The following is a 57671-nucleotide window of genomic DNA, read 5'->3' as shown; positions in this document are numbered from 1 at the left end:
GAACTCGGCCGGCAGCTCGGACCACGCGGGGTGTTTCTGATCAACCCGCTGCTAGGCGGAATTCCGCCGACCGAAGCATGGCGGATGCTCGAATTGTTCGACAACGAGGTCAGACCGCACCTACCAACGTCGGAGGTCGAGGCCCGGTGAAGGTCTGTGGTCTCGACCACATCCACCTCTTGGTCTCCGATTTGCCGAAAGCGATCGCCGTCGCCGAGGCGCTAATCGGCGGTAAGAGTTCGGATCCGTACGGTGGGCAGGAGTGGAATGCATGGGCCAGCTACCACCAGCTCGGTGGTTTCGACATGTTCCAGCCGATCGACATGGACAAGCCGATATTCGGCGGAGTAAGCGAGGAACTCGGTGTCTACATCGTGGCGTTCCGCGTCGACGACATCGACGAAGCTGTCGCCAACGTCACCGACCTGGGCCTGCCGATCGTCAGCAGGATCGGCAGCGAGGAGGCCGGTTTCGGCAAGCAGATGCTGCAAGCCCAGCTGGAACGGTACTTCGGGGCGCAGATGGAACTTGTCGAGCGCGGGTTGCCCGATGATCCGCTGCACTGTCCGATTCCGAAGTACCTCGACCACATCGAGTTCTATGTGCACGACATCGCCGCAGCCATGGACTTCTTCACAATGTTGACCGGTGCGTCCTTCCCGCCGCCGGCTGGCGGTCACCACCCTGATGCCGTATCGACCACCAATGGCCTAGGTATTCGCCTTACCCAGCCGACGGCACTTGATGGTCCGATCTCGCAGATCATGGCCACCCACGGCGAAGGTGTGCATTCGGTGGGCGTGGTCACCGCGGATCTTGACCGTGCCATCACAGATGTGACCGCGCTGGGGCTGACCGTGCACAATCGCCGCGAAACACCCGACGGGCCGACTGTCGTTATCGACCCAGTCGATTTCCTCAGTATTTCACTGAAAATTGTTGAGCGGGTCTGAGGGGCGCAGGTCAAGCGAGGCAGCCGGGTGGGGCCACCATTCGGCAGGCAGGCATCCAGATGTCGTCCTGGTGACCCCACGGCTCACGATGATCCTTTCAAGGACGGTCAGGTAGCTGCCCGCGCAGCGCAGGCGTGGGCGTGGGCGATAAGAGTCGGTTCCGGTCTCGATGATGTTGCCGCCGAACGTGAGTCGGTCACCGATCGCGGCGCACAGGCACGGGTCGGTGAAGGTCTTGGTCCACGATCCGAAGCTGTCGTTGGAGACGATGGCCACGCTGTTCTTCGCCGCGACGCGCGGGCTACACGAGCAATATCTCTTCGCGTTCAGTCAGCACCCGGAACAACAGTTCGGCTCCGCGACGGTTCCCGGATGCCGAGAGCCACAGCACGAACAGGGGACACTTCGTAGAGACACCGGCAATCACGGTGTAGAACTCGCCGAAGTCGACCTTGGCCTCTGCACCGGGCTCATGGGTCTGACACCACAACCTCGACCCCAGTCTTGCCGCGTTCACGCCGCCAGGCCTGCACGTAACGCGACACGAAACCTCGCTCAGGCTGGCGTCGTGCTCGGCGCCGAGCCGCTGCCAGATCCGTCGGGCCGTATGACGCTGCTTGCGAGCGCCCTGCAACCATGCGTCGATGATGGCGGTCCACAGCGCGATCGCGGGCCGCGACCGCGGATAGGTCTTGCGCGTCGGTGGCAGCGCACTATCGAGGGCTTGTCGGACGGTGCGCCGGTGGGCCAGATGCCGCTCTGCCAACTCGCGCACCGACAACTGCTCGCCCCGTGGGTCGGCCCGGATCGCCCCGAAGAGTTCCACTCGGGCATCCACCTCGTTCGTCCTCCCTGCGCAACGGCGTCGGTCGCCGTTCGACAGGAATCATTCATCCACCGGAGGGGCCGTACTGATGCAGACTCGCCCAGCAGCGGCCACCAACCACGATCAGGACCTAGTGCAGAAAACGTCACCTATCGGGGCCAGAACAGATGACCACGCTCACCACCGGCGTCCGTCCCGTCGATCCCAACGGCACAGAATAGGGGTGTATCAGTTCGAGCATGCGACGATTGGCAGCATCGCCACACCCGCTACGGCCCGTTGGTGTGACCTCAGTCAGCGACGACCCGCGCTCGGGTTTCGTCAGTGGGCGCTGCCGGTCACGTGTCGATACAGGTCCGCCACCACAGATTGGCTCGTGGGTCCGTGTGGGGGGACGAGCAACGCCGTGTGGTCGGCTTGGCCGCGAATGAAGATGCCCCGCAGATTGGAGAATTCCCGGAAGCCATCAACGCCGTGGTGTCGACCCATACCGCTGGCACCGCTGCCACCGAAGCCCATGCTGGGCAGGGCGGCCTGCCAGCCGGCCGCATTCACTGCCGCCCCACCCGAGGTGATGCGCGCTAGTAGGTGTTCGTTCTGGCTCTCGTCGGCACCGAAAATGTAGGCGGCCAGCGGACGGTCACCGGCGGCGATCTCGTCCAGAACCTCATCGAGGTCGTCGTAAGGCAGAGCGACGAGGATCGGGCCGAAGATCTCCTCGCGGGCAACCCGCGTGTGCGGTGCGGGGTCCACGACCAGTGTCAATGGAAAGCGCCGTTCGTCGCGATCAGTGATCCCGTCAGCGTCGAGTGCGATGACGTCACTGCCCGCGCTGCGGGCCTCTTCGACCATCTCCTGAATCCGGTCGAAATGACGAATGGTCAGCAAGCCTGTGACGTCGGCAGACGTGGAGAATGCGGGCGCCGCGCTCGCCATCGACTGCCGAGCAAGGGTGACGAACTCCTCCAGCCGTGCGCGGGGCACGAGCACATGGTCGACAGACACACAAATCTGGCCACTCTTGATGCGCTTGACGCCCAGGATGTGCTCGATGTTTGCCTCAGTCACGCCGCTTTCGGTGAAGATCGCCGGGCATTTGCCGCCGAGCTCAAGTGTGACCGGGGTGAGATTCTGTGCCGCAGCGAGCATCACCTCACGCCCGATGTCGGTACTACCGGTGTACATGAGGTGGTCCCATGGCAGCGACGAGAACGCTCTCGCCAATGCGATGCCGCCGACTGCGGTGGTTACCCGGAGCGGGTCAAAAGCGCGGACAATCAGCTCCTGCAGCAACTTAGCGGAGGCTGGGGCAAGATCCGACGGTTTGAGTATCACCCGGTTGCCGGCGGCAAGCATCTCGACAATCGGGCCTACCGCGAGTTCGAATGGAAGATTCCACGGAGCGATGTTGCCAACGAGGCCCTTGGGTTGCGGCCGCACGAACGCTCGCCCGTTGCCGAAGATCGCTGGGTCAAGAGGCCGGCTGTCGTCAGACATCCACTGATCGAGTGAGTCGGCCGCAAACGAGGCGCGAGCCGCGACACCGAGGATTTCGACGAAGTCGGTAAAGCACCTCGCGTTCACGCCGAAGTCCTCGCGCAGCGCTTCCTGGATTGGCTCGCGGTTGCCAACCATCATCGCTGCCAACGAGCCGAGCAGCTCGCGCCGTTCGTCTCTGCTTGGGTAAGGATCGTGAATCTGTGCGTCGCGCATTGCCTCAAAGCTGTTGCGCAAGTCATCGATTGCATCGACGTCTGCGTTCACCGCAGCGTCACGCTGGATGGCGAGTGTCATGAGCTTCTCCTCCTCGACCGAATGGTATGCCTTCGATGCCGTGATTATCGGAATGGTTGAGCAGACTGCTTTTCGTGACATTGCGCCCGGGTCAGCATTGGTGTCACCGAGAGTGCGCCCCCGCCGCCAAGGCCCTGACAATCGCCTGCCCTCAACAACCCGAACGTAGGATTCTCGTTGCCGGTCAAGTCCAGGAGATTTAGATGAGTCGACGTCACGCGTCCGGCGGAGTCGAGTGAACGATGCCCCCGAACCACGCCGCCTCAGCCTCCTCGGTGGGCTCGGGCAGAATGCGCCCATCTTCCATGGCCCATTGCGCCGGTACGTCGAGGACGGCGACCACGACAGCCATGGGAGCGGCTCCCGTCAACGAGGTGTAGGCCTGGAAGATTCTGGTGATGAGCCGCTCTCTGAGTTCTTGTGGCCTGCCAGCACGGATTTGTCCACGAATGATGCTGGGACTGGCCGCTTTACCCGATGAGTACATGTGTTCAGCAGACAGCTCGGGAAAGACCACGTGGACGAAATCAGCTGGCGCCCCGGTTTCTTCGGTATGTATTGCGGTGACCTGTTCGGCGAATACGCGGCGTTGCTCTGCATCGAGTGAACCCTCTGCAGTCAGACACTCGTAGACCGGCATGCCCCCTCCCTTCGTCAGACTGGAGCCGAGTCACCGGTCATCAAGAGCCCGGCATTCATGAAATATGATCAACCCTAATAGGTTTCGCGTCACCGCATGCCGGCCGTCGCGACCGCTATCAGCTATCAGCTATCAGCTATCAGCTATCACTCTAACTATTGATTGACTATGTGTCAACGAAATCACGCGGCGGCGAATGGCTCCGCCAGCGGGCGGCCTCGACGCCGCGCTGCCAACCACGTCGATACTCGGTCCGCAGCGAATACACATCGCTGTGGAGACGAGTGCCGCTTGGAAGCGCCGGGCTTAATTCGACCGCCCCGCCTGAGGCGGACATCCGCAAGGGCACCCGAGTTATTGGGGCAGAAGATATCCCAAGCAGATTGTCCCAAACACAACCACCATCCAGAGACCGCACAGGGCCTGAAGCCACCTGGGTGCTGCGGCGATCTCCATGTACGAGGCGACGACAAGGACCACTTTGAATGCCGAGAGGCCGATGACAATTATGGTGGTCAGGATCGACGCTCTTGCGAAGGTACTGTCCGTCCACGATGCCAGTGTCAGCGCGACAAGCGTGGCCCACACGACGGTAGCGGGCGCCCAACCGGGATGCTCTGGCGTTTGCATGTTCACTCAACTCACACTCGAATGATGTAGATCAGCAGAAAGAGCACGATCCAAAACACGTCCACGAGGTGCCAGTACGCCCCAGCGCCCTCCATGAACATGATGTCCGCGGACCTGCGACGCACCTTGCGCGTGCGACCCACCATCAACGCCAGCACGATCATGCCGACAAGGACATGCAGTAGATGTATTCCTGTGAACACAAAGTAATACATGTCGAACAGATTGTTGACCGCGTCGGCGCCCGCTTGGATCTTATGGCGGTACTCGAACACTTTAACGATGACGAACACCGCACCTAAACCCCACGCCGCCGAAAAAAGGCGGCCGGCGGTGGCGAACCGATCGGCTCGGGCCAGACGCAGTCCCGAGGCCACACACCACGAACTCGTGATCAACGCAAGCGTGTTGACTAGACCGAACACACGGCCAGCATGTCGACGACCCGCATCGAATACCTCAGGCTGATCGAAGGCGCCAGCTGTCCATACAGCGAAGAACACTGCGAACACAACCATGTCCCCAAACAGGAAGACCCACAGCTCTCGTTCACCCGGCACATGTCGCTTGGGGGTTCTACTCGCTGATTCGCTGTGTTGGGTAGTCATTCGCTTCGGGGGCCGTGTCCACGATGCACGTAACGGCGGCGGCTCAACGTGATGACGTCGTCGCAAGGCAGCAAGACTAGAGCCGGCGGCGACGGGTCAACGGGACAATGATGAATGTCACCACGAAGAAGAACGACACGAAGATGACGGCTGGTATCCAGAACCCGACAACCCCATCCCACGCAAAGGGACCCGTTTTGAAGAAGTAGACCAGCAACTCGGGCAGGAATAGGATCCCGGCCCAGAGGTTGACATATCCGGCCCACCGAGGCATCACTGGCTTGTCACGTGAACTCACCACAAGCAATGCGTATGCCGCGAGGAAGAAGATCATCACGAACAGCGGGATCCCGCCCATGATCAACAAAAACGTCAGATCGATTGCCAGCTGCGTGATCTCGGGACTGCGGTCGATACGGAAAGCCGCGGCCGACAAGAAAAAACCTGTGAGAAAGTTCGACACTAGGTTCGTCGTCAGGGTGAAACCCATCATGATGGTGACGATCCCGGCGCGGCCCTCGATCTTGCGGATCATCAGCACCAGTACCGCCGAACACGGCATCAGGAGCACCGTCGCCACCATGATCGCCACCGCTGCGAGCATCAGCGAGGTGTGGTGTGCCGCAACAATGCCAGCGACCTCGTTGGCCGACAAGGCCGGAGAAATTGGCGGAAAGAACCGGGCCAAGCCAAACCAACCGATACTGAACAACACGATGAAGGCCAGCGGCGTCCACGCGGCCATCTGCACCAGTGGGTCACTGCCCCGCTGGGTCGTAGTACCGGTCATTGGGCCTCCTTGAGTTCTATCGCGCACGAAAACAGCGGGCCACGTACGCGGGTCGGATCCGGATTGGTTGTCGTCAAGCAGCGCTCTTCGGCCCAGAGCAGATTGACGACCTCGCTGTCCGCGAAACTGGCGCGATGACCGCGTCGCAGAGAAGCTCCGACGACGAGTGCGCTAGCCTCGCCGCCGATCGCAGTCGAACACTTCTCCCGCGATTCAAGCCGGAAGTCGACGTTCAATGCCCGACGGGATAGTCGTAACACCTAGTGCGCCGACGGGAGTGTTCATCGGTTGTTGGCGCACGGAGTGACCATACAATTTCACTGATTCATTGTCAACGAAATGTGAGCGCTGCGGCAACGCCGTTGAATTTGTCGCTCAGCCGCCCTCGGGAAGGCGCAACATTTTGGCTAGCGCCGGATCGATGGCGAGATTCGGATCCAAGGCGACAGCCTCCCGCAGCGTGTGAAACGCCATGCGGACCATCCACTCGACCAACTCCGAGATCTCGAATGGCTCGCCGTTTTGCAGCCAGTAGACCGTCGCTTCGTCGATTGCGCTTACCAAAGCGCGCCCCGCCATGCGTGCGGCCGCGTTTTGCGGGTCAACGCCAAACAGGACCGTAGTCGCCTCGACTGCACGCCAGCGCGCCGCTTCGAAGACTTCCCACGCTTGTGGATCGGCGCCCCGGCCGCCCAAGACCAAGCGAAGTGCCAGGCCTTGATGTGTCACTAGGTAACGCAAATGCGAGGTCAGCCCGTCACGCAGTTGCTGCGCCGGGGGTGACATGGGGTCGAATACGAACGCTCGATCTAGTTGCTCCGCCGCACCCCGCATCGCTTCCAGGTAGATGCCTCGCTTGCTGCCAAAGTAGTGAAAAAGGAGGCCGTGGGCCACGCCGGCCGCTGCTGCGATCTCGGCGGCGGCCACATCTTCGTATCCGCGTTCGGCGAACATGGCGACTGCGGTATCGATGATCCGCTGACGGGTTTCAGCCTTTTGTACTGCGCGGCTGGTCTGCCGCACCGGTGGTGGAGTTGGCAAGGTGGTGTCTCCCATCGACCTGTCCAAATCTGACCATCGGCGGCAACGCCGCCATCGCTAGGTCCCAGTCTAGGCGGACAGTGCATCGTGGCTGCGGCCATGCACCTGCATCACTACTTCGTCTCGATTTCGTCTCGCCGGGTTCGGCGAGGGTGTCGCCGACGGGTGTTCGTTGTTCGCGGCAGCCGCATCTCCCCGCCGTGTTCGCCGAACGGAGCGTTCGCGAGCTACTGCAGGTCTAGACGAACACCGACGCCCTCCCGCGCGTAGTCGGAAGCTTGCAACAAATCGGCGAAATCGAGGTCGTCGAGCCACGGAGTTCTCGTGCCGCTATCGGCAGCTAGGCGACTGCCACTCGCCGGGAGTTTGATCAATGGGCGAGGCCACGTTTCATCGAGTCGACGAAGAGTGTCCTCGAATTGACTCCATTGCTCAGCGACCAGTTTTGTCACCCGCTCTTTTCCACGTTGCTTTCGTTGCCCGTGATGTCCTTGTATGCGCCGTTGCGCACCATCGGCGCTAACGCCAACCTCAGGAAATCGATCCGCGTACGCAACTCGGCGGCAATGCGGAGCGTGTCGGTGAGGGCTGGACGACTCGATGTGTATGCGCGAATGCGGCCCTCGACTGCGGATTGTCGTGTGGCGCCATACGTTTTTGCGCTACAGGCTAGCTGACTGATCATCAATGACGTAGAGTCACCTAAAGGTGCTGGCCGGACTGCCGCGCACACCCGGAACAGCCGATTCGCTGTGACGTACCGGCCCTCACAGTTGCACCGCGATCCGCCGTCAGCGAGGAACTATGCTGCGTATCGATACACACCAACACCTCATCCCACCGACGTATCGCGACGCGATGCGTCGAGCCGGCCTGGGCCATTTCGCGGGGCGAGCACTGCCCGACTGGACTCCCGAGGCGGCCCTAGCCGCCATGGCCGAACTCAACGTCTCTACGGCTATCTTGTCGGTATCGGCTCCAGGCACCACCTTCCTGACAAACGTTGCAGACGCCACCGCCCTCGCACGCGACATCAACGACTACACCGCTGAGCTCGCCAAGAATCAACCCGACAGGTTCGGCTTCTTCGCGACCGTGCCGATGCCACACGCCAAACAGGCAGCGCACGAAGCGGTTCGCGCCCTCGACGAGTTGCGCGCCGATGGCATCATCCTGCTTGCCAACAGCGCCGGGACCTACCTCGGCCAAACTGGTCAAGGCGACCTGTTCGCCGCATTGGACGCCCGATCTGCCGTGGTGTTCGTCCACCCGGGAGAACTGCCCGGCCCCACAGTCACGGGTATCGCGCCATTTGTCGCCGATTTCCTGCTCGATACGACCAGGGCCGGCTATCTACTCGTCCGCAACGGAGTTACACGTCGGTATCCCAATATCCATTTCATTCTCGCCCACGCAGGCGGGTTTCTCCCCTATGCGTCGCATCGCCTCGCGCTTGGCCTCATGGGCGAGGTGGGGCGTAGTCCCGCCGACACCCTGGATGAATTCACCAGTTTCTATTTCGACACCGCACTGTCGTCAAGCGCCGCGGCGCTACCCAGTCTGCTCGCGTTCGCCAGACCAGGCCATGTCCTGTTCGGCTCCGACTGGCCCTTTGCGCCGTCAGTGGCCGGACAACTTTTCGCCGCCGGTCTCGACACCTACCCCGCGATCGATGACTCCGAGCTGGAGTGCATCAACCGCAGCAATGCACTCACACTTTTCCCGCGGCTCGGCGCCGCAACTGTGCCAATACCCACACGGCGGACTACCGCGTTGGGCCACAGCATCATCCGGCGCACCATGCGCACCGTCGTCGGATTGATGGGAACCACCTGACAGTCTCGAGGTCCAGCGGCACTCCCAATTCACTAGCGCGCGGATATCTGCGCCACCCGCATTCCCATGAACGGGGATCAACAACACAGAAATTCGAAGGCGCGGCGCATCGTGGGTACTTGGTCTGGGGCTCGGCCGCGTGACCAGTGCGGTTAACCGCAAGCAAAAGTGATCTGCGCCGATCTGCGAACCTCGTCAACCGGGCCACCGAGCAGGCCTGAATCCGCGGGTTTGCCTGCACGTGCACCACCACTGAGTGGTAGGCGCATCGAGGTGCACGCGTGACCTGCTCCCGAGGTCCGACGCAACATACCAATGCTCGGATCGGTAAATCGCATCTTCAGGGATTGATCGTGTTCTCCCCCACTTGCCGGCCCCAGACGTACTCGGAGGCCAGCGGCTGCCCGAGCTCGAAGTGGTTGTACGGCGCGATGCTGGCACCGGTGTCCATCACCAGATACGGCATCGGCCACAGATCCCGGGTGATCGGCTGCCAGCAGCCCGGCCGGCCCTCCGGCCCACCGTGTGCGTTAGTCCGCGGCAGGTTGTCCGGGTACACGTAGGGGTTGCCCGCCCCGAGGATCTCGGAGTTGGTAGCTACCGAATAGCCGTTGCCACCTTCTACGGCTGCAAGTTTGGGTGCGACATCGTGGAAGTTGCGGATGGTGCAGAACAACTCAGGGCTGTAAAAGTCAAACAGTTTGGTGGTGGCAAGTAGGTCCTGTGCACCGCGCACCGCATACGGGCCGCCTCGCTCGAGGATGTCGCCGCTGGTGTTGCCGAAGCCGACGGCCGCAATCAGCGTCTCATCGATTTCCCTTCGCTGTTGATTCAGCGTGCGGACCGTGGTCACAGCATGGGTCAGGCCGTCGAACAACTCCGGCGAAGCGACTGCGTACGCAGTGGCTAGATCGGCCAGCCCCTCTGTGTCTCGGTGAATTTGGGGCATCCGAGCATTCAGGTCACCCAGGATGTCGTTCCCGTTGACCAGTGACTGGCCGAATTTATCGCCGAGGCCGTCGAGAGCCTGCGCAGCCGCGGTCAACGTCTGGTTCAACTTGACTGGGTCCACTTGTTGCGAGATATCTACGATCGTCTCGAACAACGTATTGAACTCAGTGGTGGTCTTAGTGGCGTCGAGCACCGCTCCATCGGTCAATGTCACCGACGACGGGTACTCGGGGGACAGCAAGGAGATGTACTTGTTACCGAACACAGTCGTTGCGCGCAGTTCGGTGCTGACGTTCCGCGGGATGATTTGCAGGTATCGCGGGTCGACGTCAAGGGTCAACCTGGCGCGATCGGATTCACCGTCGGTGACCGCATCCGAGGATTTCAGGCGCCCAATGGACACCCCATTGAATGTGACCTTGGAGCCTGGGTCCATCGATAGCCCGGACCGCTGGGCTATCACCGTCAAGCTCGCCGTCTCGTCGAAAGTGCCACGGAACTCCAACCACGTCACACGTAAGACAATCGCCGCAGCCACAAACAGCACCATGCCCGCCAACTTGTAGGGCGGGGTCTTCGAATCGTTCAGGGTGGTTCGTTGTTCGGGCCAGTTCGACAGGCTCATCACGCCGCCCCTGCCACGAGGACGGCCAAGACTGAGCAGCCACTGCGTCGCACCACATCCACAGAGGTCTGCGCAGACTCAATCACCTTGGATTCCGCCGTCTTCGAATGGGCCGATCATTGCCCACGTGATCAATTCACGTTGCGAGCCGGCGATCCCGTGCTGGTGAGCGCACAGCGGTGCCGCAAGTGCGAGCCACCGCGACAGCCGGCCCTCGTCGACAGAGTCGATCCGCACCACATCGCCGCTGGAACCGCCTATCACGCCCAACTGCACCAGTGAACAAGTAGCACTTGATCGCCCCTGCAGCTGCCGTCGCACCTGGCGAGTATCCCTGCATCAGGACGCGACGGTCACTGCACTACGAACCGAAAGAAGTTCACTTTCTTGGCGCGCAATCCAAGATCGTCTGCACCCCTGGGTATTTCGGATTCCTGCAGAAGCTCGAAATTCGCACGGAGTTGCTCGTCGGAGCACAAGGCGCACCCAACTAGAGGAATGCCGCGGTGTTGGGTTCAGTTCGACCAAGCGTCGACGACATATCGTCCCGTGTTGCGCAACTCATCGAGCCACGCGCCCGCCTCGGCGTGACCGCCTCCGTGGCGGAGATAGACCTCACGCAGCGCCGCTTCGACGCCGGGCACCAAGCGGTTCGCGTCGCCACAGACCCTCACCGCTGCACCGCCTTCCAGCTGAGACCACACCCGCTCGTGTTCGTCGATGATTCGATGCTGGACGAAAGTGTGGCCGTTTTCGGGCGCCAGCGCGAAGGTGGGACGCATATCAACGGCGCCGTCGGCCTGCGACTGTTCGAGTTCGGCGCGGTGTAGGTAGTCGACATCGGGGTCGTCGCAGCCGAAGTAGCAGGTGAGTGCACCGCGGTCTGAAGTGTGCAACCGATCGTGGATCATGCCTCGGAACGGGGCCAGTCCGGTTCCGGCGGCGATCGCGATCAATGGCTGACCCGGACTCACCCGGAACGCCTCGTTGCAAGCCAGGACACGGCCCAGGACCACGTCACCGGGTTGCAGACGGCTCACGAAGTACGATCCCGTCCCACGATAGGTGCCCGCGCCGTCTCGATGTGGCACCTCCAACAGCGCGACCATCAGATCGACGGCGTGCGGCTGGGCCAACGGTGACGACGAGATCGAGTAACGGCGCGGCCGCAATCCCGGAAGCATGTCTAGGAACGCGTCGAACCCGAGTTCCACGGATCGGTAACGCTCGAGGACGTCCAGAATGCTGATACCGGTCGCGGTGACGCGTTCGGCGAACACCGCGGCGTCGTTGGCCAGCTCCTCCAGTGGCGTGCGTTCGGGTGGGCAGGCGCATTGTTGGGCTAGGACGGAAAGTTGCTCCTGCGTCGCCGGTTGCTGCAGTTCGACGTAATCGGACAGCACGGCGCGAAGGGTTACCGGGCTGTCGGTAGGCATCGCCACGCGGCTGCGGCCGCTTCGCCTGATGATGACCGAGCTGTCCAGGTTCAAGTCGAATCGCGCGGCAACGCGTTCCACCAGTTCGGGGCAGTTGCGAGGCAGCACGGCAAGATGATCGCCGGTGCGGTAACCCGCGTCGGCGGGCAGACTCAGCCGCAGGAATCGCTTAGACCGCCCGATAGGGCTACTGGTGTCGACGAGTTCATGGGACTGCAGGACGATGAGTTCCTGGAGTCCGTGGGCAAGCTTGAGTGCGGTGTCCAGCGACTCGGGCGCCGGTTCGACGATGTACACGCTCTCGGCTGGTGTCCTCTCGATGGGCGGGGCAGCGTCTTCGGCCGCCTGCAACAATGTCGCCCATAGGGCTGCGGTCCAGCCGTCGACCATGCCGGCGAAATCGCCTGCGACGTCGACGACTCCACGCTCGAGGACTCGAGTCGCCCCGGCCGCGGCGAGCCGCTGATCGAGCAATGTCGGGATGTACTGGTAGGTGGCAGCCCAGTTGCGGTCGCCGACACCGAGAACGGCGTACCGAACTCCGCGCAGAGACTCGGCGGGCAACTTCTGGAGCCAGTCGACGAATTGCGCGGCGTCGTCGGTCGGGAGCCCGTTGTACGAGGACGCCACGATGACCGCCAGTGTTCCGTCTGCCAACTGGCCAACCGCCTTGTCGATGGATTTCACATCGGCATTGAAACCCAGCTCGGTACCTTGAGCCGCGAGGTCTCGACCGATGCCGGCCGAAGTGCCCAGATTGGAGCCATGCAGCACGAGCAATTTCGCCCCGCCCGCAGACTTCAGCCGGGCTGGAGCAGACGCGGCGGAGGGTTGTGGCGCGGCGCCCGGCAGTGCACGCCGCCGGTCCGCAGCGGTGCGGCGGATCAAGCGCAGAGTCAGCCCGTCGGGCTTGATCGTGAGCGTTTGGGCGATGCGCAGCTGGTAGTTGGTGTGGTCGTCGAATCGGTAGCGGTGCACCAGCATCGCCAGCACCAGCGTCGCTTCATGTAGGGCGAACTGGCGCCCGATGCAGGCGCGCTCCCCGTTGCCGAAAGGCTTGAACAGGTGCACTGGGCGTTGTTGGCTACGTTCCAGCGAAAACCGCTCCGGGTCAAAGGATTCTACGCTGTCGCCCCACTGCCGGTCGCGATGAAGCTGGGGAATGAGAATTTGCAACGATGCCCCGCGAGGTATGTCGTAGCGGCCACCGATCACAGTGTCCTCGGTTGGTTCGACAGCGTATCCCGGCGCAGTCGGCCACAACCGCAGCGCTTCGTTGAGGACCTGTTGCATGTAGGTGAGGCGGCCGACGTCGGCATGGCTGGGATCGATGTCGTCATCGATGCCCCACAACGCGTCCACCTCGGATTGTGCCCTGAGCAGGACTGCGGGATGCTTGGCGAGATAGTGAATCGCGAAGGACATCGCGCCACTGGTGGTTTCGTGCCCCGCGATCAGGAAGGTAATGACCTGGTTGCGAATGTTCTCGACGTCCAGCGGACTCCCGGTGCGCTTGTCGGGGGTGTTCAGCATTCTTCCGAGTAGGTCTGTTGTATCCGCGCTTCCGGCGTCGCGGCGAGCGCGGATCACCTTGTCGACAACATCCCGCATCAAGGCGATATCTTGTTGATATCTGCAGTTGGCCACGACCTTCAATCCTCGGAGCACAGGCGGTGTTTCGCCGATGCTCTGTGCATGAAGCAGAGCGCGAGTCATGGCAACGATGAACGGATGGGGTTGATCGCGTTCGAACGACTGGAGGTCGAAGCCAAAGCCGCACAGGCCGATGGTGTCGAAGGTCAGCCTCGTCATGTCGGCAGCGATCTCGACGGCATCGCCGTTTCGTGCGTGGTCATCCCATCGACTCACCAGTGCGCGAGCCACGCCCACCATGGTGGCGTGGTAATCGCGCATCGCCTCCAGGGAGAAGGCGGGCAACAGGATGTCGTGCGCCTTGCGCCAGTTCGGCTCGTCGTTGAACGCGGTGAACAATCCGTCTCCACCGATGTCGCGCAGTCGGACCAGATCGTGGTGCACGCTTTTACGGAACCGCGCAGGGTCCGACAGCTCGGCCACTAGATCCGCCCCGGCGACGAAAACCAATTCCTGGGCAAAGACCCGGAGCCGGAAGATGGGGCCAAGCTCCTCAGCCAACGACATCACATATACCAACGTGTCGGCCCCGCCGGGGATGCTCAGTGCATGACCGACAAACGGCAGCGCAGGCGGCTCGGGGATCCAGGCCTGGGACTGGGCTGTGGCGGTCATCAACGGCTCCTCAATTTGCGACGGTGGGACTCGCGACCACGGTAGCACCGACTCGTTCATACGACATAGTCACATGAACGAGTCGTAATCAAAGCAATTTGATTGCCTATCAGGTACCGCGCAGTCATTGGCACCCAACGCAGCTCCGCTGCAGGTGGGCGAATCACCGGTCCGGCATAGCCACCGAGGACAGCATGCGGCGCCAGGCGGTCAGCCGCGCCAACGCAGCGACCGCGCCCGTCGTAAGCGCTGTGTCGTCGGCGCACTGCGTCGGCGGTCGCGGCGCCATGCGCGATGGCACCACGGCATTCGCGGTCGAGTTGTCGACGGGAACCGCATACCTTGCGCTCACCGTGGCGTTGCATCCCAATCCAGTCAGCAAGGCACGCATATTTTGGCGCGCCATCGACGTGATGCAGGACATGCATGGGACTGCCGCAGTTTGGTTGACTCGTTGATGTGCCCTGGGTTGCATGGAGTCGGTTTGCCTGACTTTTGGTCACGACGTCCCGTGAAGGAGCCGTGTCGATGCCCATGCGTTATTCCGAAGAGTTTCGGCGCAGAGTGCTCGATCTGGCGCCCGCCGGGCGCCCTATTGCCCAGATCGCTGCCGATCTGGATATCAGCGACCAAACCATCTACAGCTGGCCCCCCAGGAGCTCATCGACACCGGTCAGCTGCCCGGGCTCAACCGCGCCGAACTGGCCGAGCTCAGTGCGGCCAATAAACGCATCCGCGAGCTGGAGACCGAAGTTGCCGTCCTGAAAAGGTCTCGTGAGCTGCTGCGGGAGCCGAATGACCCGAGAGGCGATTCGCGGCCATAGCCACCATGGCCGCAGAAGGACTACCTGTGCAGGTCGCATGTCGGCTATTGGCGGTGACCGATTCGGGCTACTACGCGTGGCGGTCGCGGGCTCCATCGCCACGCGCGCTGCGCCACGCCTAGCTGACCGATCAGATCCGGGCCGTGCACACCGCCTCACGGGGCACCTACGGTGCACGCAGGGTTCATAGCGAACTGACTCTCGGGTTGGGTCTGCAGGTCGGCCACACCCAGGTGCAGATGCTGATGGCCCGTGCGACCATCAAAGGCCTCACCAGGAACTCGCCGTCCCCGACCCCGTCACGAGACTCCCCCGGCGAGCGATCTGGTCGAGCGGATGTTCACCCGCGAGTCTCCAAATCGGTTATGGGTCACCGATATCACCGAGCATCGCACCTACAAAGGCAAAGTGTTCTGTGCGGTCGTGCTGGACACATTCTCCAGACGGGTGGTCGGCTGGTCGATCGATTCGAGTCAGACCGCAACCTTGGTCACCAACGCGCTGGGGATGGCCATCGCTAACCGTGACCCGCGGGCCGGTGGGATCATTCACTCGGATCACGGCGTGCAATTCACCTCCTGGGCCTTCACCGATCGGGCCAGACGGTCAGGGTTGGTCCCGTCGATGGGTTCGATCGGCGACTGCTACGACAACGCGATGATCGAATCATTCTCGGGCAGAATGCAAACCGAGCTACACAACCGCAAACGCTGGAAGACGAGAATCGAACTCGCCAATGCGATATTCGACCACCTGGAGATCTTCCACAATCGCCAACGGCGTCACTCCACCCTCGGTATGCGCACTCCGATAGAGCTCGAACTGCTACACCAATCCGCCCAACCCGTGGCCTGAAACCAAGCATGGCGACACCACAAAACCAGGACACATCAGCGAGCCAACTGAACCCGGGGCAGTCCCATTGTTATCCGTGGCGGTGTAGCTTTTCGACCTCGACGAGACGCTGGTCGATCGCGCGCAAGTAGTCCGCCAGTGGGCCGCTGACGTCGCTCGCGGTTATCCCGGCGATCATGTGGCTGAATGGCTAGTCGACTGGGACACGACAGAAAGCGGCGTACGGTCCGTGACAACTTTGCCCACCCCTGTCCCCGCCCATATCTAGCAGTACTGGCAGCACACCTCGCTGGCCCCCCATGCGCGACAGATCGATCAGCAACGTGGCCCAGACATGACTAGCGCTTCCCGAAGGCCGAATCCATTTGACCGGCGCTACGGTCCCCCACCCTCGCGGCCGCAGCCTCCAGACCTGACCTGTCTCACTTTCATGTCACAAATGACATCCGCGTGACACGCAAATTGAGACTGTGACATTTCGTTTGAGAAGCGACACGCACCGTAGATCTGCGCTAGGTGTGACCCCGCTTACACCGCTGAACACTTCTAGAATAGTGTTCACCCATGGGCACCCCGCTACGAGTCATTCAATGGACCACCGGCAACATCGGCAAGCGTTCCCTGTACGCCATCATCGGTCGCTCGGACCTGGAACTGGTCGGGGTATACGCCCACGGCGCCGACAAGGTGGGCGTGGACGCCGCGCAGCTGGCCGGCTGGCCCGAGCCCACCGGGGTCGAGGCCACCAACGATATCGACGCCCTGATCGCCCTGAAGCCCGACGCCTGCTGTTACAACCCGTTGTGGCCGAACATCGATGAACTGGTCCGGCTGCTGGAGGCCGGGGTGAACGTGTGCTCCAGTGCCGCCTGGATCACCGGCGGCAAGCAGTCCCCCGAGAACCTTGACCGCATCAGGAAGGCCTGCGCGACAGGTAATTCCACCATTTTCGGCAGCGGCGCCCACCCCGGCATGACCAATATGGTGGGCATGGTGCTGTCCGGCTCGTGTGAGCGCGTCGACGAGATCCGGATCACCGAATCGGTGGACTGTTCCACCTACGAATCCGCGGGCACCCAGTCGGCCATGGGTTTCGGCCAGGACCCGGACACGCCGGGGCTGGCCGAGAGCGTGCGGGCCGAAAGCGAAGTGTTCGCCGAGTCGGCCGCGATGATGGCCGACGCGATCGGCGCCCAGCTGGACCGGATGACCTTCGATGTCACCTTCACCGCCGCCACCGGTGACACCGACTTGGGATTCATGCAGATTCCCGAGGGCACCGTCGGCAGCGTGTACGGCTATCACCGCGGCTGGGTGGGCGACCGCAATGTGGTCAGTGTCGGGTTCAACTGGACCATGGGCGACCACGTGACGCCGCCGAAACCCCTTGAGCACGGCCATGTCATCCAGGTGTTCGGGCTACCCAACATGCGCACCGTGCTGCACTGCCTGCCGCCGAAGGACTGGACCGAGCCCGGCTTCATGGGGCTGGGCATGATCTACACCGCGCTGCCGGTGACCAATGCGGTACCCGCGGTGGTGGCCGCCCGCCCCGGCATCGTCACCCTCAAGGACCTGCCGCCGATCACCGGCCGGTTCGCGGGTTGATCACTCGGCCAGGCTGACGCACGCTCCCACCGCACCGCCACCGACGTGCACGCCCAGCACCGGGCCCATGTCGGACACGGTGAGCGACTCGAGTTGCGGCAGCCGTGCGGTCAGTGCCGCACCGAGCTCGGCAGCATCGTCGTGGTTGTCCACGTGATGCACTGCGATCGAGGCGCCACGCTCCCCCACCATCTCGGCGATCGAATCCACCATCGCCGCATGCGCTTTCGATACGGTGCGGATCCGCTGCGCCAGCACCAGCCGGCCGTCGACGTCCAGGCGCAGCAGCGGCTTCAAGGACAGCGCGGTGCCCAGCCAGGACACCGCGGTACCGATCCGGCCGCTGCGGCGCAGGTTGTCCAGCCGGTGCACGACGATGAAGACTTGACCGCGTGGGACCGCCGCCCTGGCCGCGGCCTCCACCGCATCCAGCTCGGCGCCCGACGCCGCCGCGCGGGCGGCGGCCAGCGCCACGAAACCGATACCCATTGCGGCTGATCGTGAATTCACCACGCGCACAGCGGAACCGAATTCTCGGGACGCCGTGACCGCGGTGCTGAAGGTACCCGACAGTGCTGCCGAGATGTGCACCCCGACCACCCCGTCACCGTCGCTGTCGACCAGCGCCTGTCGGTATGCCTCGGCGAGGTCGGCGGGTGAGGCCCCCGAGGTCGTCACCTGGCTGCGGTCGTGGATATCGTTGGGCATGGGGTCGATACCGTCGCGCAGATCGGTTCCACCGACCAGCACATGCAACGGCACCTGACGGATGCGCCAGCGCTCCAGGTCCGCTGCGGTCAGCCGTGCCGACGAATCGGTCACCACTTGGACGGTCATGCGCCGGCGGATGGGCCCGGCTGATATGCCCCGGCTTCGGCGAGACCCTTGAGCATCAGGTCGGCCACGGCGGCGTGCGCCTCGAAGTTCCAGTGGATTCCGTCGGGGTTGCCCTGACCGCTGAGCACGTACTCCCCCACCGCGGCCTTGAGGTCGACGATCGGGACCTGCTTGGACTCACCCCACTCGGTGATCGCGGCCGCGGTGGCGTCGCGCCAGCGGTGCGAGCGACCGTAGGTGTCGGCGATGTGCACCGACGGGATGGTGGCCACCACGGGAATGCCGGGGCGGTTGAAATCGATTGCGGCCCTGGTTTGTTCGAGATACTCGACGCTGAGGTGCGCCGGCAGCGCGGGACGGGCCACCGAGGAGAATCGCGGCTGCAGCCAGCCGTACCCATCACGGGCCCAGCGCCGCAGCCAGGGCGGTCGCACGTAGCGGATGAGCTCGCGCAGCGCTGTCGGCAACGGCGAGGGCAGCGAGTCCATTCCGCAGGTGGCGAAGATGACCGCACCAGCGCGGGGCAGCGCCGCCCATGAGCGCGGGTCCTGGGTGGCGGCCCACCATACGTCGCGGCAGGTCCAGCCGATCCGGCCGATCAGCTCGACATCCCAACCAAGTTGTTCGGCAACGATATTGGGCCAGATCCGCGGATCGTCGGCGGGCAGGCCGCCGGTCGGGCCGTAGTAGGACAGCGAATCGCAGAACACCAGCAGCGTGCGCCGTGGCGACTCAGAGGACATCGTTGGCCACCTGCGCCGAAGCGTTCCACACGTCGAGGCGCCACTTGACCGCGTCGTCGACGATGTGCCCGGACAGCTGCACCCAGCTGGCGTTACCCATCCCGCCCAGCACCGGCCAGTTGTCGACGGGCAGCCCCAGCAGGGCAGCGGCCAGCGCGGCGATCAGCCCACCGTGGGCGACCAGCACCACCGGGCGATCCGATCCGTCGGCGCCCCATTCGGGTTGGGAGGCAAGCAGTTCGGCGACCACCGGCAGGCTGCGCTCGGCGACGTCCACCCGGCTCTCGCCGCCGTGCGGCGCCCACCGCGCGTCATCACGCCAGGCCACCCGGGCACCGGGTGCGGCGGCATCCACCTCAAGGTGAGTCAGGCCCTGCCAGTCCCCGAGGTGGGTTTCGCGTAACCGCTCATCGATCTGCACCCCGAGCCCGGACCGGTCGCCCAGCGTGGTGGCGGTGTCCAGCGCGCGGCGCAGATCCGAGGACACGATGATCAACGGCTGCCGTTTGGCCAGCACCTCGGCGGCGGCGACCGCCTGCTCACGCCCCAGTTCGCTCAGGTCGGTGTCCAGCTGGCCCTGCATGCGGCTTGCGGCGTTGTACTCGGTCTGGCCGTGCCGCAACAGGACCAACCGGCGGATGGTCACTCCGGGCTCTCCACGTCGTCGGAAGCCTCGAGGTCGACGGGCACCAGCGGGCAGTCCCGCCACAGCCGGTCCAGCGAGTAGAACTCCCGCTCCTCGCTGTGCTGGATGTGCACCACGATGTCGACGTAGTCCAGCAGTGTCCAGCGCCCTTCGCGCGTGCCCTCCCGGCGGGCCGGCTTGTACCCGGCCTGGCGCATCTTGTCCTCGACCTCGTCGACGATCGCGTTGACCTGCCGCTCGTTGGAGGCCGACGCGATGACGAACAGGTCGGTGATGAACAACTGCCCAGACACGTCGATGACGACGATGTTCTCGGCGAGCTTTGACGCGGCGGCTTGCGCCGCGACGGTGGCCGCGGCCACCGCTTCCTGAGTGGCGCTCACTGGCGAGCCTCCTGTATCGATTCCCCGGACGTGGTGCTTCTGCCTGCCGAACCGTAGAGGCCGCGCTTGGAGACGTACTGCACCACACCGTCGGGCACCAGGTACCAGATCGGCCGGGACTGCTGCGCGCGCAGCCGGCAGTCCGTCGACGAGATGGCCAATGCGGGTACCTCCACCAGGGTCAGGGCGTGTTCGGGCAGTTCTTTCATGGCCTCGGCGATGTGTTCGCCGTCGAGTTCGTAACCGGGGCGGCTGACCCCGACGAAACGGGCCAGGGCGAACAGTTCCTCCCAGTTCTGCCAGGACAGGATCGAGGCCAGCGCATCGGCGCCGGTGATGAAGTAGAGGTCGGTGCCGGGATTGAGGGCAGCCAGATCGCGCAGGGTGTCGGTGGTGTAGGTCGCCCCGCCACGGTCGATGTCCACCCGGCTCACCGAGAACCGGGGATTCGCGGCGGTGGCGATGACCGTCATCAGATAACGGTCCTCGGCAGCAGTGACCTGCCGGTCGCGCTTCTGCCAGGGCTGACCGGTGGGAACGAACACCACTTCGTCGAGCTCGAACTGGTCGGCCACCTCACTGGCCGCGACGAGGTGGCCATGGTGGATGGGATCGAACGTCCCGCCCATCACCCCGAGCCTGCGTCTGGTCACGAAGAGCCAGCTTACGGGAGTGCCACCGTCACCTCAGCACGCGCCGAGGTCGACGTTTTGCCGGGACGCACTCGCACAAATCGGCCAGAAGGTGAGTTTGGGCGAACCTAGACCGGCAGCAGTGCGTCGATCACCGACGCCAGTTGTTTCGCAGACCGGCACTCGTGCATCGGGATGAGGTCCTGATACCGCGGCACCGCGGAGTCGCCGCTGCCCCACAGATGCTTGGGCTCGGGGTTCAGCCAGTGGGCATGCCTGCTGGCGTTCACCATGTGGGCGAGAAGGTCCGATTGCGGGTTGCGGTAGTTGTTGCGCCCGTCCCCGAGGATCAGCAACGAGGACCGCGGCGAGAGGGTGTTGGGGAAGTTGTCCATGAACGACACGAACGCGTGCCCGTAGTCGGAATGCCCGTCGCGGGTGTACACGCCGGCCTCACGGGTGATGCGTTGCACCGCCACCGCCAGATCGGCTTCGGGTCCGAACATCTCGGTGACCTCGTCGGTGGTGTCGATGAAGGCGAAGACGCGCACCCGGGAGAACTGCTGGCGCAGCGCGGCCACCAGCATCAGCGTGAAATGGCTGAAGCCGGCCACCGAACCGGACACATCGCAGAGCACCACCAGTTCGGGGCGGGCCGGGCGCGGCTTCTTGAGCACCACCTCGATGGGCACACCGCCGGTGGACATGGATTTGCGCAGCGTCTTACGCAGGTCGATCTGGCCGGCGCGGGACCGGCGCCGGCGCGCGGCCAGCCGGGTGGCCAGGGTGCGGGCCAGCGGCTGCACGGTCTTGCGCATCTGGCGCAGTTGTTCGCCTGAGGCACGCAGGAATTCGACATTCTCGGCCAGTTGCGGAATCCCGTACATCTGCACGTGCTCGCGGCCCAATTGCTCGGCGGTGCGCCGCTTGGTCTCGGCCTCGACCATCGTGCGCAACTGGGAGATACGTTGCGCGGCAACGGCCTTGGCGATCTGCTCCTGGGTCGGAGTGGGCTCCTCGCCGTACGGGGCGAGCAGCCCGGCCAGCAGCCGGCCCTCCAGCTCGTCCAGTGCCATCGCCTTGAGCGCCTGATAAGACGAATACGACGGCCCGCGACTGGAGTTGTACCGCCCGTAGGCCTCGACGATGCGGGCGATCATGGCCGCCAGGCGGTCATCCAGGCTTTCCAGGTCGCCGTCCGGACCGAGCATGTCGAGCAGCGCCGTGCGCATCGCCTCGATGTCTTCCGGCGGCAGGCCCTTGGGCGCACCATCGCCGGCCTCGTCCTCGTCCTCCAGCACGGTGCGGTCGCCGAGCGCGGCCGGCCACCACAGGTCGAACATGGCCTCGTAGGTGTCGCGGTGGTCGGCGCGCCGCAGCACCGCGCACGCCAGCCCTTCACGCAATGCGCCCCGGTCACCCAGGCCCAACTCGGCCAGCACCCGGCCGGCGTCCACGGTTTCCGACGGTCCCACCGAAATACCTGCGCTGCGTAGCGCTTCCACGAATTCCACCAGGTGCCCGGGGATGCCGTGCGGCGCCAGTGGCTGTGGTGGGCGGGTGCGTCGGGAAGTCATGGAATCGAGCCTCTCAGTTCAGTTTCAGCTCTCCGGCCGCTTTGAGTTGATCGGACTGGTGCTTGAGCACCACACCCAGGGTGGCGGCGATCATCTCGTCGTCGATGGTGTCCATCCCCAGCGCCAGCACGGTGCGGCCCCAGTCGATGGTTTCGGCGACCGAGGGCACCTTCTTGAGCTGCATACCGCGCAGCACCCCGATGACGCGTACCAGTTCGGCGGCGATCCGCTCGGGCAATTCGGGCACCCGGGACAGCAGGATGCGCCGCTCCAGGTCGGCGTCGGGGAAGTCGATGTGCAGGAACAGGCAGCGCCGCTTGAGTGCCTCGGACAGCTCACGGGTGGCGTTGGAGGTCAGCAGCACGAACGGCGCCCGCTCGGCCTTGATGGTGCCCAATTCGGGTACCGTGACCGCGAAATCGGACAGCACCTCCAGCAGCAGGCCCTCGATCTCGATATCGGCCTTGTCGGTTTCGTCGATCAGCAGCACGGTGGGGTCGGTGCGCCGGATCGCGGTCAGCAGCGGGCGGCTCAGCAGGAATTCCTCGCTGAACACGTCGGTCTTGGTTTGATCCCAATCGCCCGTGCCTGCCGTGCCGGCCTGGATGCGCAAGATCTGTTTGGCGTGATTCCACTCGTAGAGTGCGCGGGCCTCGTCGACACCCTCGTAGCACTGCAGCCGCACCAGCTCGCTGCCGGTGGTCTGGGCGACGGCGCGGGCCAGTTCGGTCTTTCCGACGCCGGCCGGGCCCTCCACCAGCAGCGGCTTGCCGAGCCGGTCGGCGAGGAACACCGCGGTGGCGGTGGCCTTGTCGGGCAGGTATCCGGTCTCGGCGAGCCGCGTGGCGACATCATCGATATCGGCGAACAGCGGGGCCGGGCGGGCGGGCAGGCTCATCGGGGTTCTCCTGTCAGGCGGGACGGGTCTGGCCGTCGCCCCACACAATCCATTTGGTCGAGGTCAGTTCGGGTAGGCCCATCGGGCCGCGGGCATGCAGTTTCTGGGTGGAGATCCCGATCTCGGCGCCGAACCCGAACTGCTCACCATCGGTGAATGCGGTCGACGCGTTCACCATCACCGCGGCGGCGTCCACCCCCTCGGTGAACCGTTGGGCGGCAGCCAGATCGGTGGTCACGATCGCCTCGGTGTGTCCGGTGCCGTACTCGTTGATATGGCTGATCGCACCGTTGACGCCGTCCACCACGGCAACCGCCATGTCCAGCGACAGGAACTCGGCGCGCAGCTGCTCCTCGGTGGGATCCAGATGCACCGTCACCCCGGCGTCCTGCAACGCGGTCACCAGCCGGGGCAATGCGGTGTCGGCCACCGCGCGATCCACCAGCAGCGATTCGGCCGAATTACAGACGCTCGGCCGGCGGGTCTTCGAGTTCAACAGGATCCGCTCGGCGGCGTCCAGGTCGGCGGCTCCATCGACATAGACGTGACAGTTGCCGACACCGGTCTCGATGGTCGGCACGGTGGCGTCGCGCACCACCGCGTCGATCAGCCCGGCGCCGCCGCGCGGGATCACGACGTCGACCAGGCCGCGGGCCTGGATCAGGTGCGTCACGCTGGCCCGGTCCGCACTGGGCAGCAGTTGCACCGCATCCATCGGCAGCCCCGCCTCGTACAGCGCCTCGCGCAGGGCCGTCACCAGCGCGGTGTTGGAGCGCGCGGCCGACGAGCTGCCCCGCAGCAGGACCGCGTTCCCCGATTTCAGGGTCAGGCCGAACGCGTCGACGGTGACATTGGGCCGGCCCTCGTAGACGATGCCGACCACGCCGAGCGGCACCCGCTGCTGGCGTAGTTGCAGGCCGTTGGGCAGGGTCGAACCGCGCAGCACCTCACCGATCGGGTCCGGCAGGCCGGCGACCTGGCGCAACCCGGCGGCGATGCCGTCGATGCGCTGCGGGTTGAGGGCCAGCCGGTCCAGCATGGCCTCGGCGGTGCCGGCGGCGCGGGCGGCTTCGATGTCCTCGGCATTGGCGGCGAGGATGTCGTGGGTGTGCTCCAGCACCGTGTCGGCGGCCAGCTGCAGGGCCCCGTTCTTGGTCTCGGTGCTCAGCGCCGCCAGGGTGCGGGACGCGGTACGCGCGGCGGTCGCGGCGTCATGCACCTGCCGGCGCAGATCCTGTACTTGCACACTCATTTGGCCAGGGTATCGGGCATCCCCAGGTCAGGCCTTGTGGGGGCGGCGTAGGTGCGCCACCACGACAGTGCCCGCAAGCCGGGCCGCACTCAACTGAACCGTCAACAGTTGCCGTTATAGTCGGCAGCCATGACAGCGCGACCGCCCGAAGGCGACTGGCTCGGCACCCCATATCTCAAGTTCGAGCGCCAGGGCCCGTTCGGCGTGGTGCGCCTGGACCGGCCGCAAGCGCGCAATGCGATGACGCCGGCCATGTACTTCGGCATCCGCTACGCCGTCAGCCACGTGGAGACCGACCCGGATCTGGCCGGACTGCTCATCACGGGAACCGGTGACGTGTTCGCGCCGGGCGGGGACCTGGGCGGCGGCGACGGCAGTGATGACTGGATGAAGTTCGGTGCGGCGCTGTCGATGGATGTGACGCCGTTCGAGACCCTGCGCCAGTCGGTCAAGCCGGTGGTGTCGGCGGTCAACGGCCTGGCCCAGGGCGGCGGCCTACAGATCGCGCTGTGCAGCGATATGGCGGTGGTCAGCGACCGCGCCACCTTCCGGGTGCCCGAACTGTTCCGCGGTATCGCCGACACCTACTACAGCCAGATGCTGGCCCGCCTGATCGGACCGGTCCGCACCCGGGACCTGATGTTCACCGGCCGGGTGCTCACCGCGCAGGAGGCTCTGGACTGGGGCATGGTGTCCCGGGTGGTGCCCCACGACACCCTGCTCGACGAGTCGCGGGAGGTGCTGGCACAGGTGTGCCGGACCGCCCCCGCGGCCCGCTCGGTGATCAAGTCCAGCCTGGACGGTTACATGGGCCTGTTCGACCGGATCGGGATGAAGGCCAGCTACAGCGGCGCCGAGGCGCGCCAGGGCTTCATCGCGTTCAAGGAACGCCGGTCCCCGGACTGGGTGCATCCGGACCTGCGGACCGACGGACGGCTCTAGCCTGAAGACACAGCAAAATCCGGTGCGGCGGGGATTCCGCCACCTAGACTCTGACGTCCAAATGGACAACCACAAACGGGTGGCCCTCTCGCGCGGCCTCTTCATCTTCACGGCAGTGGTGGCCGCGCTCTATCTGCCGTTCGCGCTGACCTACACATGGCCGCTGTTCAGCGCCGGCGCGCCGCGCTGGCAGGACGGCGTGAACACCGCAATCAACGGGCGCGGGTACGCGTTGGGCGACGGATCGGTCGACGCGGTCCGGCGCACCGCCTACGGCGAGCACCGGGTGGTGCTGTTGGTGCACACCACGTTGGGCGCATTGGCGTTGACGCTGGCCATGTTCCAGTTCTCGACGCGGATCCGGGAACGTTGGCCTGCGGCGCATCGGTGGACCGGCCGTGGCTACCTCGTGCTGATGACGGTCAGCATGCTGACCGCCCTGATCTTCCTCTACGTCACCCCGCCGGCCCGGCACTTCATCGGCCCCGCGTTCGAGACTCAGTTGCGCGGCCTGGCGGTGGGCACGCTCGCCAGCGCCTGGTATGCGCTCTACGCAATCCGCAAGCGCGACATGGTCACCCACCGGGCCTGGATGACCTACAGCATCGCCTTCATGCTGACGGCGCCGTTGTTGCGGTTCATCTGGATCGGAATTCAGCCGGTGGTCCCGCAACACGACCTGCTGACCAACATCGGTGTGGGCTCACTGATTCTCGGTGTGGTCGCACCCGGCGGCGCGGCGATCGCCTTCATGGCCGGCCAGCGACCCGAGTCTGATGATGCGGTCACCCCGGTGGAGCCTTGGAGGTACGTCGCGGCGGCGGCGCTGGCGGTGTTCGGTTCGCTCACCTACACGGGTCTGACTTCACGGTTGCCCGAACCGATCCCGCACTCCCTGGTCGCGTTCCACCTGGTGCCGGTGTGGATCAGCATCGCGATCGCGATGGCCGGTGTCGCCCGGGCCCGGGCGCGGAGCAACATCGCCCGGGAGCGGCAATGGCGATGGCTGCTCTGGGGTTTCGCCGCCGCCCCGTTGTCGGCCAGCCTGTATTCGCTGATCGTGCCACCCGACTTCACCATCGCGGATGCGATCATCGCCGGCGGAATGGACGGCGCAGCCATCCCGATCACCATCGGCTTCGCCGTGGTCGTGCGTGCCGCGGCGCGGCGTCGGGGTCGGGGCGAACCGCAGACGCCGGGCGCGATGGGCAACGCCCGCACGGAGCTGACCGATCAGGACCCGGCTCCCGCCGGGCAGCAATAGGCCGGCGTCAGTCCGCCGGCACCTCGCGTTCGATCTCGTCGAGCCAGATCTTTGCCGACATGTCCGAGGGGGCCCGCCAGTCCCCACGCGGGGACAGTGCGCCCCCGGCTGACACCTTGGGCCCGTTGGGCAGGGCGGACCGCTTGAACTGGCTGAACGAGTAGAACCGCTGCGCGAACACCGTCAGCCAGTGCCGGATCTGGGGCAGCGAGTACTCCGCCCGCTTGTCCTCGGCGATCCCGGCGGGCCAGTCCCCGCGGCCGGCGTCGCTCCAGGCGTGCCAGGCCAGGAAGGCGATCTTGGCGGGCCCGAACCCGTAGCGTAACGCCTGGAACAACGAGAAGTCTTGCAGGACATAAGGTCCGACCTTCGCCTCGCTGCTCTGGATTTCCTCGTCCTCACCGGTGGGCACCAGTTCGGGCGTGATCTCGGTGTCCAGTACCGACTGCAGGATGTCGTTGACGTCGGCACCGAACTGGCCGGAGCTGATCACCCACCGGATCAGGTGCTGGATCAGGGTTTTCGGGACACCGCCGTTGACGTTGTAGTGCGACATCTGGTCGCCGACACCGTAGGTGGACCAGCCCAGCCCGAGTTCGGACAGGTCACCGGTGCCCAGCACGATGCCGCCGCGCTGATTGGCCAGCCGGAACAGATAGTCGGTGCGCAACCCGGCCTGCACGTTCTCGAAGGTGACGTCGTACACCTTCTCGCCGCGGGCGAACGGGTGACTCATCTCGGCGAGCATCACGTCGGCGGCACCGCGAATGTCGATCTCCTCGAACGTCACCCCCAGCGCCTTCGACAACGCGACCGCGTTGCCCTTGGTGCGATCACCGGTGGCGTAACCGGGCAACGTGAACGCCAGGATGTCGCTGCGCGGGCGGCCTTCGCGGTCCATCGCCTTGGCGGCGACGATCAGCGCATGGGTGGAATCCAGCCCACCGGAGACCCCGATGACCGCCTTCGGGTAGTTCAGCGCGCGCAGCCGCTGCTCCAGCCCGGACACTTGAATGTTGTAGGCCTCGTAGCAATCCTGTTGCAGCCGTTGCGGATCCGACGGCACGAACGGGAACCGCTCCACCTCGCGGCGCAGACCGATATCGCCGCCGGGCGGGTCAAGGGTGTATTCGATCCGGCGCACCTGCCCGGCCGCGCGGTGATGGCGGGCATTGTCGTCGAAGGTGCCCATCCGCAGCCGTTCGGCGCGCAGCAGTGCGGTGTCCACGTCGGCCACACTGCGCCGCTCGCCCTTGGGGAAGCGGTCCGATTCGGCCAGCAGCACCCCGTTCTCGTAAATCATGGTCTGCCCGTCCCAGGCAAGGTCGGTGGTCGACTCCCCCTCCCCTGCGGCGGCGTACACGTAGGCGGCCAGACAGCGTGAGGACGCCGAACGGGCCAGCAGCTTGCGGTCGTCGGCGCGACCGATGGTGATCGGGCTGCCCGACAGGTTCGCCAGCACCGTCGCCCCTGCCAGCGCGGCCTGCGCGCTCGGCGGGATCGGTACCCACATGTCTTCGCAGATCTCCACATGCAGCACGAAGTCGGGCAGGTCGGTGGCGGCGAACAGCAGATCCGGCCCGAACGGCACGTCTGCGCCGTTGATCCGGATGGTGCCGCCGGCATCGTCGCCGGCAGCGATCTGGCGGCGCTCGTAGAACTCCCGGTAGGTGGGCAGATAGGACTTGGGCACCACACCGAGGATGACGCCGCGGTGGATCACCAGCGCGGTGTTGTACACCCGGTTGCCGTGCCGCAGCGGCGCTCCGACGACCAGGACCGGCAGGAGCTCGGCCGAGCCGGCCACCAGCGTGGATACCGCGTCTTCCACGGCGCCCAGCAGGGTGTCCTGCAGCACGATGTCCTCGAGCGAGTACCCGGACAGGGTCAGCTCGGGGAACACCGCCAGTCCGATGCTGTCCTCGTGACATTCGCGAGCCAGGCGCAGCACCGATTCCGCGTTGGCGGCGGGATCGGCCAGCGTGGTGTGGTGCGTGCACGCGGCGACCCGCACGTACCCGTGCCGGTAAGCGGAATAGAAGTCCACCCGGCCATTATCCCTATCCTGGATGAGGTGGAAGCCCCCGAACTCGTGTCTGCGTTAACCGGCCTGCGGTTGGCGGTGCTCACCGGTGCCGGAATGTCGACCGATTCGGGGATCCCGGACTACCGCGGTCCGGACTCGCCGCCGAGCAATCCGATGACCATCGCCCAGTTCACCTCCGACCCCGTCTTCCGTCAGCGGTACTGGGCGCGCAACCATGTCGGCTGGCGGCATATGGACGACACCAGGCCCAATGCCGGGCATCGGGCGCTGGCCGCGCTGGAGGATGCGGGCGTGGTGAGCGGTCTGATCACCCAGAATGTCGATCTGCTGCACACCAAGGCCGGCAGCCGCCAGGTGGTGAATCTGCACGGCACGTACGCCCAGGTGGTGTGCCTGGCATGCGGATACACCATCAGCCGCGCCGCGCTCGCCGGCGAACTGGAGTCGCTCAACCCCGGCTTCATCGAACGTGCCGAGCGGGTCGGCGGTATCGCGGTGGCACCGGACGCCGACGCCGTCGTCACCGACACGTCGAGCTTTCGTTATCTGGATTGCCCGCGGTGCGCGGGCACGCTCAAGCCCGATATCGTCTACTTCGGCGAAAGTGTACCGAAAGAACGTGTCGCACAAGCATATTCGTTGGTCGATGGGGCCGACGCGCTGTTGGTGGCCGGATCGTCGCTGACCGTATTCTCCGGGTACCGGTTCGTACGGCGCGCCGCGGCGGCGGGGATGCCGATCGCCATCGTCAACCGAGGACCGACGCGCGGCGACCTGCAGGCAACGGTCAAGGTCGACGGTGGGTGTTCGGAACTGCTGGCCCTGCTGGCCGGCGAACTGGCGCCGGCGCCGACCGGCTAGAACGTGCAGGGCATGGCGCGCACGGCGTGCACGAAGTTACCTGCCAGATAGGCTGGCTCCGCCGCCGCGATATTAGGTAGCTGGGTCAGCAGTTCCGAGAACAGCGCCCGCAACTGGGTGCGTGCGACGTGCGCGCCGAGACAGAAGTGCCTGCCGCCGCCGCCGAAGCCGAGATGCTGATTGGGCTTGCGGCTGAGGTCGAAACGCTCGGGCCGGTCGAACGCCTCGGCGTCCCAGTTGCCCGACGAGTAGAACATCACCACTTTCTCCCCCGCCGCGATCTGCCGACCGCCGAGTTCGACATCGACGGCGGCGGTACGCCGGAACGTCATCACCGGCGTGGCCCAGCGGACGAACTCCTCGACGGCCGTGCCGATCCGGTCGTCGAAATCGGCGAGTAGCCAGGCCCGCTGCTCCGGGAAATCGGTGAGCGCCTTGATCGCGTGGCTGGCCGTCTGGCGGGTGGTGTCGTTGCCCGCCACCGCGAGCAACACGAAGAACGCGGACACCTCGAAGTCGGTGAGCCGGTCCCCGTCGACCTCGGCATGCACCAGGGCGCTGATGAGGTCGGTGCCGGGGTTCTCCCGGCGTTCGGCGGCCAGCTGGCCGGCCACCTGGTGCAGGTACATCTGGGCTTCCATGAGCACCTCCAGCGGGTGCCGGCCGGCCAGGTAGACCGGGTCGCCCCAGGACACCAGGGCGTCGGCGGCGTGAGCCACCTTGTCACGCTCGGACTCCGGGATGCCGACCATGTCCGAGATCGTGCGCACCGGAAGCTGTTTGGCGCAGTGCTGCACGAAGTCGACGCCGCTGCCCGCGTCGGCCAATTCCGCCACGATCGCCTTGGCGTTGTTCTTGATCGAGGACTCGATGCGCGCCACCTGCCGCGGCGTGAAGGCGGAATGCACGAGCTTGCGGATCAACGTGTGCCGCGGGTCGTCCATGGCCAGGAATGACTGCGAGGCTTCCAGAAGTTCCTCGGGCACCGTCTCGAACAGCACGCCCTTACCGGACAGGAACGTGTCGCTGTCCCGGCTGATGGTGACGATGTCGGCGTGCCGGGTGACTGCCCAGAAACCTTTGTCGTTCGGATCTTCCATCAAGGCGTCCTCGACGGGTTTGTGCCAGCTGACCGGCCGCTGCGCGCGCAGCTGAGCAAAGGAGGCCTCGCGCTCGGCTGCGGTGCCTGCCCAGAACGCGCGCGAGGACAGGTCGATCGGATCGAAGGGGCGGTCGGTGACCTGCGATGTGATCGGTGACACAGTCATGCGGCTGACAATAAATCTAGACACTGTGTCTAGTCAAGGCGCGGGTAAACCGGATACCCTGACGGGCATGCCCTCGGTGACGCGGAAACCGCAGGCCAAACGCCAGGAACGCCGCCAGCAGATCGAACGCGACCTGCTGGACGCCACCGATCGGTTGATGGCCGACGGCACCAGCTTCACCGAACTCAGCGTGGACCGGCTGGCCACCGAGGCCGGCATCTCCCGGGCCAGCTTTTACATCTACTTCGAGGACAAAGGCCATCTGTTGCGCCGGCTCGCCATTCAGGTGTTCGGCGACCTCGCCGAGGCGGCCGGCCGGTGGTGGCAGGTGTCGGCGCGCCGCGATCCGGCCGATGTGCGCGCGGCGATGTCGGGCATCATCGCCAGCTACCGTCGCCACCAACCGGTACTGATCGCACTCAACGAAATGGCCGGTTACGACCCGGCGGTGCGCGACACCTACCGTGAACTGCTGGACGGGATCTGCGATCAGGTGTCCCGTGTCATCACCGACGGTCAGGCCGACGGGTCCATCCGCGGCACGCTCCCGGTGGCCGCCACCGCAAGCTCGTTGACCTGGATGGTGGAACGGACCTGCCATCAGAACCTGCCGTCGCAGCCGGCCTCCTATGACGCCGAGCTGGCCGACTCGCTCACCGAAATCGTCTGGGGCGCACTCTATCTGGAACGGGTGGAGTAGTCAGGAGTACCGCTCGGGGTGCCAGTACACATCCTCGGGCGTGCCGGTCAGGGCGTTGTCGACGGCTTGGCGGCCCTGCAGATAGCCGTAGTCCTGGTTCGAGGATTCGTACCGCCAGCCACCGAATCGGCCCCGGCTGTAGATGCCGAAACCGGTGAGCGTCTTGTCGGCGGCACGCAGCACGTCGTCGCGCCACAGCGTCGGCACCGGGTAACCGAACGCGATGGTGTGCGCGAACCGGCTCACCACCAGCTCCGGGTCGGCGCCCAGCGCCGCCAGCGATGCCTGGACGGCCCCGACCGCGTCCTCCGCCGTTCCGGGCCGATCCGGAAACGACGGCACCTCACACAGGATGTTCCACCGTCCGGGCCCGGCATTGCCGGGGTCGTAATTGCTCAGCATGGTCGCCCGATACCACGGCACCGTCTCGTCCGGGCAGTACAGCCAGGTCTTGTCGGCCAGAGCAGGCGGCGGCTCCCCGCGATACCCCAGGCCGATGGCGTGCACCCGACTGGCCCGCAGACTGCCCGCCAGGTGTTCCTGCCCGATCCAGCCCAGCGCGGTGGTGATCGGCGCGGTGCTGACGCAATAGTCGTAGGGCACCCGGGATCCGTCATCGAGGGCGGCCACCCGCTCGACCGCGTCCAGACCGACCACCCTGGTGTTCAGCCGGGTGCAACCGGGAGTCATCAGCGTGTCCTGCACGGCCCGCCACAGCGCACCGGTGCCGCCCACCGGATACGGGAACGTCTCGGCGGGCGCCGGTGCGGCGCTGCCCGCCAGACCCAGCACCGGCACGTTGCGGGTGTGGCTGCCGCTGCGCAGCGATGTCCACGCGTGGTCGATATCGTGCAGCGGCGCAGTCCACATCTTGCGGTTGTACGGCTCGAAGAACTGGTCGTAGAGGCCGCGGCCGAAGTGATTGAGGTAGTAGTCGGCCAGGTTGTGCACGGGCGCGTCGGGCCGAAGGTCGGTGGGCAACTCGGTGAGCTGCTGCTGGATCGGGGTCGGCACCAGGCTGTGCGGGCCGTCGCCGGTGAGCCACACCCAGCCGTTACGGGTCACCTGGTTGATGCCGACGCCGCTGGCCGCCACGGCGCGGTCGAACTCCGGGAAATGACTGTGCAACACGTGCCCGCCGAGATCCCAGGTGAAACCCGCGGCGTCGGTGACGGAGGCGGACATCCCACCGATGCGGTCCCCCGCGTCGACCACCAGGTGGTCTATGCCGAGCTCAGTGAGCCTGGTGGCCGCGCCGATACCGGTAGTGCCTGCGCCTACCACCAGGAATGTCGGTTGCGCACCCCGTCGCTGCGCTCGCCCCGCCACGCCTCAGAAGTCTAGAACCTGGCGGACCGGCTCGAAGCCCTCGGCGAACGGGCGCCGGCACAAGAATCCGTAGTGCTCGGCGGTGCTGCGCACCCACGACGCGCTCACCTTTTCGCTGGCCTCGGCCTGCGACACGTGGCACATCAGGGCCTGGACCTTCTTGTCCAGCGAGTCCGAGATGTCGATGAACACAGTGGGATTGAAGCCCACCGCCGACGGCCCGCCGTAAGCCATGATGGTCGACACCCACCGGGCCGCGCCCATGGTGCACCGGGAAACCACCCGGTGATCCTGATGGCTGTCGTTGGCCATATGCGTGTAGACGATTGTCGCCGAGACCTTTTCGATGGCGTCCTCGATGAGGTGGACCAGTTCGAACTCCTGCAGCGACACCCGGCAGTCGGCGAACCCCTCGCCCCACAACAACTCGTCGACACCCAGTACCTCGGCGGCCCGATGCTGCTCGACCACCCGTTCAGCCGTATCACCGGGGCCGACCTCACCCCGGGTCACAACCAGCATGGTGACCTGGTCCCCAGCTGCCACGTGCTTTGCCAGCGCGCCACCACACCCGAGCTCGATGTCATCGGGATGGGCCCCAACTGCAAGTACCGAACGGCGCGTCATACCCCCTGGCTTTCACTTTGCTGTCTGGTAGGTAAAGGCAGCATAACCGCAATCTCTGGGTTGTGTGCACATTAGCTCGCCGACGCGATGGATCGGGTGGTCACAGACTGGCCGCCAGCTGCGCAGACCGGTGCGAACGCCAGTCGGAGTATTTTGCGAAAGTCACACGTCGGCGACCGTCAGGTAGCCACCAGGTCATCGGCGTGCACGGCGGGCCGGCGCAGTTCGGTGGGCAGATCCGGCGTGGATCTGCCGATCATGGAGATCAACTCGGCCGCATCGTAGGCCACCACCCCGCGGGCCACCGCCTGCCCGTCGACGTCCCGCAGATCCACCACGTCGCCGCCGTGGAATTTGCCGGTGACAGCGGTGATTCCGGCGGGCAGCAGCGAACGGCGCTGCCCGACCACCGCTTGTACCGCACCACGGTCCAGGGTGAGGGCACCGGCCGGCTCGGCGGCATAGCGCACCCAGAATCGGCGCGCCGACATCCGCTCCGCGCGGGGCGCGAACACGGTGCCGACGGAGGCGCCGTCCAGCGCGGCCGCCGCGTCGGCGGCCGCAGCCAGCAGTACCGGCACCCCGGCGTCGGCGGCCAGCAGAGCCGAAGACAGCTTCGATGCCATCCCACCGGTGCCCAGTCGGCTGCCGGCGCCGGCCACCACCCCGTCCAGATCGCCTTGCGCCGCCACCTCGGGGATGAAGCGCGCGTCCCCTTTGCGCGGATCGGCGTCGTAGAGACCGTCGACATCGGAGAGCAGGATCAGCGCGTCCGCGCCGACCAGATGCGCCACCAGGGCGGAGAGCCGGTCGTTGTCCCCGAACCTGATCTCGTTGGTGGCCACGGTGTCGTTCTCGTTGACGATGGCCACCGCGTGCAGGGCACGCAGCCGGTCCAGCGTGCGCTGGGCATTGGTGTGCTGCACGCGCATCGAGATGTCGTGCGCGGTGAGCAGCACCTGGCCGACCGTGCGCCGGTAGCGGCCGAACGCCGAGCTCCACGCGTTCACCAGGGCGACCTGGCCGACGCTGGCCGCGGCCTGCTTGGTGGCCAGGTCGTTGGGACGCTTGGTCAGACCGAGCGGCTCGATGCCGGCAGCGATCGCACCCGAAGACACGATCACCACATCCGAACCGGCCTGCATCCGGCCCTCGATGGCGTCCACCAGGCCGGCCAGCCTGGTGGCATCGAATACCCCGGTGGGGGTGGTCAGTGCGGTGGTGCCGATCTTGACGACGACGCTGCGGGCAGTGCGCACCGCATCGCGGTGCAGACTCATTTACCGTTCTCCCGGCGTGCCTTCCGCGCCGCCTTGCGCTCGTCGGCGCCCACCCGCTCGGTCTGTTCGAGCCGGATGTCGGTACCGCGGCCGGACAGGTGGGTGTCGATGCCGGCCGGGGTCTGGGGCTCCCAGTCGAAAGTCACGTCACCGATGGTCACCGCGCAGCCAGGCGTCGCGCCCTGCTTGATCAGTTCGTCCTCGACGCCGAGCCGGGCCAGCCGGTCGCCCAGATAGCCGACGGCCTCGTCGTTGTCGAAGGCGGTCTGCGCGATCCAGCGCTCCGGCCGGGTGCCGCGCACGATGAAGCCACCCTGGCCGTCCGGGGAGACCGTGAAACCGGTCTCGTCGACCGCGACCGGTCGCAGCACGGGGCGCCGCGGTGCCACCTCCGGTTGCGCCGCACGGTACGCCGCCACCAGATCCCACAGCGCAAAGGTCAACGCCCGCAGGCCGTCCCGGCTGACGGTGGAGATCTCGTAGACCGGCCAGCCGTATTTCTCGGCGATCTCGTCGCGGACGAACTCGGCCAGCTCCCTGGCATCGGGAACGTCGATCTTGTTCAGCACCACGGCGCGGGGGCGGTCGGCCAGATCGCCGAGCGTGGTATCTCCTTGCAGCGTCGGCTGATAGGCCGCCAGTTCGGCCTCCAGCGCGTCGATATCGGAGATCGGGTCGCGGCCGGGTTCCAGGGTGGCGCAGTCAACCACGTGCACCAGCACCGCGCAGCGCTCGATGTGGCGCAGGAAATCCAGGCCGAGACCGCGGCCTTGTGACGCACCGGGGATCAGGCCGGGCACGTCGGCGACGGTGTAGGAGTGATCGCCCGCCGACACCACACCCAGGTTGGGCACCAGCGTCGTGAACGGGTAGTCGGCGATCTTCGGCTTGGCCGCCGAAATGGTGGACACCAGCGAGGATTTACCGGCCGACGGGAATCCGACGAGACCGACATCGGCCACCGTCTTGAGCTCCAGCGTCAGATCCCGCGTCTGCCCCTTCTCACCCAGCAGCGCGAAGCCGGGCGCCTTGCGGGCCCGGGACGCCAACGCGGCGTTGCCGAGTCCGCCGCGGCCGCCTGCGGCCGCCTCGAAGCGGGTGCCCGCGCCGACCAGATCGGCCAGCAACCGGCCCTGCTCATCGAGGACGACGGTGCCGTCGGGCACCCGGACCTCCAGATCGGTGCCGGCCGCGCCGTCGCGGTTACTGCCCGCGCCTTGCTTTCCGGACGGCGCGCCGACGTGCGGATGAAAATGGAAGTCGAGCAGCGTGTGCACCTGCGGATCGACGACCAGCACGATGCTGCCGCCTCGACCGCCGTTGCCGCCGTCCGGGCCGCCGAGGGGTTTGAACTTCTCCCGGTGCACCGAGGCGCAGCCGTGCCCGCCGTCACCGGCCTGGGCATGGATCACGACGCGATCAACGAACCGGGGCATAACAGGTCCTTCCACGGGGTCGATCAAAAAAAGGTGAAGCTGCCAAGAGTTCTGACGGGAGAACTCGCAGCAGCTTCACCTTCGCGGAAAGTCCTCGAAAAACTAGGCCTCCTGGACCGACGGTCGCACGATGTTGACCGTCCGGCGGCCACGCTTGGCACCGAATTCGACAACGCCCGGAGCGGTGGCGAACAGGGTGTCGTCGCCGCCACGGCCGACGTTGACGCCGGGGTGGAAGTGGGTACCGCGCTGACGGACGAGGATCTCGCCGGCCTTCACGAGCTGGCCGCCGAATCGCTTGACGCCGAGCCGCTGGGCGGCGGAGTCGCGACCGTTGCGTGAGCTGGATGCGCCCTTCTTATGTGCCATTTCTGCTGAGCCCCTTACTTGATTCCGGTGACCTTGAGCACGGTCAGCGGCTGGCGGTGACCCTGCCGCTTGTGGTAGCCCGTCTTGTTCTTGAACTTGTGGATGCGGATCTTGGGGCCCTTGGTGTGCTCGAGCACCTCACCGGTGACGGCGACCTTGGCCAACTCGTCGGCCGAGGTGGTGACCGTCGCGCCGCTGACGACGAGAGTGACGGGCAGCGAGACCGAGGTACCGGGCTCGGACTCGATCTTCTCGACCTTGACCACGTCACCGACGGCGACCTTGTACTGCTTGCCGCCCGTCTTGACGATTGCGTACGTGGCGTTATCGGCTGCCATCGTTAGTCTTCCTCTACTTCGTTCTCTGGGCGCGCACAATCGGTGAGGATGCACGTGCAGGTCTTGTTTGCGAACTGAGCCAGCTTTCGCGGCTGCAAGCCTCGCGACAACTGGTCAAGGGTACGTGAGCAGCGTGGACAGGGTCAAACCGCGTCCTTCGGAGGCCCCGCCGGCCGGGCCGCGGCGCGGCGCCGGGGACGCCGCCCGCCCGGGGCGTCCGCCTCGGCCGCCGGTTCATCGTCGACGATGGCCTGGTCAGCGTCGGTATCGTCGCCCGAATCCGAGTCCAGGTCCTCGTCGTCCGAGTCGAAGTCCTCATCCTCGGAGTCGTCCTCGTCCTCGGAGTCGTCGTCCTCGTCGGAGTCGTCGAACTCGTCGTCCGGGTCGTCGTCGGAGTCTTCGTCGTCGAACTCGTCATCCTCGGAGTCGTCGTCGGAGTCCTCATCGATGACCTCGACATCGTCGTCTTCGATTTCGTCCTCGGTGCCACCGACCGCGGCCAGCTCGTCGTCGGCCTCGGTGAGCGTTTCGTCGTCGACGAGCTCGCCGTCTTCGTCCTCATGCTTGCCGTTGGCTGCGGCCATCGCCTTGAACATCGGGTGCTCGCCCACGGCGTGGGGAGGCACCTTCGCGACCTGCACTTCCTCGACCTCGGGCTTGGCGCCCTTCTTGCCGCGCTTGCCGCGCCGTCCACCGCCTCCGCCGCCACCGACCACGCCACCGCCGCCGGACTCCGCCTTGCGGGCCACAGCCTGCGCGGTGTCCACCGGGTCGGAGTGCAGCATGATGCCGCGGCCCGCGCAGTGCGAGCAGGTCGTGGAGAACGCCTCGACCAGGCCGGTGCCGAGCTTCTTGCGGGTCAGCTGCACCAACCCGAGCGAGGTCACCTCCGACACCTGGTGGCGGGTGCGATCGCGGGCCAGCGCCTCGGTCAGCCGGCGCAGCACCAGGTCGCGGTTGGACTCCAGCACCATGTCGATGAAGTCGATGACGATGATCCCGCCGATATCGCGCAGCCTCAGCTGGCGGACCGTCTCCTCGGCGGCTTCCAGGTTGTTCTTGGTCACCGTCTGCTCGAGGTTGCCGCCCGAGCCGGTGAACTTGCCGGTGTTGACGTCGACCACGGTCATCGCCTCGGTGCGGTCGATGACCAGGGTGCCGCCCGAGGGCAGCCACACCTTGCGGTCCATCGCCTTGGCCAGCTGCTCGTCGATACGGTGCACCGCGAACACGTCCGGGCCGTCGGGTGCGCTCGGCTCGTACTTGGTCATCCGCGGAACCAGTTCCGGTGCAACGGCATTCACGTAGTCACTGATGGTGTTCCAGGCCTCGTCGCCGGACACGATGAGACCGGAGAAGTCCTCGTTGAACAGGTCCCGGATGACCTTGACCAGCACATCGGGCTCTTCGTAGAGCGCAACCGCGGCACCGGCCTTCTTCCCGGTCGTCTCGGTGGCCGCCGCCTCGATCTCGGCCCAGCGTTCCTGCAACCGGTTGACGTCGGTGCGGATGTCCTCTTCCTTGACGCCCTCCGACGCGGTCCGGATGATCACGCCGGCACCGGCGGGCACCACCTCTTTGAGGATTTCCTTGAGCCGCTGGCGCTCGGTGTCGGGCAGCTTGCGGCTGATCCCGGTCGACGAGGCGCCCGGCACATACACCAGGTAACGGCCGGCCAGCGAGATCTGCGTGGTGAGCCGGGCACCCTTGTGCCCGACAGGATCCTTGCTGACCTGCACGACGACGTAGTCGCCGGGCCGCAGCGCCTGTTCGATCTTGCGGTTGTTCCCGCCGAGTCCGGCGGCCTCCCAGTTGACCTCACCGGCATAGAGCACGCCGTTGCGGCCGCGGCCGATGTCGACGAAGGCGGCCTCCATCGAGGGCAGCACGTTCTGCACGATGCCCAGATAGATATTGCCGACCAGGCTCGCCGACGCAGCGGACGTGACGAAGTGTTCGACCACCACGCCGTCTTCGAGGACGGCGATCTGGGTGTAGCGCGAACCCTGGTGCGGCGGCTCGGTGCGGATCTTGTCCCGCACGATCATCGTGCGCTCGACAGCCTCGCGGCGGGCCAGGAACTCGGCCTCGCTCAAGATGGGCGGGCGTCGCCGGCCGGCATCGCGACCGTCCCGGCGGCGCTGCCGCTTGGCCTCCAGCCGGGTGGATCCGGAAATGCCCTGGATCTCGTTCTCGGCCTTCGCGCTCTTCTCCCGCGGGGCACGCTCGTGCACGACGGTGTTCGGCGGGTCATCCGCCGACGTGGCCTCATCGGAGTCGCCGTTGGAATCGCCACCACCGGACTTGCGCCTGCGCCGCCGGCGCCGGCGCCGGTTGCCGGCCTCGGCGCCACCGCCCTCGTCGCCGTTGTCGTCGTCGGCGTCATCGCCTTCGTCGGCATCCTCACCGTCGGCCTGCTCGGTGGCCTCGGTATCGCCGTCGGCACCCTCACCGGCCTCGTCGTCGGCACTCTGTTCTCCGCGGCCACGGCCCCGGCCCCGGCGTCCCCGCCTGCGCCGGCGCGCGGCCGGGCGGTCGGACTGGCCGTCCTCGGCGTCGACGTCGTCATCGGTGTCGTCGTCACCGTCATCGGTGTCGTCGTCGCTGTCATCGGCGGGCACCGGCCGCGGCGGGAATTTCACCGGCTGCGGTGCCACGAACAACGGCAGATACGGGGCGGGTTCGATCTCGGAGCGCGGGCTGAGCTCGCCGGCCACCTCCAGCTCGAAAGCGTGCGGGGTTTCCAGCAGCAACCGGGATTCCGGCTCGGCGGTCACCACCTCGACGGCTTCGGCCACCTCCGCGGGCTCGACCGATCCGGTGGGCGGTGCCGGCTCGTCGGGTTCGGCAGACGCCGGGGCGTCGGGAGTGACGATCGCAACGGCTTCGGCCACCTCCGCCGGCTCGACCGACCCGGTGGCATGTGGCGGCTCGGATCCGGCCGCCTCGGCCGCATTGAGCAGCTCACGGACCCGCTCGGCCTCGGCCTTGTCGACCGTGGAGTGCGGGCTGCGGGCCCGGCCGTCGAGCTCGGCGAGCACATCGACGATGCGCTTGCTGGTGGTCCCCAGCACGCGCGCCAGCGAGTGAACTCTCAGCTTCGCCGGCAGTTCCTCGAGCTGCGCTTGTTGGGAAAGATCTTGGGTATGGGCATCTTCGGCCACGTATTCTCCTCAAGCCCCCGGGCGCGTCAGATCGACGCGGCCACGCGAGGGCTTCCGCTATGGATCCGGGACACTTACCCCGGACTTGTCATGGTCTCGCCCCGAGCAGTTCGGATGAACCCACTCGGTGCCTGGCTGAATGATGGCTGGACGGTCGGCGCCTCACCGCATACTGGCGATGGTCGCGCTCGTCGAAGTCTTCATCCGGGAGCCCGCCCCCGTTGTGGCGCCGGTCTCCCAGGGCCAGTATCCCATACCGCGCGCCAGAATCTGACGAAGCGGCCCAACGACGAGCTAAGCGCTCGTCAGGCCGGGGAACCAGAGAGCGATTTCGCGGGCCGCGGACTCGGGCGAATCGGACCCGTGCACCAGGTTGTCCTGGGTGACCAGTGCCAGGTCGCCGCGGACGGTGCCCGGGGTGGCCTTCTCCACCGGATCGGTGCCGCCCGCGATCTGACGGAAGGCGGCGATGGCGCGCGGTCCCTCGACCACCGCGGCCACCACGGGCCCGGAGGTGATGAACTCCAGCAACGATCCGAAGAACGGTTTCCCGTCGTGCTCGGCGTAATGCTGGCGGGCCAGCTCGTCGCTGACGGCCTTGAGCTCGAGAGCCGCGAACGTCAGGCCCTTACGCTCGATGCGGCCGATGATCTCACCGATCAGGTGCCGCTGGACGCCGTCGGGCTTGATCAAAACAAGGGTGCGCTCAGTCACGGCGCACAGCGTACCGGTCGGTAACCGATACAGAGAAACCACCCGGGGATCAGTCCGGAGGTTCCTGCTGACCAGGCAGAAGTCCGCGCTCCTGGCGGCGTTTGACTTCACCGCGCAGGAAGATCAACAGCGCCCAGACCAGCGCGAAGACCGCCCCGACGAAACCGATGCCCCAGTGGATGAATGCTCCCGCGACGAGCACCAACTGCGCGCCCAGGTTGATCCAGATCGCGCCCGGGCGGCCCTGAATTCCCGACAGCAGCACCAGCAGCACCGCCATCCCGATCAGGAATCCGCCGGAAACCCAGGTCAGGCCGCCGGTGCCGACCGACACCACCGGCAATGCCAGCAGCAGCACGATGACCTCCAGGATCAGCGTGCCTGCCATCACGCCGCGGAAGCTCTTCCACGGATCGGGCGGTGTGCTCATGCCGGATCCAACCCGAACAGCGTGCGCGCCGCGCCCGCGGTCACGACCGAACCGGTGATGACGATTCCGCTGCCCGACAGTCCCTCCGCACCGGCGGACTCCTCGACCTGCGCGATGGCCGTCTCGATCGCATCGCTGAGCGTCGCCGCGGTGATCACCCGCTCCGGGCCGAACCGCTCCTCGGCCAGTGTCGTCAGCGACTCGACGTCCAAGGCCCGGGGGGATCCGTTGTGGGTGACCACGATCTGATCGAAGGCGGGTTCCAGCGCGGCCAGGATGCCCTCGACATCCTTGTCGGCCATCACCGACACGACCCCGACCAGGAAGCGGAAGTCGAATGACTCGGCCAGTGCCACGGCCAGGGCGGCGGCACCGGCCGGGTTGTGCGCGGCGTCCAGGAACACCGTGGGCGCGCTGCGCACCCGCTCCAAGCGCCCAGGACTGGCCGCGGCGGCGAAACCCGCGCGCACCGCGTCGATGTCGAGCTGACGGTCCGCACCCGCGCCGAAGAATGCCTCGACTGCGGCCAGCGCGAGCACGGCATTGTGTGCCTGGTGCTCACCGTGCAGCGGCAGGAAGATGTCCTCGTATACCCCGCCCAGACCTTGCAGCGTCAGCACCTGGCCGCCGACCGCGAGTTGGCGGCTACGCACCGCGAACTCCGAATCCTCCCGCGCCACAGCGGCATCGGCGACCACCGCTTGGTTCAGCAGTACCTCCATCGCCTCGGGAGTCTGCCGCGCGATCACCGCGACGGTGCTCAAGTCCGCTCCTGCGGGAACCAGATCGTCTTCCTGCTTGGTGATGATCCCCGCCTTCTCCCCCGCGATCTCGGCAAGGGTGTCTCCCAGATAATCGGTGTGGTCCAGTCCGATCGGGGTGATGACCGCGACGGGTGCGTTGACCACGTTGGTGGCGTCCCAGCGTCCACCGAGGCCGGTCTCCACCACCGCGACGTCGACGGGGGCATCGGCGAAGGCCGCGAAGGCCATGGCGGTGAGCACCTCGAACTTGCTCATCTTCGGGCCACCGGCCGCTTCGGACTGGGCGTCGATGAGCTGGACGAACGGCTCGATCTCGCGGTAGGTGGCGACGTACTGCGCTGGGGTGAGCGGCTTTCCGTCGATGGAGATGCGTTCGGTGGCCGACTGCAGGTGCGGGCTGGTGGTCCGTCCGGTGCGCCGGTGCAGGGCGATCAGCAGGGCGTCGACGATGCGCGCCACCGAGGTCTTGCCGTTGGTACCGGCGATGTGGATCGACGGATAGCTGCGCTGTGGTGAACCGAGCAGTTCCAGCAGCGCCACCACGCGTGCGGTGCTCGGCTCGATCTTGGTCTCCGGCCACCGCTGGTCGAGCAGATGCTCGACCTGCAGCAGTGCCGCGATCTCGTCCGGGGTCGGTTCACTCATTTCAGTCCGGCGAGCCGCGCGGTGATCCGCTCGACTTCTTCCTGCGCCAGCGCCTGGCGGCCGCGGATCTTGTCGACGACGGCCTCGGGCGCCTTGGCCAGGAAGTCGGCGTTGCCGAGTTTGCCTGCGGTCTGCGCCAATTCCTTCTGCGCGGCGGCCAGATCCTTCTCCAGCCGGCGGCGTTCGGCGGCGACGTCCACCGTTCCGGAGGTGTCCACCTCCACCACGACGGTGCCCTCCGCCAACCGCACCTCCACCGATGCCGAGGCGGTGAATCCGTCGGCCGGCTCGGTGAGCCAGGCCAACGCGGTCACCGCGGGCCGCTGGGATTCCACATCGGCAAGGTCCAACCCACGCAGCCGGGCCGGCACCCGTTGCCGGTCGGCCAGCCCCTGATCGCTTCGGAATCGGCGCACCTCGGTGACGAGTTTCTGCATATCGGTGACGCGCCGGGCGGCAACGGCATCCGGGGCGAACCCGGAGGCCACCGGCCAGTCGGCGATGACGACCGACTCGCCGCCGGTCAGCGTCTTCCACAGCGCCTCGGTGACGAACGGCATCACCGGGTGCAGCAGCTTGAGCAAGGTGTCCAGCACGGCGGCGAGCACCGCCGTCGTGTGCGAAAGTCCTTGCGAAATCTGCACTTTCGCCAGCTCGACATACCAGTCACAGAACTCGTCCCAGGCGAAGTGATACAGCGCCTCGCAAGCCCGGCTGAACTCGTAGCTCTCCAGCGCCACGTCGGCCTCGGCACGCACCTCGTCGAGGCGGCCCAGGATCCACCGGTCGGCGTCGGTGAGCTCGGACGCAGCGGGTAGCGGCGCCGGCGCGGCGCCGTTCATCAGGGCGAACTTGGTGGCGTTGAACAGCTTGGTGGCGAAATTGCGCGACGCGCGGGCGTGGTCCTCGCCGATGGACAGGTCACCGCCGGGGCTGGCGCCGCGGGCCAGGGTGAAGCGCAGCGCGTCGGCGCCGAACTTCTCCACCCAGTCCAGCGGGTCGATCCCGTTGCCCTTGGACTTGCTCATCTTGCGGCCGAACTCGTCGCGGATCAGGCCGTGCAGGAACACATTCTGGAACGGCACCGAACCCGCTCCCACGATGCCGTCACCGGCGACGAAGGTGCCGAACATCATCATCCGGGCCACCCAGAAGAACAGGATGTCGTAGCCGGTGACCAGCACGCTGGTCGGATAGAACTTGTCCAGCTCGGGGGTCTTCTCGGGCCAGCCCATCGTGGAGAACGGCCACAGCGCCGACGAGAACCAGGTGTCGAGCACATCCGGGTCCTGCACCCAGCCCTCGGGCGCGGTCTCGTCGGGACCCAGGCACACCTGCTGACCGTCGGGACCGTGCCAGATCGGGATGCGGTGACCCCACCAGAGCTGGCGCGAGATGCACCAGTCGTGCATGTTGTCCACCCACGCGAACCAGCGCGGTTCCAGGCTGGCCGGGTGAATCACGGTGTCGCCGTTGCGCACCGCGTCCCCTGCCGCCTTGGCCAGTGACTCGACCTTGACCCACCACTGCAGGCTTAGCCGCGGCTCGATGGGCTCGCCGCTGCGCTCGGAATGCCCGACGCTGTGCAGATAGGGTCGTTTCTCGGCGACGATGCGGCCGTCGGCAGCCAGCGCCTCACGCACCGCGACCCGCGCCTCGAACCGGTCCATACCGTCGAATTGCGTTCCGGTGCCGGTGATGGCGCCCGCGACGTCCAGGATGGATGGCATCGCCAAGTTGTGCCGGACGCCGATCTCGAAGTCGTTCGGGTCATGCGCGGGCGTGACTTTGACTGCGCCGGTACCGAATTCGGGGTCGACGTGGGCGTCGGCCACGATGATGATGTCGCGGTCGAGGAACGGGTGCGGCAGCGAGGTGCCGACCAGCGCGCGGTAGCGGTCGTCGTCGGGGTGCACGGCGATCGCGGTGTCGCCGAGCATGGTCTCCAACCGGGTGGTGGCCACCACGATGTGCGGTTGCGCGTCGTCGAGTGAGCCGTACCGGAACGACACCAGTTCGCCTTCGACGTCTTCGTACTTGACCTCGAGGTCGCTGATCGCGGTCTGCAGCACCGGCGACCAGTTCACCAGCCGCTCGGCCTGGTAGATCAGCCCGGCGTCGTAGAGCCGCTTGAAGATGGTGCGCACCGCACGGGACAGGCCGTCGTCCATGGTGAATCGGTCGCGGCTCCAGTCCACACCGTCGCCGAGCCGGCGCATCTGGCCACCGATGGTGCCACCTGATTCGCGCTTCCAGTCCCACACTTTGTCGATGAACAGTTCGCGGCCGAAGTCCTCTTTGGTCTTGCCGTCGACGGCAAGCTGCTTTTCCACCACGGACTGGGTGGCGATGCCGGCGTGATCCATGCCGGGCAGCCACAGCACCTCGAAACCCTGCATGCGCTTGCGCCGGGTCAGGGCATCCATCAGCGTGTGGTCCAGCGCGTGGCCCATGTGCAGGCTGCCGGTGACGTTGGGCGGCGGCAGGACGATCGAGTACGGCGGCTTGGTGCTCGACGGGTCGGCCGTGAAGTAGCCGGCGTCGACCCAGCCCTGATACAGCTCGCTTTCTACCGCACCCGGCTCCCAGGACTTGGGAAGGGCATCGGCACGCGAGGAGGGGCTGGCAGTCACCTGGTCATTCTAGGAACCTCGCGCACGCAGCCGCGGACGGCCCCACGTCCTGCGATTTTGCGCCGTACCCGCACTCATCACGGGTACGGCCGCACGAATCGCTACTTCTTGCCGCCGAGGAGGCCGCCGAGGATCTCCCCGATGGCATTGCCCTGACTGTTGCCCTGTCCCCCGCCGAGCACGCTGCCCAGGATGCTGCCCAGCGGGTTGTTCCCGCCGCCACCGGCGCCGCCCAGGATGCTGCCGAGGATGTCGCCCAGACCGCCGCCTCCGGCGGGCGCGGCCTGCGGCTGGGCGGGCGCGGAGTTGTTCTGGGCGAACTGCTTGCCGATATAGGCCAGCACGATGGGTGCCAGGATCGGCAGCAGCTGCTTGATCAGGTTGCTCCCACCGGCGCCGCCGCCGGCGAGCGCCGAGGCGACCTGATTGCTGTCATTGCCGCCGAAGATATGGGCGACGATGTTGTCGCCCTCGGCCTGATCGACCTGGTCGACACTGACGCCACCGTCCAGCAGACCGCTGGCGGCCTGTTCGGTGACGGCGGACTCCAGCTTGCTGGAGTCGATGTCCCCCGATGCGACATTGTGCTGAAGTCCACCCACCAGGGCCGGGACCAGAGTCCGGATGGCGTTGTTCACCTCGCCTTCGTCGGCGCCCAGCTTCGTCGCAATGTCCTGTACCGGAATCTGCGCAAAGAGATCATCCAGACCGGCCATAGTGTCCCCACCTTCATCGCTGGTTGAAGTCCTACCCGCGCTCGACCCTAGCCGTATCCGGGCCTGGCCCACAGGCCTTCGGCGCGGATGGATTCAATTGAGCCGGGTGGTCTCCAATGTCACCCCGGCGGTGGGCAACCGGGTCAGCAGCGCATCACCCATGGCGGCGGCCGGGGTGAGCACGCCGCGCAGATCCGAGAGCCGGTCCCGGTCCAGCGCCAGGGCCAGTCCGCTCTCGCCGAGCAGCACCGCTGTCGCCTTGTAACCGGGATCGCCCTGCTGGGCGATGACCGCCCGGTAACGCGCACCGGTGGTCGTCGTGGTGTACGTCTCGACGCGGTAATGCCCCTTTTCCCGGGTGCGCTCGCTGGGCCCGGTACCCGGCTTCGGCGTGATCCGTTCCAACAGCGCCGCCGGCACCTTGTCGAGGTACTTCATGCCGAGCCCGAACGCCGCGGCGTTGACGGCGGTGTCCAGCGCGGCGGCGACCGGTGCCAGCACCGACGAACCGGTGCTCATGTGTTCGGCGTAGCGGAATGTCCGGCCGTAGGCCCAGTCCAGAAGTGCGTTGCTGCGCCGCACGATTCGCGAGTTCGGCGCGGCCATGGCGAATGCCCCGGTCCAGATCCCGTCCAGTTCGGGAGCGATCTGCACGCCGCGGCGCCACGGGGTGTCGGACTGGTGTCCCAGTTCCGGCTCGGCGGCGCGGTCGGTGCTCAGCGTGTACGGGTCGAGCATCTCGCGCCGGACGTCGGAATCGCCGGCGGCCGTGCGGAAGAACTCCATCATCGACGCGACCGTTCCACCGGACACCCCGCCGGCGAAGGACCGCACCACCAGATCGGTGTCGACCAGGTCACCGGCCCCGTCGGCGTGCGCTCGGTGGTACAGCGCATAGACCGTGAGATCGGATGGGACGGAGTCGAATCCACACGAATGCACGATGCGGGCGCCGGTATCGGCGGCCTCTTTGTGGAATTGGTCGACGCTGTCGCGGATGAACGGCGTCTCCCCGGTCAAGTCGGCGTAATCGGTGCCGGCCTTCACACAGGCCGCCACCAGCGGCAGCCCGTACCGGGTGTACGGCCCGACGGTGGTGACCACCACCTGGGTGCGCGCCGCCAGCGCCGCCAGCGACGACGGCGCGTCGGCGTCGGCCTCGATGATGGGCCAGGACTGGGCCGCCTCGCCGAGCGTGTCGCGCACCGCGCGCACCTTGCCGACCGACCTGCCGGCCAGGGCGATGCGGGCCGTAGTACCGGCCTTGGCCAGGTATTGGGCGGTGAGCTTGCCGGCGAACCCGGTGGCGCCATAGAGGACGAGGTCGAATTCCCGCTGCGAGGTCATGGGGCCGAAGCTACCCGAGCGTGTCGGGCAGGGTGCCGTCCTCACCCAGAACCTGGCGGGCCAGGAACGCGATGATCACCTGATACCAGACCTTGGTGTGTTGCGGCGAAGCGATCCAATGGCCTTCGTCGGGGAAGTACAAGAACCGGTGCGGGCTCTCCCCGGCGTCGTCGGCGGGTGACGCGGAATCGGCGAGCAGCTCGTACCAGAGTCGCAACGCTTCCCCGATCGGCACCCGGAAGTCCTTGTCACCATGGATCACCAGCATCGGGGTGCGGATCGCACCGACACTACGGTGGGGCGAATTGTGTTGTGTCATATGCTCGGTCATCTCGCGTGCCCACCAGTACGCCCCGTCGGTGGTGTGGCCGAACTGATCCAGCGCCCACAGACCGGCGTGCGTCACGATCGCGTCGAAGCGGTCGGTGTGCCCGGCGATCCAGTTGGCCATGTACCCGCCGAAGGATCCGCCCATCACCGCGGTCCTGGTCGCGTCGACCCGCGGGTGCGCGCAGGCCGCGTCGGTGGCGGCCATCAGATCGGTGTAGGGCGCCTCGCCCCAGGCGCCCCAGCCACGCTGGACGAACTCCTGGCCGTATCCGGTGGACAGCGCGGGATCGGGCATCAGCACGGCGTAGCCGGCAGCGGCCAGCAGCCACGGATTCCACCGCCAGTGCCAAGCATTCCAGCTGCCCAGCGGTCCGCCGTGCACCCACAGCAGCAGCGGGGCGGGCCGGCCCCCTTGCGGCAGCACCAGCCAGGACCGCACCGGCGTGCCGTCCTCGGCGCTCGCCGTGATCTCTTCCAATGTGCCTGGCAGCTCGGGCATCTGGACGCAAGGTAACGCGATGACCGCTCCCGTCGGGTCGATCCGCACCGGATGCGGTGGCGCGGAATACGAATGACGCAGCGCATAGAGGACACCGCCGGGTGCGCAACGCACATCGGTGTAGCTGTGGTCGTCGCGGGTCAGCCTGGTCACCGCTCCGGTGTCCGGATCCACCGAGAAGATCGGGCACCGGCCGCCGTCATCGGCGGTGACCACCAGGGCCGTCCCGTCTGCGGTCCAGCTGACCGAGGACGGCCAGCGATCCCACTCCGAACTGACCTCCACCCAGGACTCTCCGAATGTCATGACACACAACGTGGTTCGTGGTGCGCGTTCGGGGGTGGACACCGTCTCGCGAAGGAATGCGAGCCGGGCACCGTCCGGTGAGATCGCGGGATGGCTCAGATCAGCGTCCGGGTCTTCGGCGATGACCCGCCGTTCACCGCTGCCGGTGTCGATGCGCACCAGGGCGATGCGGATCGAGGCCCCCGGCCCGGGGCCCTGCCACGTTGTCACCGCGAAGGTTCCGTCGGCGCTGACGGCGACGCCGGCCTCCCGTAGCGCCGCGCCGGCCGACGGGGTGAGGTCACGGGCGCCGGCCACATCGAGCAGCCGGGGCTGATCGGGGCCGAGATCGTGATCCCAGTACCGCACCGGATAGCCGGTGTGCAGGATCGCCGAGACCTTCTTGTCCTTGCGCAGCGCGCGCAACCGGGTGTCGTCCTCGACGGTGACCGCCGACGGCAGCAGCGGCGCGGTGACGATGACCCGATCGGCGGCAGCGGCGGTGTGTACGGCGCTGACCCCGCCGGGCGGCGCGAGCAGCTGGACCGCCTCGCCTCCAGTGCCGGGCAGCCGCCAGAGCGCAGCGGGCGGCTTCTCGGCATTTTGTGCCGGGCGCGCCGCGACGAACAGCAGATCGCCACCGGTGAAGGCCGGTGACGATTCGCCCGTGGCTCCGTGGGTCAGGCGCTGCGCGGGCCGCTGTCCCGCCGGATCCAATTCCCAGATCGCCGTGACGAATTCGGTGTGATCGTCGTTGATCTCACTGATGCTGGTGACCAGCCGGGTTCCGTCCGGTGAGACGGCCAAACCGGCCACCCTGGGCAGTTCGAGATACTTGTCGAGATCACCGAAGGCCTGGCGAGACGTCATTTCTGACACGCTAGCCCAGGGCCGAACAGACAGAGACTCCCGCTTTTCGAGGGAAAAGCGGGAGTCTCGGTCTGTTGAGTGGCTAGCGCGGCTGCCCGAAGGCGGCCAGGGTGGTGCACATCTTGCGGATGTCGAAGATGCCGAGGATGGCGCCGGGCCGAATGGCCTGGCAGCCGACCGCGGCGGGGTTCTGGGTGGCAGGCGCGGGGTTGTTCCAGACGGCGGGAGTCGCGCCCTTGGCACCGCAGGAGGGCCAGGCGCCCAGGCCCTGGGTGCGCAGCACGTTCTCTGCGACGCGGATCTGCTCGGACCGGCTGGCTTGATGCGGAGCGCCGACGCCACCGTTGGCGGTCCAGGTGGTCTGCTTGAACTGAAGTCCGCCGGAGGCGCCGTTGCCCGTGTTGATCGCCCAGTTGCCGCCGGACTCGCATTGCGCGACGGCGTCCCAGTTCACTCCGCTGTCGGCGCTCGCGGTGGCCGCGAGGGCCATCGGAGCGACGGCGAGGGCGCCGGTGGCGGCACCGACCCACAGCATCCGGGCGATTGTCTTCCTGATGGCGACGCCGAGATTCTTCATTGTGCGGTCCTTCCCCGACCGGTGACACGAGTTCCGCGTGCGAAAGATGGTGCGTTCTTGCACTGCGGTTACCCGTGTGTCGCGTGGGGGAAATCGCCCGTTACGGGAGATACCCAAGTTTTAGAGGTTTCTTATGGGGCCAATGGGTATTGCCGGTATTTATGAGAAAACAATGGCGCTGGGCTCGAAGCCCAGCGCCATTGTCACGCCATTTGGTAATGGAAACGTGTCAGCCCCGACGCCCGCACACCGGCCAGGCACCGATGCCCTGGGAGTGCAGCACATTGTTGGCGACCCGGATCTGCTCATCCTTGCTGGCCGTATGGGGCGAACCGCTGCCGCCGTTGGCATGCCAGGTGCCCATGGTGAACTGCAGGCCACCGTAGTAGCCGTTTCCGGTGTTGATGGCCCAGTTGCCACCCGACTCGCATGCCGCGACGGCATCCCAGTTCACACCCTTGTCCGCATTGGCGGTACCCGCCCCCAGAGCCACCGGCGCCACTGCGAGCGCTCCGGCGATGACGGCCATACCGAACGTCGTGCGGATGTTCTTCAACTTCGATCCTCTCGCCAAGCGCGCGCCGAAATAACGCCCACGCAGACGCGGACGCGAATTGCCTGAACGAACAGGCCAGAAATTAGGGCCGTGCCTTCTCGGTCGGGCACGACAACGGGAGGCACCAGATCGCCTCGCCGGGAAAATCAGCCCCGGCCGCTTCCGCAGATCTCGTCCGCAGAAGCCCCGCACACACGCAGGTTTTGATGTGAAATTATTTGCTCCGTTGCGGAGTTGAGAAAAACCTACAAAACCGCCGCCACGAAGTCACATCGAATCCAGAACGTGTCGCGAGAAGATCACGAGATGATCACGACGCTTTCTATGTATCAACTGTGCAGGTCAGCGGGGCGATTTACGCACGTGCCCAAAATCCGGCATGGGAATCAATTCGTGACTCAAATCACCACACTTTTGTGAGCTGGGACACGTGCCGACACTGTTCGATCCGACGCCGCCGCCGAAATCGCACGCAAAACGCCGCGACCTGCATGTTTACCGACCCATGTGTTCGCTGCCCGGCGACGCCGGGCACACGGTGCGCAGCATTCGTGAAAAATGCTTTCCCACAATGGATTTCATCATCCGAACATCGCCAACCGGCCTGGCCCCGGCGAGCCGGGTCGGCGCGCGAAGCGCTCGTAAAGACCTACCAAGCAACGGTTTTGAGCCAATCCATGATGGGATGGCTTCCTGCCGCCGGCCGGCGCGCGGCCGGCGGCGGAGCCGAACGGGCTTCGTCCCCTTCCGTGCACAAGTTAGGCCGGCTTAGCGCCATGCGACACTTCATATTTCATCGGATGGCGGCTGCCATAGCGATCCAGGTGACGAGAGAGTGCGCTGTGGCACAACATCTTTGAGCCCCCAGGCGGAGACCGGCGCAAAACAACCCCGACAAACGGTGTCGAGGTCGAACATTTTCCGGCTCGTTATCGGGCCGAGATAATGGCCAATTAAGTCGCACCTGTTCAAATGCGGCGTCGCAAGCGTATGAATTCGCAATTTGCTGACCGCGTCCGCCCGTATTGCAGGCACTCAGGGCAGGTCCTCAGCGGTGTTGACGTTGGTCAGCGCTCGTTGCTCGTTCAGCACGACGCGGTGCGTGTCCACCCCGGCGGTGCCGTCAACCAGGGCCCGCATGCTGCGCTCCCCCGCCGCGACCAGTTGCGCCGCGGTGTCGGCCAGTCGGGTTCGGTACAGCCCCGCCAGGTAGTGGTCCCGGCCGTCCCACGGCAGCACCACGTCGGCGCCCGAAGGCTCGGCGAGCAGGATGTCGATCAGCTCGGCCGAAAGGTAGGGCATGTCGACGGCGCAGACGAACGCCCGTTCCACCCCGGCTTCCGCGGCGGCGCGCAAACCCCGCATGGTGGCCAGCAGCGGGCCGACACCCCGCACGTCGTCCCGGAGGATCTCGGCCGGCACCGGCGGCAGGCCCTGACCAGGCGCGGCGATGACGAACACCGGCGTACACCGCTGCGCCACCGTCGCCACCACCCGCTCCACCAGCGTCTGGCCGTCGAACACCAGTGTCGCCTTATCGCGGCCCATCCGGCGGGAAGCCCCGCCGGCCAACACGACTGCTGCCAGTGGCGGAGGTGACGTCACCTACCTGACGTTAGAGGAACTAGGCGACGGACCAGGTGTCTTTGCCGCGAAGCAACGCCTGCAGCGCTGCCGTGTCGCCGGGCTTGGCTGCCCGGGCATCGGCCACCTGCTGGCGTGCGGCGTCGTCGTAGGTCGGCTTGCTGACCTGACGGAAGATGCCGGTCACCATGTGCTCGAGGTTCTGCTGGCTCAACCGCGACAGCGCGAAGGCGTAGGCGGGGTCGTCGATGTTGGCATCGTGCACCACGATCTGGTCGGCGGCGACGTCGGCGGTCTTGGCGACCTCCAGGCCGTACCCGGACTTGACCACGCAGTACTGCGCGTCGGTGCCGAATGTGATCGGCTGTCCGTGGCTGAGGTTGATCAGCCGGTCCTGGGCACCCTCTTTGCGCAGGGCATCGAAGGAACCGTCGTTGAAGATCGGGCAGTCCTGCATGATCTCGACGAGCGCGGCACCACGGTGGGCGGCCGCTGCGCGCAGCACCTCGGTCAGACCGGCCCGGTCGGAGTCCAGGGCCCGGCCGACGAAGGTCGCCTCGGCACCCAGGGCCAGTGACACCGGGTTGAACGGGTAGTCCACCGACCCCATCGGGGTCGACTTGGTGACCTTGCCGACCTCGGAGGTCGGCGAGTACTGCCCCTTGGTCAGACCGTAGATCCGGTTGTTGAACAACAGGATCGTGATGTTGATGTTGCGTCGCAGCGCGTGGATCAGGTGGTTGCCACCGATCGACAGCGAGTCACCGTCACCGGTCACCACCCATACCGACAGGTCGGGACGGGCCAACGCAAGGCCGGTGGCGATGGTCGGCGCGCGACCGTGGATGGAGTGGAAACCGTAGGTCTCCAGGTAATACGGGAACCGGCTGGAGCAGCCGATTCCGCTGATGAACGCGATGTTCTCGCGGCGCAACCCCAGCTCGGGCAGGAAGTTACGGATGGTGTTGAGGATGACGTAGTCACCGCAGCCGGGGCACCAGCGGACCTCCTGGTCGCTGGTGAAGTCCTTGCCCTTCTGCGGCTGGTCCGTCGTCGGCACCAGGGCCGTCTTGCTGAGGGACTCGGTCAGGCCGAGGTCGGCTCCGATAAGGTCCGTCATGCGTTAGCTCCCACACCCGTATCCACGGTGGCAGCTGCCAACCGCGCAAACTTTGCCTTGTCAGTTTCCTTGTCGCGCAACGTTCCGTCCAGCGCCGCGCCGATGATGCCCTCGACCTCCTCGGCCAGGAACGCCATCCCCTCGACCTTGGTCACCGACTGCACGTCGACCAGGTACTTGCCGCGCAGCAGCAGGGCGAGCTGCCCGAGGTTCATCTCCGGCACCACCACGTTGGGATAGCGCCGCAGCACCTCTTCGAGGTTGGCCGGGAAGGGGTTGAGGTAGCGCAGCTGGGCGTGTGCCACCTTGATGCCGTTGCGCCGCGCACGCCGGCACGCCTCACCGATCGGGCCGTAGCTGCTGCCCCAGCCGAGCAGCAGGAGCTCGGCGTCACCGGTCGGATCGTCGACCTCCAGGTCGGGCACCGTGATGCCGTCGATCTTGGCCTGCCGCAACCGCACCATGAGGTCGTGGTTCTTCGGCTCGTAGGAGATGTTGCCCGAACCGTTGGCCGATTCCAGGCCACCGATCCGGTGCTCCAGACCGGGCGTACCGGGGATCGCGAACTGGCGGGCCAGCGTCTCGGGGTCCCGGGCGTACGGCTGGAAGGGCTTGCCGGCCTCGGCGAAGGTGTGCTCGATCGCCGGGTAGGTGCTGATGTCGGGGATACGCCACGGTTCCGACCCGTTGGCGATCGCGCCGTCGGACAGAATGATCACCGGCGTGTGGTAGGTGATCGCGATGCGGACGGCCTCCACCGCGATGTCGAAGCAGTCCGACGGTGACGCCGGCGCCAACACCGCGACGGGCGATTCGCCGTTACGGCCGTACAGCGCCTGCAGAAGGTCGGCCTGCTCGGTCTTGGTGGGCAGGCCGGTGGACGGGCCGCCGCGCTGCACGTCGATGACCAGCAGCGGGAGCTCGGTCATCACGGCCAGGCCGATGGCCTCCGACTTGAGCGAGACGCCGGGGCCCGAGGTGCTGGTCACGCCGAGGGCGCCGCCGTAGGACGCACCGATGGCCGCGCCGATGCCGGCGATCTCGTCCTCGGCCTGGAAGGTGAGCACGTTGAAGTGCTTGTACTTGGACAGCTCGTGCAGGATGTCCGACGCCGGGGTGATCGGATAGGTCCCGAGCACCACCTGGATATCGCCGAGTTGCCCGGCCGCCACGACGCCGTAGGCGAGCGCGGTGTTACCCGAGATCTGCCGGTATTCGCCGGACTTGAGCTTGGCCGGGCCCACCTCGTAGGTGACGGCGAAGGCCTCGGTGGTCTCGCCGTAGTTCCAGCCCGCCTTGAGTGCCAGGACGTTGGCCTCGGCGATCTCGGGCTTGCGGGCGAACTTCTCTCGGATGAAGGACTCGCTGGCCTCCAACTCGCGCCCGTACATCCACGACAGCAGGCCGAGGGCGAACATGTTCTTGGCGCGCTGGCCGTCCTTCTTGGTGGCGCCGATGACCTCGACGGCACCCAGGGTCAAGGTGGTCATGGCGACGGACTGCACGACGTAGTCGGACAGCTCGTCGGACTCCAGCGGATTGCTGTCGTAACCGACCTTGGCCAAGTTGCGCTTGGTGAACTCGTCGGAGTTGGCGATGATCAGGCCGCCGCGCGGAAGGTCGCCGACGTTGGCCTTGAGCGCCGCGGGGTTCATCGCGACGAGCACATCGGGACGATCGCCCGCGGTCAGGATGTCGTAATCGGCGATCTGGATCTGGAACGACGACACACCGGGCAGGGTGCCCTGTGGTGCGCGGATCTCGGCCGGGTAATTGGGCTGTGTGGCAAGGTCATTGCCGAACAGCGCCGCCTCCGTGGTGAACCGGTCACCGGTGAGCTGCATGCCGTCGCCGGAGTCGCCCGCAAAGCGGATGACGACTTTTTCCAGCTTCTGCCGCGGGGCGGCTCCATTGCCGTTCTGTCCCACGACTCCCTGCCTTTCACGACCCCTCAACTCGTACCGTTTCCAGGAGGGGCGTTGCATCGAAGATTTTTGGTGTCACTGCCGGTAACCATTATTGCACTTCTCTTAGGGTGGCTTTCGCCACACGAACCGGCAACACGCGGGTTACTTGCCGGAAAACATGCTGTTCAATGACGTGTTCAACAACGTCGATCCGCGGGTTTGTGGTGTTCATCACGTTTTGGAGAATGTCATTCTCTAAGAACCAGGCTACCCGCCGGTAGCTGACTGCTAGCACCAGCGCGCTGAACTTGACACCCGTCAACTCTACCAGGCGCGATGTCCGGTCAGACTCGGTCCGGCGAACCGATCTCGACGCGCTTCTGCAATTCCCGGGCCACCAATGCGCTGGCCAGTTCGGCGGCCCGAGCGGGGTCGGCGCCGTCGGCACGATTGGCCACGTAGCAGGAGGTGAACATGTCTCCGGCACCCGTGGTCTGCACGCCCATCACCCGCCAGGCTGCCGGTACTCGGACCACGGTTCCGTCCGTATAGATGTCGCAGCCCTCGGAGCCGTAGGTCACCACGATCTCGGGCACGCCGAGCGATGCGGCGGCCGCGGCGTCGAAATCACCGTCGGCCACGATGACGGCCTCGTCCTCGGCCAGCTTCAGCACGTCGAGGTGGCGGAGCAGCTCGGGCGAGAAGTTCCGGTCCAGGGTCAGCGGCCCGAGCCCGTCGGCGCGCACCAGGCCCTGACCGTCGTAGGCGATGCGGTGCCCACGCGCGGCCAGATGTGCCAGCGTGCTCGCGGGGAAGTCGGTGCGCATCAGCGGCGCCAGGTGGATCCAGGTGGTGCGCGGGTCATCGGTGTCGATATCGGCGGCCGTCCACACCGGGCCGATGGCATCGACCGACATCCGGCGGTGGTCGGTGTCGTCGTAATCGAGGCGGAAGCCACTGGTGCGGTCGGACGGCAGGAACCGCACGATGGAGCCGAAGCGGTCGAGCACTCCGTCGAACAGCTCGTGATCCTCGGGGGCGCCCATCCCCACGATGTGGGCCAGCACGTCGACGGCCTCCAAGGCCACCCCTGCGAACGAGGCGCAACCGCCCGGGCTGGGCGGGGCACCGTCGATGATGTCGATCGCCAGGTTGCCCAGCACGGTCACGCCCGGGACCAACTTTGACGTCATCGAACGGATCTCCTCATGTCTTAACTTTTCGCGAAATCGTAGTCGTGCTTCCTGCCGAAACAGATTCCGCGCCCCCGTACTGCTCGGTTCGCCGGCCCGGCAGCGGCTCACAAAGGCAGGTTGTAGGGGGTGACGACCTGGATCGGCGTCGGACGCACCGGTTCGGCGGGCAGGGCGCCGTGCCGGGCCAGGATCACCCGCATGGCCAACCGCGCATCGGCCCGTAGGTCATTGTGCAGCACCACCGAGATCCGGCCGTCCCGCAGCAGCCGCCGGTTGTCGGCATCGAGGTCATGGGCGACGAACACCCTGCATGGCCGGCCGAGTTTCTCGAAAGCGGTGACGGTGGCCACGTTGCCCCCACCGGGCGAATACACCGCTTCGACATGCGGGTGGCGTTCCAGCGCGTCGAGCACCAGCCGTTCGTTGGTGGCGTCGATACCGTCACTGTCACTGACCTCGACGACGTCGCGGCCGGTGCCACGCAATCCGGCACGGAAGCCCACCTCCCGTTCGCCCTCGCCGCGAAACACCGTGCGGCTCAACGTGATCAACACACCCGACGGCGAGGAATCCAGCCATTGGCCCATCAGGTAGGCCGCGGTCACGCCGGCACCGTGATTGTCGATCCCGACGTAGGCGCACCGCGCACTGGTGGGCACGTCCGTGGTGTAGGTCACCACCGGAACCCCGGCGGCGACCAGCCCGTCGACCGCCTCCGCCACCTCCGGTTCGTCCTGCGCCTTGAGAATCACCCCGTGGCTGCCCTTGATGCGGGCGAGTTCCTCGACCATCTGCGCTGTGGAGCCCGATTCCCAGAGATGGAACCGGGCCCGCAACATCGCCGGGGCAAAGGCGGGCAACTCCGCCTCGACGGCCGCGCGAAAGGCATCGGAGAACCGCTCGGGGGTCTGCATCACCACGTCGATCAGGTATCGGCGGCCGTTGAGCCGTAGCTGCGCGCGCTGCTTGTCCAGATCGGCGATCGCCTGCATGACCTCGGCGCGGGTGCTCTCCCGAACCCCGGAGCGGTCGTTGAGCACGCGGTCGACGGTCGCCTCGCTCAGCCCGCATTGCTGGGCGATCTCGCGAACCTTGTAGCGGTGCATGCCGGCCCGTCATTCTGAGGGGTTTTTGATGGATTTCTGCCGTTGATTATGGCACAGCACACAGCAAGACTGACGGGCATGGCTGCACCAGTGACCAGATCGGCGTCCGCGTGG

General features: G+C 66.1%; 49 protein-coding genes and 3 pseudogenes (2 of these 52 only partly in view). 11 read left to right on the top strand and 41 right to left on the bottom strand.

What is annotated here, in order from left to right:
- Together ACXPWS_RS10110 and ACXPWS_RS10105 are read left to right on the top strand one after the other, a co-directional pair.
- On the top strand, positions 1-150 hold the final stretch of the coding sequence (locus ACXPWS_RS10110; protein WP_458712307.1) for an LLM class flavin-dependent oxidoreductase. It extends 846 nt beyond the left edge of the window; the window shows 150 of its 996 coding nt (coding positions 847-996); its start codon lies off the left edge, out of view; its stop codon occupies positions 148-150.
- Positions 78-953 (top strand): VOC family protein, encoded by an 876-nt coding sequence (locus ACXPWS_RS10105; protein ID WP_458712306.1) that lies wholly within the window; start codon positions 78-80, stop codon positions 951-953. Before ACXPWS_RS10110 ends, ACXPWS_RS10105 begins: the two co-directional genes overlap by 73 nt.
- Before the next feature lie 107 nt (positions 954-1060).
- Here ACXPWS_RS10105 and ACXPWS_RS10100 read toward each other — a convergent pair.
- The 8 genes and pseudogenes from ACXPWS_RS10100 to ACXPWS_RS10065 form a co-directional block, all read right to left on the bottom strand.
- Positions 1061-1320 (bottom strand): annotated as a pseudogene (locus ACXPWS_RS10100) (ATP-binding protein); the annotation flags it as partial.
- Between the two features lie 780 nt (positions 1321-2100).
- Positions 2101-3573, bottom strand: a complete 1473-nt coding sequence (locus ACXPWS_RS10095) for an aldehyde dehydrogenase family protein (protein ID WP_458712305.1) — start codon at positions 3571-3573, stop codon at positions 2101-2103.
- Between the two features lie 214 nt (positions 3574-3787).
- On the bottom strand, positions 3788-4213 hold the full coding sequence (locus tag ACXPWS_RS10090) for a tautomerase family protein (RefSeq protein WP_458712304.1): 426 nt from the start codon (positions 4211-4213) through the stop codon (positions 3788-3790).
- Positions 4214-4567: 354 nt separating this feature from the next.
- Positions 4568-4843 (bottom strand): cytochrome C oxidase subunit IV family protein, encoded by a 276-nt coding sequence (locus ACXPWS_RS10085; protein WP_458713479.1) that lies wholly within the window; start codon positions 4841-4843, stop codon positions 4568-4570.
- An 11-nt stretch (positions 4844-4854) separates the two neighbouring features.
- Positions 4855-5361: a cytochrome c oxidase subunit 3 gene (locus ACXPWS_RS10080; RefSeq protein ID WP_458712303.1), complete on the bottom strand. Its 507-nt coding sequence runs from the start codon at positions 5359-5361 to the stop codon at positions 4855-4857.
- Between the two features lie 166 nt (positions 5362-5527).
- The gene (locus ACXPWS_RS10075; protein ID WP_458712302.1) at positions 5528-6241 is read right to left on the bottom strand and encodes a hypothetical protein; all 714 of its coding nucleotides are present in this window, start codon (positions 6239-6241) and stop codon (positions 5528-5530) included.
- A 375-nt stretch (positions 6242-6616) separates the two neighbouring features.
- On the bottom strand, positions 6617-7297 hold the full coding sequence (locus tag ACXPWS_RS10070; RefSeq protein ID WP_458712301.1) for a TetR/AcrR family transcriptional regulator: 681 nt from the start codon (positions 7295-7297) through the stop codon (positions 6617-6619).
- A 433-nt stretch (positions 7298-7730) separates the two neighbouring features.
- Positions 7731-7967, bottom strand: coding sequence for a hypothetical protein (locus tag ACXPWS_RS10065; protein WP_458712300.1), 237 nt, complete (start codon positions 7965-7967; stop codon positions 7731-7733).
- Positions 7968-8086: 119 nt separating this feature from the next.
- Between ACXPWS_RS10065 and ACXPWS_RS10060 the strand changes: the two genes are divergently transcribed.
- Complete coding sequence (locus ACXPWS_RS10060; protein WP_458712299.1) at positions 8087-9118, top strand: amidohydrolase family protein; 1032 nt, start codon at positions 8087-8089, stop codon at positions 9116-9118.
- Positions 9119-9458: 340 nt separating this feature from the next.
- Here the strand turns inward: ACXPWS_RS10060 and ACXPWS_RS10055 are convergent, their stop codons facing one another.
- Together ACXPWS_RS10055 and ACXPWS_RS10050 are read right to left on the bottom strand one after the other, a co-directional pair.
- Complete coding sequence (locus ACXPWS_RS10055) at positions 9459-10694, bottom strand: MCE family protein (RefSeq protein ID WP_458712298.1); 1236 nt, start codon at positions 10692-10694, stop codon at positions 9459-9461.
- Between the two features lie 515 nt (positions 10695-11209).
- Positions 11210-14398 carry a cytochrome P450 gene (locus ACXPWS_RS10050; protein ID WP_458712297.1) on the bottom strand — a complete coding sequence of 1063 codons (3189 nt, stop codon included), beginning with the start codon at positions 14396-14398 and terminating at the stop codon, positions 11210-11212.
- A gap of 194 nt (positions 14399-14592) precedes the next feature.
- Here ACXPWS_RS10050 and ACXPWS_RS10045 point away from each other — a divergent pair, with 194 nt between their 5' ends.
- The 3 genes and pseudogenes from ACXPWS_RS10045 to ACXPWS_RS10035 all read left to right on the top strand — a co-directional run bounded on the left by ACXPWS_RS10045 (position 14593) and on the right by ACXPWS_RS10035 (position 17685).
- A complete protein-coding gene (locus ACXPWS_RS10045; protein ID WP_458712296.1) occupies positions 14593-14856 on the top strand; it encodes a hypothetical protein in 264 nt (87 codons plus the stop codon).
- A 70-nt stretch (positions 14857-14926) separates the two neighbouring features.
- A pseudogene (locus tag ACXPWS_RS10040) lies at positions 14927-16077 on the top strand (IS3 family transposase).
- Between the two features lie 564 nt (positions 16078-16641).
- Positions 16642-17685 carry an NAD(P)H-dependent amine dehydrogenase family protein gene (locus tag ACXPWS_RS10035; RefSeq protein WP_458712295.1) on the top strand — a complete coding sequence of 348 codons (1044 nt, stop codon included), beginning with the start codon at positions 16642-16644 and terminating at the stop codon, positions 17683-17685.
- Here the strand turns inward: ACXPWS_RS10035 and ACXPWS_RS10030 are convergent, their stop codons facing one another.
- The 8 genes from ACXPWS_RS10030 to ACXPWS_RS09995 form a co-directional block, all read right to left on the bottom strand.
- The gene (locus ACXPWS_RS10030) at positions 17686-18522 is read right to left on the bottom strand and encodes a DegV family protein (RefSeq protein WP_458712294.1); all 837 of its coding nucleotides are present in this window, start codon (positions 18520-18522) and stop codon (positions 17686-17688) included.
- Positions 18519-19265 carry a diglucosylglycerate octanoyltransferase gene (gene octT / locus ACXPWS_RS10025; protein WP_458712293.1) on the bottom strand — a complete coding sequence of 249 codons (747 nt, stop codon included), beginning with the start codon at positions 19263-19265 and terminating at the stop codon, positions 18519-18521. Before octT ends, ACXPWS_RS10030 begins: the two co-directional genes overlap by 4 nt.
- Positions 19255-19911 (bottom strand): glucosyl-3-phosphoglycerate phosphatase, encoded by a 657-nt coding sequence (gene gpgP / locus ACXPWS_RS10020; RefSeq protein WP_458712292.1) that lies wholly within the window; start codon positions 19909-19911, stop codon positions 19255-19257. Before gpgP ends, octT begins: the two co-directional genes overlap by 11 nt.
- Positions 19908-20294, bottom strand: a complete 387-nt coding sequence (gene rsfS, locus ACXPWS_RS10015; protein WP_458712291.1) for a ribosome silencing factor — start codon at positions 20292-20294, stop codon at positions 19908-19910. The genes gpgP and rsfS overlap by 4 nt, the downstream gene beginning before the upstream one ends.
- Entirely contained in the window at positions 20291-20923 is a 633-nt protein-coding gene (nadD, locus tag ACXPWS_RS10010; RefSeq protein ID WP_458713478.1) for a nicotinate-nucleotide adenylyltransferase, read from the bottom strand. Before nadD ends, rsfS begins: the two co-directional genes overlap by 4 nt.
- Positions 20924-21054: 131 nt before the next feature.
- On the bottom strand, positions 21055-22503 hold the full coding sequence (locus tag ACXPWS_RS10005) for a vWA domain-containing protein (protein WP_458712290.1): 1449 nt from the start codon (positions 22501-22503) through the stop codon (positions 21055-21057).
- Between the two features lie 13 nt (positions 22504-22516).
- Entirely contained in the window at positions 22517-23401 is an 885-nt protein-coding gene (locus tag ACXPWS_RS10000) for an AAA family ATPase (RefSeq protein WP_458712289.1), read from the bottom strand.
- A gap of 13 nt (positions 23402-23414) precedes the next feature.
- Complete coding sequence (locus tag ACXPWS_RS09995) at positions 23415-24653, bottom strand: glutamate-5-semialdehyde dehydrogenase (protein ID WP_458712288.1); 1239 nt, start codon at positions 24651-24653, stop codon at positions 23415-23417.
- A gap of 129 nt (positions 24654-24782) precedes the next feature.
- On the opposite strand from ACXPWS_RS09995, the gene ACXPWS_RS09990 reads away from it, so the two are divergent.
- Both ACXPWS_RS09990 and ACXPWS_RS09985 read left to right on the top strand, forming a co-directional pair.
- A complete protein-coding gene (locus tag ACXPWS_RS09990) occupies positions 24783-25595 on the top strand; it encodes an enoyl-CoA hydratase/isomerase family protein (protein ID WP_458712287.1) in 813 nt (270 codons plus the stop codon).
- A gap of 61 nt (positions 25596-25656) precedes the next feature.
- Entirely contained in the window at positions 25657-26859 is a 1203-nt protein-coding gene (locus ACXPWS_RS09985; protein ID WP_458712286.1) for a DUF2306 domain-containing protein, read from the top strand.
- 7 nt (positions 26860-26866) lie between these two features.
- On the opposite strand, the gene ACXPWS_RS09980 is transcribed toward ACXPWS_RS09985, so the two are convergent.
- Positions 26867-28906 (bottom strand): NAD(+) synthase, encoded by a 2040-nt coding sequence (locus ACXPWS_RS09980; protein WP_458712285.1) that lies wholly within the window; start codon positions 28904-28906, stop codon positions 26867-26869.
- Positions 28907-28933: 27 nt separating this feature from the next.
- Between ACXPWS_RS09980 and ACXPWS_RS09975 the strand changes: the two genes are divergently transcribed.
- A complete protein-coding gene (locus ACXPWS_RS09975; RefSeq protein WP_458712284.1) occupies positions 28934-29767 on the top strand; it encodes a Sir2 family NAD-dependent protein deacetylase in 834 nt (277 codons plus the stop codon).
- Here the strand turns inward: ACXPWS_RS09975 and ACXPWS_RS09970 are convergent.
- The gene (locus tag ACXPWS_RS09970) at positions 29764-31035 is read right to left on the bottom strand and encodes a cytochrome P450 (protein WP_458712283.1); all 1272 of its coding nucleotides are present in this window, start codon (positions 31033-31035) and stop codon (positions 29764-29766) included. The two genes, ACXPWS_RS09975 and ACXPWS_RS09970, sit on opposite strands and share 4 nt — an antisense overlap.
- 67 nt (positions 31036-31102) lie before the next feature.
- Here ACXPWS_RS09970 and ACXPWS_RS09965 point away from each other — a divergent pair, with 67 nt between their 5' ends.
- Positions 31103-31735, top strand: a complete 633-nt coding sequence (locus tag ACXPWS_RS09965) for a TetR/AcrR family transcriptional regulator (protein ID WP_458712282.1) — start codon at positions 31103-31105, stop codon at positions 31733-31735.
- Here ACXPWS_RS09965 and ACXPWS_RS09960 read toward each other — a convergent pair whose 3' ends face one another.
- The 21 genes and pseudogenes from ACXPWS_RS09960 to ACXPWS_RS09860 all read right to left on the bottom strand — a co-directional run bounded on the left by ACXPWS_RS09960 (position 31736) and on the right by ACXPWS_RS09860 (position 57557).
- Positions 31736-33064, bottom strand: coding sequence for a protoporphyrinogen/coproporphyrinogen oxidase (locus ACXPWS_RS09960; RefSeq protein WP_458712281.1), 1329 nt, complete (start codon positions 33062-33064; stop codon positions 31736-31738).
- 3 nt (positions 33065-33067) lie between these two features.
- A complete protein-coding gene (locus ACXPWS_RS09955; protein ID WP_458712280.1) occupies positions 33068-33691 on the bottom strand; it encodes a PIG-L deacetylase family protein in 624 nt (207 codons plus the stop codon).
- 179 nt (positions 33692-33870) lie between these two features.
- The gene (gene proB / locus ACXPWS_RS09950) at positions 33871-34971 is read right to left on the bottom strand and encodes a glutamate 5-kinase (RefSeq protein WP_458712279.1); all 1101 of its coding nucleotides are present in this window, start codon (positions 34969-34971) and stop codon (positions 33871-33873) included.
- On the bottom strand, positions 34968-36407 hold the full coding sequence (gene obgE / locus ACXPWS_RS09945) for a GTPase ObgE (protein WP_458712278.1): 1440 nt from the start codon (positions 36405-36407) through the stop codon (positions 34968-34970). The genes proB and obgE overlap by 4 nt, the downstream gene beginning before the upstream one ends.
- A gap of 102 nt (positions 36408-36509) precedes the next feature.
- The gene (gene rpmA / locus ACXPWS_RS09940; protein ID WP_090353378.1) at positions 36510-36776 is read right to left on the bottom strand and encodes a 50S ribosomal protein L27; all 267 of its coding nucleotides are present in this window, start codon (positions 36774-36776) and stop codon (positions 36510-36512) included.
- Positions 36777-36790: 14 nt separating this feature from the next.
- Positions 36791-37114 carry a 50S ribosomal protein L21 gene (gene rplU / locus ACXPWS_RS09935; RefSeq protein ID WP_458712277.1) on the bottom strand — a complete coding sequence of 108 codons (324 nt, stop codon included), beginning with the start codon at positions 37112-37114 and terminating at the stop codon, positions 36791-36793.
- A gap of 143 nt (positions 37115-37257) precedes the next feature.
- Positions 37258-40278 (bottom strand): ribonuclease E, encoded by a 3021-nt coding sequence (gene rne, locus ACXPWS_RS09930; RefSeq protein WP_458712276.1) that lies wholly within the window; start codon positions 40276-40278, stop codon positions 37258-37260.
- A 294-nt stretch (positions 40279-40572) separates the two neighbouring features.
- The gene (gene ndk / locus ACXPWS_RS09925; protein WP_458712275.1) at positions 40573-40992 is read right to left on the bottom strand and encodes a nucleoside-diphosphate kinase; all 420 of its coding nucleotides are present in this window, start codon (positions 40990-40992) and stop codon (positions 40573-40575) included.
- 49 nt (positions 40993-41041) lie between these two features.
- Complete coding sequence (locus ACXPWS_RS09920) at positions 41042-41422, bottom strand: DUF4233 domain-containing protein (RefSeq protein WP_458712274.1); 381 nt, start codon at positions 41420-41422, stop codon at positions 41042-41044.
- On the bottom strand, positions 41419-42831 hold the full coding sequence (folC, locus tag ACXPWS_RS09915) for a bifunctional tetrahydrofolate synthase/dihydrofolate synthase (RefSeq protein WP_458712273.1): 1413 nt from the start codon (positions 42829-42831) through the stop codon (positions 41419-41421). The genes ACXPWS_RS09920 and folC overlap by 4 nt, the downstream gene beginning before the upstream one ends.
- Positions 42828-45464, bottom strand: coding sequence for a valine--tRNA ligase (locus tag ACXPWS_RS09910; RefSeq protein WP_458712272.1), 2637 nt, complete (start codon positions 45462-45464; stop codon positions 42828-42830). The genes folC and ACXPWS_RS09910 overlap by 4 nt, the downstream gene beginning before the upstream one ends.
- Before the next feature lie 101 nt (positions 45465-45565).
- Complete coding sequence (locus tag ACXPWS_RS09905; RefSeq protein ID WP_458712271.1) at positions 45566-46180, bottom strand: DUF937 domain-containing protein; 615 nt, start codon at positions 46178-46180, stop codon at positions 45566-45568.
- 93 nt (positions 46181-46273) lie between these two features.
- Positions 46274-47527, bottom strand: a complete 1254-nt coding sequence (locus tag ACXPWS_RS09900; RefSeq protein WP_458712270.1) for a saccharopine dehydrogenase family protein — start codon at positions 47525-47527, stop codon at positions 46274-46276.
- Between the two features lie 10 nt (positions 47528-47537).
- Positions 47538-49511, bottom strand: coding sequence for a S9 family peptidase (locus ACXPWS_RS09895; protein WP_458712269.1), 1974 nt, complete (start codon positions 49509-49511; stop codon positions 47538-47540).
- Positions 49512-49593: 82 nt separating this feature from the next.
- Positions 49594-50088 (bottom strand): transglycosylase family protein, encoded by a 495-nt coding sequence (locus tag ACXPWS_RS09890; RefSeq protein ID WP_458712268.1) that lies wholly within the window; start codon positions 50086-50088, stop codon positions 49594-49596.
- 229 nt (positions 50089-50317) lie between these two features.
- A pseudogene (locus tag ACXPWS_RS09885) lies at positions 50318-50545 on the bottom strand (transglycosylase family protein); the annotation flags it as partial.
- A gap of 1134 nt (positions 50546-51679) precedes the next feature.
- Positions 51680-52249, bottom strand: a complete 570-nt coding sequence (mobA, locus tag ACXPWS_RS09880; protein WP_458712267.1) for a molybdenum cofactor guanylyltransferase — start codon at positions 52247-52249, stop codon at positions 51680-51682.
- A gap of 19 nt (positions 52250-52268) precedes the next feature.
- Entirely contained in the window at positions 52269-53348 is a 1080-nt protein-coding gene (locus ACXPWS_RS09875) for a 2-oxoacid:ferredoxin oxidoreductase subunit beta (protein WP_458712266.1), read from the bottom strand.
- Positions 53345-55276, bottom strand: a complete 1932-nt coding sequence (locus ACXPWS_RS09870; RefSeq protein WP_458712265.1) for a 2-oxoacid:acceptor oxidoreductase subunit alpha — start codon at positions 55274-55276, stop codon at positions 53345-53347. Before ACXPWS_RS09870 ends, ACXPWS_RS09875 begins: the two co-directional genes overlap by 4 nt.
- A 323-nt stretch (positions 55277-55599) precedes the next feature.
- Positions 55600-56448 carry a PfkB family carbohydrate kinase gene (locus ACXPWS_RS09865; protein ID WP_458712264.1) on the bottom strand — a complete coding sequence of 283 codons (849 nt, stop codon included), beginning with the start codon at positions 56446-56448 and terminating at the stop codon, positions 55600-55602.
- 107 nt (positions 56449-56555) lie between these two features.
- Positions 56556-57557, bottom strand: coding sequence for a LacI family DNA-binding transcriptional regulator (locus tag ACXPWS_RS09860; protein ID WP_458712263.1), 1002 nt, complete (start codon positions 57555-57557; stop codon positions 56556-56558).
- A gap of 78 nt (positions 57558-57635) precedes the next feature.
- On the opposite strand from ACXPWS_RS09860, the gene ACXPWS_RS09855 reads away from it, so the two are divergent.
- Positions 57636-57671 carry the start of a phytanoyl-CoA dioxygenase family protein gene (locus ACXPWS_RS09855; protein ID WP_458712262.1) on the top strand. 1128 nt of this gene lie beyond the right edge of the window, so 36 of the gene's 1164 nt are visible here — the first part of the coding sequence; the start codon lies at positions 57636-57638; the stop codon falls past the right edge of the window.

The organism is Mycobacterium sp. BMJ-28 (assembly GCF_054404835.1).
The sequence above is the reverse complement of the archived record's forward strand: the minus strand, read 5'-3'. Positions and strand labels throughout refer to the sequence as shown.

Excerpts from the sequence above, each read along its gene's own strand:
- ACXPWS_RS10105 (WP_458712306.1), top strand. The coding sequence starts at position 78 with ATGGCGGATGCTCGAATTGTTCGACAACGAGGTCAGACCGCACCTACC.
- ACXPWS_RS10095 (WP_458712305.1), bottom strand. The coding sequence starts at position 3,573 with ATGACACTCGCCATCCAGCGTGACGCTGCGGTGAACGCAGACGTCGAT.
- ACXPWS_RS10090 (WP_458712304.1), bottom strand. The coding sequence starts at position 4,213 with ATGCCGGTCTACGAGTGTCTGACTGCAGAGGGTTCACTCGATGCAGAG.
- ACXPWS_RS10085 (WP_458713479.1), bottom strand. The coding sequence starts at position 4,843 with ATGCAAACGCCAGAGCATCCCGGTTGGGCGCCCGCTACCGTCGTGTGG.
- ACXPWS_RS10080 (WP_458712303.1), bottom strand. The coding sequence starts at position 5,361 with ATGGTTGTGTTCGCAGTGTTCTTCGCTGTATGGACAGCTGGCGCCTTC.
- ACXPWS_RS10075 (WP_458712302.1), bottom strand. The coding sequence starts at position 6,241 with ATGACCGGTACTACGACCCAGCGGGGCAGTGACCCACTGGTGCAGATG.
- ACXPWS_RS10070 (WP_458712301.1), bottom strand. The coding sequence starts at position 7,297 with ATGGGAGACACCACCTTGCCAACTCCACCACCGGTGCGGCAGACCAGC.
- ACXPWS_RS10065 (WP_458712300.1), bottom strand. The coding sequence starts at position 7,967 with ATGATCAGTCAGCTAGCCTGTAGCGCAAAAACGTATGGCGCCACACGA.
- ACXPWS_RS10060 (WP_458712299.1), top strand. The coding sequence starts at position 8,087 with ATGCTGCGTATCGATACACACCAACACCTCATCCCACCGACGTATCGC.
- ACXPWS_RS10055 (WP_458712298.1), bottom strand. The coding sequence starts at position 10,694 with ATGAGCCTGTCGAACTGGCCCGAACAACGAACCACCCTGAACGATTCG.
- ACXPWS_RS10050 (WP_458712297.1), bottom strand. The coding sequence starts at position 14,398 with ATGACCGCCACAGCCCAGTCCCAGGCCTGGATCCCCGAGCCGCCTGCG.
- ACXPWS_RS10045 (WP_458712296.1), top strand. The coding sequence starts at position 14,593 with ATGCGGCGCCAGGCGGTCAGCCGCGCCAACGCAGCGACCGCGCCCGTC.
- ACXPWS_RS10035 (WP_458712295.1), top strand. The coding sequence starts at position 16,642 with ATGGGCACCCCGCTACGAGTCATTCAATGGACCACCGGCAACATCGGC.
- ACXPWS_RS10030 (WP_458712294.1), bottom strand. The coding sequence starts at position 18,522 with ATGACCGTCCAAGTGGTGACCGATTCGTCGGCACGGCTGACCGCAGCG.
- octT (WP_458712293.1), bottom strand. The coding sequence starts at position 19,265 with ATGTCCTCTGAGTCGCCACGGCGCACGCTGCTGGTGTTCTGCGATTCG.
- nadD (WP_458713478.1), bottom strand. The coding sequence starts at position 20,923 with ATGGGCGGGACGTTCGATCCCATCCACCATGGCCACCTCGTCGCGGCC.
- ACXPWS_RS10005 (WP_458712290.1), bottom strand. The coding sequence starts at position 22,503 with ATGACTTCCCGACGCACCCGCCCACCACAGCCACTGGCGCCGCACGGC.
- ACXPWS_RS10000 (WP_458712289.1), bottom strand. The coding sequence starts at position 23,401 with ATGAGCCTGCCCGCCCGCCCGGCCCCGCTGTTCGCCGATATCGATGAT.
- ACXPWS_RS09995 (WP_458712288.1), bottom strand. The coding sequence starts at position 24,653 with ATGAGTGTGCAAGTACAGGATCTGCGCCGGCAGGTGCATGACGCCGCG.
- ACXPWS_RS09990 (WP_458712287.1), top strand. The coding sequence starts at position 24,783 with ATGACAGCGCGACCGCCCGAAGGCGACTGGCTCGGCACCCCATATCTC.
- ACXPWS_RS09985 (WP_458712286.1), top strand. The coding sequence starts at position 25,657 with ATGGACAACCACAAACGGGTGGCCCTCTCGCGCGGCCTCTTCATCTTC.
- ACXPWS_RS09970 (WP_458712283.1), bottom strand. The coding sequence starts at position 31,035 with ATGACTGTGTCACCGATCACATCGCAGGTCACCGACCGCCCCTTCGAT.
- ACXPWS_RS09965 (WP_458712282.1), top strand. The coding sequence starts at position 31,103 with ATGCCCTCGGTGACGCGGAAACCGCAGGCCAAACGCCAGGAACGCCGC.
- ACXPWS_RS09955 (WP_458712280.1), bottom strand. The coding sequence starts at position 33,691 with ATGACGCGCCGTTCGGTACTTGCAGTTGGGGCCCATCCCGATGACATC.
- proB (WP_458712279.1), bottom strand. The coding sequence starts at position 34,971 with ATGAGTCTGCACCGCGATGCGGTGCGCACTGCCCGCAGCGTCGTCGTC.
- obgE (WP_458712278.1), bottom strand. The coding sequence starts at position 36,407 with ATGCCCCGGTTCGTTGATCGCGTCGTGATCCATGCCCAGGCCGGTGAC.
- rpmA (WP_090353378.1), bottom strand. The coding sequence starts at position 36,776 with ATGGCACATAAGAAGGGCGCATCCAGCTCACGCAACGGTCGCGACTCC.
- rplU (WP_458712277.1), bottom strand. The coding sequence starts at position 37,114 with ATGGCAGCCGATAACGCCACGTACGCAATCGTCAAGACGGGCGGCAAG.
- ACXPWS_RS09920 (WP_458712274.1), bottom strand. The coding sequence starts at position 41,422 with ATGAGCACACCGCCCGATCCGTGGAAGAGCTTCCGCGGCGTGATGGCA.
- folC (WP_458712273.1), bottom strand. The coding sequence starts at position 42,831 with ATGAGTGAACCGACCCCGGACGAGATCGCGGCACTGCTGCAGGTCGAG.
- ACXPWS_RS09905 (WP_458712271.1), bottom strand. The coding sequence starts at position 46,180 with ATGGCCGGTCTGGATGATCTCTTTGCGCAGATTCCGGTACAGGACATT.
- ACXPWS_RS09900 (WP_458712270.1), bottom strand. The coding sequence starts at position 47,527 with ATGACCTCGCAGCGGGAATTCGACCTCGTCCTCTATGGCGCCACCGGG.
- ACXPWS_RS09895 (WP_458712269.1), bottom strand. The coding sequence starts at position 49,511 with ATGACGTCTCGCCAGGCCTTCGGTGATCTCGACAAGTATCTCGAACTG.
- ACXPWS_RS09890 (WP_458712268.1), bottom strand. The coding sequence starts at position 50,088 with ATGAAGAATCTCGGCGTCGCCATCAGGAAGACAATCGCCCGGATGCTG.
- ACXPWS_RS09875 (WP_458712266.1), bottom strand. The coding sequence starts at position 53,348 with ATGACGGACCTTATCGGAGCCGACCTCGGCCTGACCGAGTCCCTCAGC.
- ACXPWS_RS09865 (WP_458712264.1), bottom strand. The coding sequence starts at position 56,448 with ATGACGTCAAAGTTGGTCCCGGGCGTGACCGTGCTGGGCAACCTGGCG.
- ACXPWS_RS09860 (WP_458712263.1), bottom strand. The coding sequence starts at position 57,557 with ATGCACCGCTACAAGGTTCGCGAGATCGCCCAGCAATGCGGGCTGAGC.